We start from the raw sequence: 56,472 nt of genomic DNA, 5'->3' as shown, positions 1-56,472 counted from the left end.
ACTTGACCGCAATTGCAACCGGCGTCTCGCGCGGTTCAGATGTAGCCACGTTGCAAGCCGACCTCAACCAGGCAGGTTCATCGTGGGAACATCCAGACGGCCGTCTTGGCTGCCGGCCTCACTGCCTCAATCGATAAGTAGACGCGCGTCAACAGCGTGGCCTGCACGGGCGATGTCATGAGCTTCCGATCCAGATGCGACCGACCAACGAGCTGGAACTTGAAGGCGCTGCATATGCGCGGGAGCAGGTCGCCGTGTCAGATCAGCCATTGCCTGAGTTGCACACACCCCAGCGATGGACACTGCGCGCGCACGCGGAGTTGGTTTGCCGCAACCAGCCGCAGTGAAGCTCACAATGGTCGATACCCGGCACCAGGGATCACTGGTCGGCCGTCACTTGCAGGCGCAGGACACCTGCACGCCCGGCGACTTGACTGCGTTTCTCGCAGCACAGCTGCGCATTGCGTGCTCACGCATCGGGTCGGACGCACAGGAACGACATGTGAGTGCAACGCACGTCGTCGCAATGCGCAATCATCGTTCGGCATTCGGCGTTCGGCATGGCAGCAGTGAGAACAGCGAAAAGCCGGATGACCAGATCATGCATTCGCTGCGATGGCTGCCACCCAGTCCGCGTTGCAGGCGCAAAGCAACCGGAATCGATCAGGAATCCCCAATCGGATGGAACGCGGAATGGAGTCGATGCGCCTTCATCCGCGATCTGCCATTGGCCGCTTTACCACGTGCCGCTTCGCAGGCAGTCGCACGCCGGAACGCGCCTTACCCAAAGCAAAAAACAAAAACGCCTGCAAATCAATGATTTGCAGGCGTTCGGAACACTGGCGGAGCGAGAGGGATTCGAACCCTCGATAGAGCTTTTGACCCTATACTCCCTTAGCAGGGGAGCCCCTTCAGCCGCTCGGGCATCGCTCCAGTTTTTGCGTCCTGCCGCGATGTCCGTGGCAGGCCGCGAAGAATACCGGGTAACAGGGGCTAACGTAAACCCTTTATGACGATCAATTCGAAGAATCGTCGCCGTGATGTGCGCCAGAGGCAACCGGCTCGTCCCCACGTTGGATGCGCTGATAGATCTCTTCGCGATGCACAGCCACATCTTTCGGTGCGGTGATACCGATACGCACCTGATTACCCTTGACGCCGAGCACGGTAACAGTGACCGAGTCGCCGATCATCAAGGTTTCGCCTACCCGGCGAGTGAGGATCAACATTTTGCAAATCTCCTGGAACCGGTGGGTTTCCCACCAGCATCGACGGCCTCCTGAGTGAGACGCGCCCTAGGTAAAGGGAATAGACCAGAAATGGTAGCGGGACATCCTGCCAGCCATCAAGGCATAGCAGGACAAGTGTTCAGCCCAAGTGTTGCTTGACCCAGGAGGGCACGCCGTCGAGTGCGGTCGCAAGGGCGGGCCCGTCCTCGCCACCACCCTGGGCGAGATCCGGACGGCCACCGCCCTTGCCCCCGATCTGACTGGCGATATGGCCGAGGAGTTCCCCCGCCTTTACCTTGCCAGTTGGGCTGCCATTCACGCCGGCAACGAGCGCAACCTTGCCGGCCGATGCACCGGCCAACACGATCACCGAATCGCCCAACTGCTGCTTCAAACGGTCCATCGCATCGCGCAGTGCCTTTGCGTCGAAACCTTCCAAGCGCACGGCAACCACCTTGACCCCGGCAACCTCAATCGCACCGGCACCGAGGTCGGCCGTGGCGCCGGAGGCCAGCTTGGCCTTGAGCGATTCCAGCTCGCGCTCCAGCCGTTTCTGACGCTCGGTCAGCGCCCGCACCTTATCGACCACCTCGGTGGTGTTGCCGCCGAGCAGACTGGCCGCGTCGGACAAACGGCGCTCTTCGTCGGCCACGTAGTCCAGGGCGCCCTGCCCGGTCACCGCCTCGATGCGGCGCACGCCAGAGGACACGCCGCCCTCGGAGGTGATCTTGAACAGACCGATGTCACCGGTGCGGGTGACATGGGTGCCGCCACACAATTCGGTCGAATAACCGCCCATCTTAAGGACGCGCACGTTTTCGCCGTACTTCTCGCCGAACAAGGCCATCGCGCCAAAATCCAGTGCCTCCTGCATGGCCATGTTGTGCACTTCGACGCTGTGGTTGGTACGCACTTCGGCGTTGACCTTGCGCTCGATCACCGCAAGTTCTTCCGCGGTGATGGGCTGAAAGTGCGAGAAGTCGAAACGCAGGCGATCGGGCGCCACCAGCGAGCCCTTCTGCTGTACATGCGTGCCCAATACTTCGCGCAGCGCGGCGTGCAGCAAGTGCGTCGCCGAATGGTTGAGGATGGTCTTACCGCGGCGTTGCACGTCGATGCCCCCGGCCAGCACATCGCCCAGCGCGAGCGTGCCTTCGGTGATGCGCCCCACATGGCCGTGGAACTGGCCGGCAAATTTCTGGGTGTCTGCAACCTCGATCGATACATCGGTATTGCTCAACTGCCCGCTATCGCCGACCTGTCCACCGGATTCTGCATAGAACGGGGTACGGTCGGTGAACACGATGACCTCATCACCAGCCTCGGCACGCTCGACCGGACGGCCCTGCTTGAGCAGCGCCACAATCTTAAGCGCGTCGGCGTCGTGCGCCTCATACCCCAGGAACACGGTCGGCGACATGGTGGCGACCAGATCGGCCGGTAGCGCGACGCCGCCGCCGAACTTGCCTGCCGCGCGCGCGGTTTCGCGCTGCCGCTCCATCGCAAACTCGAAACCTTCCATATCGACCCGCATGCCGCGCTCACGTGCGATGTCGGCGGTCAGGTCGACCGGGAACCCGTAGGTGTCGTACAGACGGAAGGCATCGGCGCCGGGAATGACGTCCTGCGCGCGTGCCGCCACGTCGTCGAAGATCTTCATGCCGGCGTCCAGCGTCTCGGCAAAGCGCTCCTCTTCCGCCAACAGGGCACGTGCCACGGTGTCCTGCGCGGCGGCCAACTCCGGGTAGGCCTCGCCCATCAGCTCGACCAGCGTCGGCACCATCTTGCTAAAGAACGGCTGGCGCACACCCAGCATCCAGCCATGGCGCAACGCACGCCGGATGATCCGCCGCAGCACATAGCCGCGCCCTTCGTTGGAAGGCAGCACGCCATCGACGATCAGGAACGAACAGGCGCGGATGTGATCGGCGATCACACGCAACGACTTGTTTTCAAGATCGGTGATGCCGGTCAGCGCACTGGCCTTGCCGATCAAGGCCTGGAACAGATCGATTTCGTAGTTGGTATGGACGTGCTGCAGGATCGCGGCCAGACGCTCCAGCCCCATGCCGGTGTCCACGCACGGTGCCGGCAGCGGCACCAGGGTGCCGTCGGGCTGGCGGTCGAACTGCATGAAGACCAGGTTCCAGATTTCGATGAAGCGGTCGCCATCTTCGTCGGGCGAGCCGGGCGGGCCGCCGGCGATGTGATCGCCGTGGTCGAAGAAGATCTCGGTACACGGACCGCACGGACCGGTGTCGGCCATCTGCCAGAAGTTATCCGACGCATACGGCGCGCCCTTGTTGTCGCCGATGCGCACGATGCGGCTTTCCGGAATGCCGATCATGTCGCGCCATAGGGCGAATGCCTCTTCGTCGGTGTGATACACCGTGACCAGCAGGCGGTCCGCCGGCAGTTTCCAGACCTGGGTCAACAGCTCCCATGCCCAGGCGATGGCGTCCTTCTTGAAGTAGTCACCGAACGACCAGTTGCCCAGCATTTCAAAAAAGGTGTGGTGGCGCGCGGTATAGCCCACCGAGTCCAGGTCGTTGTGCTTGCCGCCGGCGCGCAGGCAGCGCTGGACGTCCGCGGCGCGCACGTAGCTGCGCTTTTCCGCGCCAAGGAAGACGTCCTTGAACTGGACCATGCCGGAATTGGTGAACAGCAAGGTCGGGTCGTTACCCGGCACCAGCGGCGCGGATGGCACGATGGTGTGGCCCTTCCCCTCGAAAAACGCGAGGAAGTCACTACGGATCTGGGAAGTGCTGAATTTGGCGGGTGCGTTCATGAGCTGGCATTGGGCGGGCGGCAGTCCCGGTCACCCAATGAAATGTGGGCGCAGGGGAGCGGAACAACCTGAAACCACGAAGGGTAGCAGGCCTGACGCCCTCAGTCCTCAAGGTCGAAGCGGGTGGCGCGACGAATACAGTCGCCGTCGAAACCGCGCCTGGCCAATAGATCGGCGGCCTTGCGCCGCTGCGGCAGATCGACCGGCCCTTCTTCACCAAACCGGCGCCGGATCAGATCGCGTGCGTTCTCGATCCAATCGCCTTCAAACGTGGCCATGGCAGCACTGACGGCATCGCTATCCAGGCCATGGGTTCCCAGTTCGGCACGGATGTGCAGCGGGCCATAGCCCGAACCGGCGCGGTTACGGACCACTGCCGCGGCAAACCGGGCGTCATCCTGCCAACCTTCACCCGCGAGCCGCTCGACCGCGGCCTGTGCGGCCTCCGGCTCAATTCCGCGTGCCAATAGCTTTCGGTTCAATTCCTTGCGTGAATGCTCGCGTCGCACCAGCAGGCCGAGTGCGCGCTGGACCGGCGTCTGCTCCTTGAACCGGCGTCCCCGCTTTGGTGCGGGTTCTTGCTCGTCCATCGTGACGTGTACCCCTAACGCTGAATCAATGCGCCCTCCGTGGCGCCTGCCCTCCTGGCCTTCGATAGATCTACCGCGAGAAGCAACGGCACTGACTCCGCCGTCCTCGCGATAGAAAAACTTGGCGCGTCACCTGCAGCGGGCTAACACGCTGATCGAGAGCGCTTGAGGCCGCCGAGTCCATTACCGGACCTGGCGGACCGTTTGAACTGCCAACGCACCTGTCGCAGCCGGCCGCCAGCGGTTGCGCTTATTCCTTCTCAGCGTCGTCGCCTGCTTCGCGGGGCGCTTCGGCGGGCTGGAACTTCTCGCGCAGCTCTGCTTCGAGCTTAGCGGCGACCTGCGGGTTGTCGCGCAGGTAGCCACGCGCATTGTCCTTGCCCTGACCAATACGCTCGTCGCCGTAGCTATACCAGGCACCTGCCTTGTCCACCAGCTTGGCTTCCACACCCATGTCGATCAGTTCGCCTTCGCGGCTGATGCCTTCGCCGTAGAGGATTTCGGTCACGATCTGCTTGAACGGAGGCGCCAGCTTGTTCTTGACTACCTTGATCTTGGTCTGGTTGCCGATGATCTCGTCACCCTTCTTGATCGCGCCGATGCGACGGATGTCCAGACGCACGGAGGCGTAGAACTTCAATGCGTTACCGCCGGTGGTCACTTCCGGGCTCTGGCCCGGCATCATCACGCCGATCTTCATGCGCAGCTGGTTGATGAAGACCACCAGCGTGTTGGATCGCTTGATGTTGCCAGTCAGCTTGCGCAGGGCCTGGCTCATCAGGCGTGCCTGCAGACCCGGCAACTGGTCGCCCATTTCGCCTTCGATTTCCGCCTTCGGGGTCAGTGCGGCCACCGAGTCGACCACCACGATGTCCACCGAGCCCGAGCGCACCAGCATGTCGGCGATTTCAAGCGCCTGCTCACCGGTATCGGGCTGCGACAGCAGCAGGTCGTCGACGTTGACGCCCAGCTTGGCGGCATAGATCGGATCCAGCGCATGCTCGGCATCGATGAAGGCAGCCGTACCGCCCTTCTTCTGGCACTCGGCAATGGCCTGCAGGGTCAGCGTGGTCTTGCCCGAGGATTCCGGGCCGTAGATTTCCACGACGCGGCCCTTCGGCAGGCCGCCGATCCCCAGTGCGATGTCCAACATCAGCGAACCGGTCGGAATGATCTCGACCGCCTCGATCACGCGGTCGCCCATGCGCATCACGGAGCCCTTGCCGAATTGTTTTTCGATCTGGCTCAGTGCGGCGGAAAGGGCGCGCTTCTTGTTCTCATCCATCTGGGTGATCCTTGTCAGTGATTTCGGTGTGGAGCTAATGTAGCGGCGGTGTATCGCACAGGCTGAGACTGGCGGCGACACACTCAGATTAACGATGCAGCCCCTGCGCTGGCAGCGGTGAATCCTGCGCTACCGGCTGAGAAAAAAGCCAGCGCGCACATCGGCACAATCCTTAGCGATTGGGCCTCAGTAGCCCGCAATACAGGCCTTCGATGGCGAAATCCTGATCCGGCAGTACTTCGATCGGCGCATAGTCCGGGTTGCGCGGCAGCAGCCGGATCCGGTCCTTGCCGATCTTGAGCAACTTGACCGTGATCTCTTCTTCGATCCGGGCCACTACGATCTGCCCTGAGCGGGCGTCGCGGGTGCGGTGCACGCCAATCAGGTCGCCGTCGAAAATGCCTTCGTCGCGCATGGAGTCGCCCTGTACCTTGAGCAGATAGTCCGGCGAGGGCGAGAAAAACACGCGGTCGAGCACGACGAAGTCGTCCGAGCCGATGTCGGCACCAATCGGCAAGCCCGCCGCCACGCGGCCCAGGACGGGCAAGCGCAGCACGTCGTCGCGCGCCGGCTCGCTCACCGGCGGCGTGCGCGGCTGCGCGCCCTGCCCGGCCAGCCGAATCCCGCGCGCCTGTCCCGGCACGCGGCGGATGGCGCCGGCCTGCTCCAGGGCCTCCAGGTGATATTGCGCGGCGCGCACGCCCTTGAAGCCGAAAGCGCGGGCGATTTCGGTCTGCGAGGGCGGAACGCCGTCGGTCTCGATGCGCTCGGCAATCAAGGCCAGGATGGCTTGCTGGGTATCGGTCAGGTCCATGGTTAGTAGTATTACTACTAACGACGTGCGAGGCAATACCCAGAAGCTGCGTTCGGCTGCGATGACCGGCTCCGCTATCGCCGGCTGCGCCAGATCGAGAACAATATCCAGATGCCGCACAGGCCGGCACCGATGAACCCACCGACACCCAGCCCAAGCAGCCAGCGGCTGGCGCTACCGCCCACGCTGTTCATGACGATCGACGAGCCGATCACCAGCGCGGCGGTGACGATGCCCATGGTGAGGCGATTGGCAGCGCGGTCGACCTGGTCGCCGAACTCGCGCAAGGCGCGCGTTTCCACCTGCAACTGCAGCTTGCCGCGCCGGGCGGCCTGGATCAGCCGCTTGAGATCGCGCGGGAGATCGCCGATCAGGTCGATCGCGCCAGTCACGGTGCGACGGCTACGCCGCAACATGGCGCGTGGTGCATAACGCTGCACCACCACACGCTCCAGATAGGGCCGCGCTTCGGTGGCCATGTCGAAGTCCGGGTCGAGCTGGCGCCCCATGCCTTCGAGGGTGAGGAAGGCCTTGATCATCAGTGCCAGATCCGACGGCAGCGTCAGGCCGTGATCGCGCAGGATCGCGGTGACGTCGCCCAGCATCGCGCCGATGCGCAACTCCTTGAGCGGCACGCCGCGGTACTCGTCAACGAAGGCTCCGATGTCCTGCTGCAAACGCGCCTCGTCGATATCCAGACTGGTCCCTGCCCACTCGAGCAACACGTCGATGACCGCGTCGGCGTCGTAGCTCACCATGCCATGCAGCAGCTGTGCGACCTGAAACCTACGCTGCTCGGACACCCGACCGACCATGCCGAAATCGATGACCGCGATCCGGCCATCGCGCAGGTAGAAAATGTTGCCCGGATGCGGGTCGGCGTGGAAGCAGCCGTGCTGCAACACCATCTTGAGCACGATGCCGGCACCCGCCCGCGCCAGCGCACGGCGGTCCAGTCCCGCCGCATCGACCGCCTGCAGGTCGCGCCCGGGGATGCCGTCGATGAATTCCTGCACATTGAGCGACTCGCAGGTCCACTGCCAGTACACCGCCGGCACCACCACCTGCGGGTCGTGCGCGAAGTTGGCGGCGATGCGCTCGGCATTGCGGCACTCGGCGGCGAAGTCGAGCTCGCGCCGCAGCGAAACGGTGAACTGCTGCACCACTTCGGTTGGGCGATAGCGCTTGAGATCCGGTGCGCGTGTCTCGACGATATCGGCCAGCCGCGCGAGCAGTCGCAGATCCGCATCGATGGTGTCGCCGATGCCGGGGCGACGGATCTTCAACACCACCGGCGTGCCATCGGCCAACCAGGCACGGTGGGTCTGCGCCAGCGATGCGGCGGCCAGCGGGTGTTCGTCCAGGCGCGCGAAGACGGTGTCCGGTTCGGCGCCCAGCGCGGCCACCAGCTGGGGGCGGACCTGCTCGAACGGCAATGCGGGCACCGCGTTCTGCAGCTCGCTCAGCTCGTCGATCCACTCCGGGGGCAACAGGTCCACGCGCGTGGCCAGCACCTGGCCCAGCTTGACGAAGGTGGGCCCGAGTTCTTCCAGTGCGCGCCGCACCCGCACCGCCGCAGACATGCGCAAGCGACCTTCGGCGTTGTTCCAGTGCAGCAGCCGGCCGGCACGTTCGAGCACATCGGCCAGCCCGATCCGGCGCACCACATCGCCGAAGCCATACCGGATCAGGACCGCAGCGATTTCCTGCAGACGCCCGAGGTCACGGACGGTACCCAGCGCTTCCCACATCAGTGCACCGCCTGCATGTAGCGGGCTGCGTGACCGTGCGCGCGGATCGGCGAGACAGCAGCCGACCTGCGGGCATCCGGTCTATGCGCCTGCGGTGGATGCCATCGCCAGCATGTCTCCGCCGGCGCTGGACGCATGCAGCGCGCATCAGAAACGCATGCCTGCAGGGCGACATCGGAACGGTCGCTGCATCCGCGTGCGTGCAACGCAACAGAACACACCGCAGCGGCCGCACAGCCGCCCAAAAAAACGGGCGGCCACGCATCATCAACGGCAGTGGAAAGCAGCAGCAACATCGGCACGCAGGTCGGCAGGCGGACCCTGTTTGTAGCCGATCTCGGCGACGCTGTCGCGTCCTTGGCCGAGCCCAGGTTTGGCGCGACTCACAAACCGCGGCAGGCAGCAGCCAGGGGGACTTGGACAGCGCAGACCGCCGGATGCAACCGGTTCGGGCTGATTCCGGGCTGCGCCCGCGCCCGCTCGACGGCCACCCAGCGCCTGCTGTCGCTCCGGGCAGGCAGGACTGCGCGTGTGCATCGACTACCGCGTGCAGCGAATGAAGCGGGCTGCGCGATGCGCTCAATAACGCAGCCGCAAGGTCACCCCATAGGTCCGCGGCGCGCCCAGGAACGCATTCCAGGAGCCGGCCTGCAACGGTGTATCGATGACGATCTGTCGATAGGTTTCGTTGCCCAGATTCTCCGCCCAGGCTTCCAGCAGCCAACGCTTGTCGTCTGCACCGATGCCCACCCGCGCGTCGAGCAAGGTGTAACCGGGTTGCGCTTTTTGCGGATCCAGATCGGAGCCGGCGTTGTACTCGGAGCTGTATTTGGCCCCGACGTTGGCGCGACCGGTCAAGCGTTTGCCCAATGCGTGCTCGTAGGTCACCGACAGGTTGGCCGACCAGCGCGGCGCAAAGCTCGCTCGGCTGCCGGGCAGCAACGCCAGCTCTGCATCGGGCAACACATCATCGCCATAGGTGGTGTCTGCATAGCTGAGCCCGCCCTGCACCATCAGCCCGGGCAAGGCGCCCTGCCAGAGCACTTCGGTATCGATGCCGCGCGACACCACGGTGGGAATGGCGCGAACCACGAAACTGGTGCCGAGAAAATTGTTGAGCTGGAAGTCGCTGAAGTCCTGGTAGAACAGCGCTGCGTTCACCAGCAGGTTGCCGCCGAGCCAGGTGGACTTGGCGCCGAGTTCGTAGCTGTCGACGAATTCGCCCGGAAACGAGGTGTCGTCCACCGGCAGGATGCCTTGCACGCCGCTGGACAGGCCGTCGGAAGATTGCACGCGGTCGAGATTGAAACCACCAGCCTTGTAGCCGCGCGCCGCCGACGCGTAGGTCATCAGTGATGCATTCCAGCGATACGCCAGCTTGGCGGTGCCGGACCACTCGCGTTCGGTGCGGCGCTGTTCGGTCAGGCGGCCGGCGTGGACGATATTGGTCCAGGGCAGACAGCTGAAGCCGATGACCTGCGGCGCAATGGAAGGCACTGCAGCTGCGGGCACGCCGCGCGAGACGAGCGCAACGCCGATGCGCCGCAACGCGGCCGGATTCACCTGCCCGTCGGCGGCAAAATAACTCGCGCAGGCCGGGCTCCCATCGGGATTTTCAAACGCCGAGCGCAACGCCTTGTGCTCGTAGGTATAGCGCAGGCCGACCACCACATCCAGCGCATCGGTGGCATGCCAGGTGTTGTTGGTGAACAGCGCGGCGCTGGTGCCGTCCTGCCGAAACCGGTCCTGGCTGCCCTGCCCGCGAAACAGGCTGCCGGCGGGCAGGCCGGTCGTATCGGCGAGAAAACGCGTTGCGTCGGCGCGTGCGGCCAATGCCGGATTGATGCGTGCAAGCATCACGCTGGACAGATAGGGCTCGTAGGCGCTGCCAAACCGGTAGGACTCGTTGCGGTGCAGGGTTTCGTCGGCATAAAACGCGCCGACCAGCCAGTCGACGCGCTCGGTGGACCCGGCCAGGCGCAGCTCCTGGCTGAAGGTCCTGAAGTTGGTGAGCATCTCGTTCTCGCGCGCCTGGCGGTAGAGAATGTCGGCAGCGCCATAGTCGAAATCCAGGCCGTTGACCGACTTCCAGTCGCGCAGTGCGGTGATCGAGGTCAGCACTGCATCGCTCAGCCAGGGCGTGGTCCAGTCGACCTGCGCCGACACACCCTTGTCCCGGATGTCCTGCGCCGTGCTGCGGTTGCTGTAGGCGCGCCTGCGTTGCGGCTCTGCACGCGGGCTCGTGCCCTGCCCGCCAGGCGCCAGCGCATCGATCAGGGCGGCAGTGGGGCCACGCTCGGTGGTCACGGTGACGCAGCAGTTTTCCTTGCGACTGGTGGCATCGGCGGCAAGATTGATGTCCAGATCATCGCTGGGCTCCCACAACCACTGCACCCGCGCAGTACGCAAATTCTGGTCGCCATCATCGGTTGCGGTACGGGGGCCGGCACCGGTCACCACCTGGTCGAAGCCGTCGCGACGACGTCTGGCTGCATACACGCGCAACGCACTGGTCTCGCCTAGCGCGTCGTTGAACGCGCCCGCCACGCCGAGCGCACCGTAATTGCCCGCGGTGATCTCGGCATCGGCACTGCGGGTGAAACTGGGGCGACGGGTGACCACGTTGATGACGCCGGCAGAGGCGTTCTTGCCGAAGACGGTGCCCTGCGGCCCTTTCAGCACTTCGATGCGTTCCAGCTCGCCCAGGTCGGCAAAGCTCACGCCATTGCGTGCACGCGCCACCCCGTCGATGACCACGCCGACCGAAGATTCGAGCCCAGCGTTGTCGCCCACCGTGCCGATGCCGCGGATGCGTGCAGTGGTCTGCGCTGCGCTCTGGCTGCTGGTCACGATCAAGCCCGGCACCAGCACCTGCAGTTCCTTGATGTCGTGCACGCCGCTGTCCTGCAGCAGTTGTTCGGGCAAGACCGACACGACCACCGGCACATCCTGCAGCGATTCCTCGCGCTTTTGCGCGGTCACCTTGAGCGTCGCCAGGGTCGCCGGCTCATCAGGCGCGGTCTGCGCCGAGAGAGGCCGTGCGGGCAGCGCTGCCAACAGCGCAAGCGCCAGCACGGTGCGGTGGTGCCGTTGCATATCCATGAGTGTCCCCCGACGAGATCGCGTGCGCTGCCTGCAGCCAGTGCCGCAGCTATGCGCGCGGTGCCACCTTACCGGGTTCGATGCCCTGTCGCGTGCCGCCAGCGGAATGCGCGGAGCGCCCGACGAATGCGGGCCGCACGCAAGATGCATGCAAGCCATGCGCCGCCAGCGGCAGGACTCATCGGCAATGGAGAACGGGAGTGCCCACGCTCACACTAAAGTCGCAACGCCCGCGATCCGCCGCGCGAGATGCCTGCCCGCGGAATCAAAGCAGTGCGCTCAGCCCACGCAGCGCAGCCACCACAGTCTGGCGCCGTACCGCATCGCGATCGCCAGCGAACTGGAACAGCTGCGCCGTGGCGTAACCGCCGCGCCGCTTCCAGCCGATCCACACCGTGCCGACCGGCTTGTCGTCGCTGCCGCCGCCCGGCCCGGCGATGCCGGTCACCGCGACTGCAATGCTTGCACCGGAGTTGACCAGCGCGCCGGAGACCATTTCGATCACGGTTTCGCGGCTGACCGCACCGTGCACTTCCAGCGTCTGCGGCCGCACGCCCAGCAAGGCCTGCTTGGCCTCGTAGCTGTAGGCAGCCATGCCGCAATCGAACCAGTGCGACGAGCCGGCGACATCGGTCACTGCCTTGGCGATCCAGCCGCCGGTGCAGCTCTCGGCCGTGACCAGTCGCTCGCGCGCAGCAAGCAATTGCTGACCCAGGGTTTCGGCCAGCTGCTGCAACTCGGAATCGGCGGACAAGGACATGGGCACGGCGACGAAGGAAGGCAGCGGACGTTTTAGCCCAATTCGCCGCCCCTGTCTGCGGCTGGCCCGGCGCGCCGGCCCCGGCGGCGTAGCCGCGATTCAGTCGCACTGTGTTGCCTGGCAGCGGAAGCCAGGTGCATGGCGTGCAACGGCGCTCGCTCACTGCGCCGCCGCTGCGGCGACATGACGTCCATCCGTCGCCGCCACGCCAATCCTTTCCAGCCCACCCTGCTCCAGCTTGCACCGCCGCTGCAGCCCACCACCGGGTGAGCCGCAGCCGAGCCGGCGGGACTGGAGCGCAACTCGCCCATCAGCGCACGGGCGATGACCCGGCAAGGCCGCATGCGCAGGCCGCCGTATACGAAGGACCTAGGTTTCCCAGTCTTCCCGGCGGTCCGGCAGCATCGCGCGCAGCGGCGCGCCATCGTCGCCTGCGGCAAGCCGCTCGGCTTCGACCATCGGCAGGTCGACGTCGAGCAACCAGCCGCCCTCGTCAGCCTGCTCGCCGCGGACCACCTCCAGCTGGTGCAGCTTGGAACGCAGGCGGCCGGCCGACGGCGGCAGCCGCAGCTGCCCGGTCACATGACGCAGATCCAGGCGTTGGCCGAGCGCGTGTTGCAGCTCTTCCAGACCGCGGCCGTCGCGCGCGGAGATCCACACGCGCTCGCGGCGCGCCGGGTCGGGAATCCCATCCTGCGCGTCGTGGCGCACTTCGGCGCCGTCGATCTTGTCGATCTTGTTGAACACCAGCAGCTGCGGCAGATCGCCCGCACCCACGGCATGCAGCACTTCGTCGACCTGCAGGATGCGCTCTTCGCGCAGCGGGTCGGCCGCATCGACGATGTGCAGCAGCAGATCGGCCTCGCGCGCCTCCGACAGGGTCGAGCGGAACGCGGCCACCAGTTCATGTGGCAGATCGCGCACGAAGCCGACCGTGTCGGCCAGGATCGCACTGCCGCCCGGCAATGCAATGCGGCGCACGGTGGGGTCCAGGGTCGCGAACAGCTGGTCGGCCGCGTAGGCGTCGGCGCCGGTCAGGGCGTTGAACAGCGTTGACTTGCCGGCATTGGTGTAGCCCACCAGTGCGATGCGCGGCAATTCGCTGCGCAGACGCGCACGGCGCATCTGATTGCGCTGCACTTCGACCTTTTCCAGCCGCTTCTGCAACTGCTCCACGCGCTTCTGCAGCAGGCGGCGGTCGGTTTCCAGCTGGGTTTCGCCGGGGCCACGCAGGCCGATCGCGCCGCCACGCTGGCGCTCGAGGTGGGTCCAGCCGCGCACCAGCCGGGTGGCCATGTGGCGCAGCTGCGCCAGCTCCACCTGCAGCTTGCCTTCGTGGCTGCGCGCACGCTGCGCGAAGATATCCAGGATCAGCCCGGTGCGGTCGATCACCCGCCGCTCCAGGTAGCGCTCCAGGTTGCGCTCCTGGCCGGGCGACAAGGTGTGGTTGACCAGCACCAGATCCGCGCCGGTGGCCTCGGCCGCCGCCTTGACCTCTTCCAGCTTGCCGCTGCCGATCAAGGTCGACGGGCTGGGTTTGTCGATGCGCGCGGTGAGCGTTGCCGCCACCGTGGCGCCCGCCGACTTTGCAAGGTCGGCGAACTCCTCCAGCACATCGTCCTCGGCAGGCCCACCGGAGTGGGTCTGAATCAACAGCGCGTGTTCACCCTTGCGTGAGCGATCAAACACGCACTACTCCATTACTGCTCGACGTCGTCATCTTCCGCTTGATTACCTTCATTGGATTGCACGTATCCACCACCCGGCCCCACGCGCACATTGCGCGCCGGCACGACCGTGGAAATGGCGTGCTTGTAGACCATCTGACTCACCGTGTTGCGCAACAGGACCACGAATTGATCGAACGATTCGATCGTGCCCTGCAGCTTGATGCCGTTGACCAGATACACAGACACCGGCACTCGCTCGCGCCGCAGCGCATTGAGAAAAGGATCCTGTAAAGATTGCCCCTTAGCCATCGAAAACTCCTCGTCGTTCTTGTTCTTATTGTCCCGGTCGACACCCGCCATCCCCAGCCGGCCCCGGAAACGGGATGTTACACGCCTGAAGGCGACTGCACAGCGGGACGATGAGCGAGGAAGCCGACAAGTGCGTCATCCAATCGATGCCGATCACGCTCCGGGTCGAACCAGCGCGCGTCGAGCTCGCCACGTAGCCAGGTGAGCTGCCGCTTGGCCAGCTGTCGGGTCGCCTGCACCGCCTTGTCGCGGAACTCGGACAGGCTGCCGGCCCCATCCAGATACTCCCAGGCCTGGCGATAGCCCACCGCGCGCACTGCGGGCAGATCCAGCGGTGCGGCCACCGCCTGCATCTGTGGTAACGCCCGCAACTGCCGCACCTCTGCCAGAAAATCCTGCGCCAGCATCGCGTCCAGGCGGTGTTCGATGCGTGCATGCAGCACCGCACGCTCACATGGCGCCAGTACCACCTTCAACACCCGAACCGGCAGCCGCGGCCCCGGCGGGAGCGCCTGCCAATAACTGATGGGCCGCCCGCTGACGCGGTAGACCTCCAGCGCGCGCTGGATCCGCTGCGGGTCGGTGGCGTGGATGCGTGCCGCCGCGACCGGGTCCACGTGTGCCAGCTGCGCGTGCAAGCCGGCCCAACCGAGCTGCTCGGCCTCGGCCGCGATGGACGCGCGCACCGTCGGGTCGGCCTCCGGCAATTGCGACAGGCCTTCCAGCAAGGCACGGAAATACAGCCCGGTGCCACCGGCGAGAATCGGCAACTTGCCGCGCGCCACGATGTCGTCGATCGCCTTGCGCGCATCGGCGGCGAATTCGGCGGCCGAATAGACCTGCCAGGGATCACGCAGATCGATCAGGTGATGCGGCACCGCTGCGCGCATGCCGGCATCGGGCTTGGCCGCGCCGATGTCCAGCCCGCGGTACACCAGCGCCGAATCGACGCTGACGATTTCCCCATCCCAGCGCTGTGCAGCCTCCAGCGCCAGCGCAGTCTTGCCGCTGGCAGTGGGGCCCATCAGGGCAATCGCGAGCGGGCGTCGGTCGGCCGGCATCAGTCCTCGTCCGGCCAACGCAGCGTCGGCGCGGCCGGTGCACTGACGCGCGGGACGGGAATGGCCGCCATTGCGTTCCACACCTTCAACGCATCCACGGTCGCCGCCACATCGTGCACGCGCAGCAGCAGCGCACCGTGCTGTGCGGCGATCAGATGTGCCGCCACCGAGCCGTGGATGCGTTCGGCGGCGATCTCGCGCCCGGTCAGCTCGCCGATGCTGCGCTTGCGCGACAGCCCCGCCAGCACCGGCAGGCCGAATTCCTGCAGTCGCTGTAGCTGCGCCAGCAAGGTGAGGTTATGCGAGGTGGTCTTGTCGAAGCCGAAACCCGGGTCCAGGACCAGCCGGCGCTTGTCGATGCCGGCCATCTCGGCGGCGAAGATGCGTTCGGCCAGAAACCGGTGCACCTCACCGACCACATCGTCATAGTGCGGCGCGTCCTGCATGGCATGTGGCGCGCTGCGCGCATGCATCAGCACCACGGGGACGCCCAGGTCCGAAGCCGCCTCCAACGCTCCGGGCGAACGCAACGCATGGACGTCGTTGATCATGCCGGCGCCGGCCGCGACCGCCGCACGCATGACCTCCGGTTTGAAGGTGTCCACGCTGATCGGCACGCCGGTGCGCTGCGCCAATGCCTCGATGACCGGAATCACCCGCTGCAGCTCCTCTTCCACCGACACCGCTGTAGCGCCCGGGCGGGTGGATTCGCCGCCGATATCCAGCACCGCAGCGCCCTGTTCCACCAGCAACAGCCCATGTGCGATTGCCGCTTCGCAGGTCGCATGCTGGCCGCCGTCGGAGAACGAGTCGGGCGTGACATTGACGATCCCCATCACCTGCGGCGCATCCAGTCGCAGGCTGCGGCCGGCGCAATCCAGTTTGAGGGCGGTATCGAACATCGGGCGGTGTCTCCTGGGGTGGCTGCGATCGCTCGCACGTGGGCCTTGATGCAGCCCGGTAACGCAGCAAGGCCGGGAATCGCTTCCCGGCCTTGATGGATGCATCTGCAGACCTTCGTTTGACCGGCCTAGATCTGCTCGGCGGGTCCGGCGATCGGTGGCAACGGACGCGGGCTGCCCTTGTCGTTGTTGTTGCCACCGTCCTTGTCGGACTTGCCCCAACCGGCCGGCGGCGGCGGCTCACGGCCTTCCATGATGGCGTCGATCTGCGGCACGTCGATGGTCTCGTACTGCAGCAGCAGCTGCGACATGGCATGCAGCTTGTCCAGATTCTCGGTGAGGATCGTCTTGGTCTTGCTGTAGGCCTTGTCCAGGATCGAACGCACCACTTCATCGATCTTGCGCGCGGTTTCGTCGGAGACGTTCTTGTGCTGGGTCACCGAACGGCCCAGGAACACCTCGTCCTCTTCCTCGCCGTAGGCCACCGGGCCAAGCTCGTCGGACAGGCCCCACTTGGTGACCATGTTGCGCGCCATCTTGGTGGCCCGCTCGATGTCGTTGGACGCACCGGTGGTGACCTTGTCGCCGCCGAAGATCAACTCTTCGGCAACGCGACCGCCGTACAGCGAGCACAGCTGCGATTCGATGGCGACACGGTTCATCGAATAACGGTCGCCTTCCGGCAGATACATGGTCACACCGAGTGCGCGGCCGCGCGGAATGATGGTGACCTTGTAGACCGGATCGTGCTCCGGCACCAGACGACCGACGATGGCGTGGCCCGCCTCGTGATACGCGGTGAGCGTCTTTTCGTCTTCGCTCATGGCCATCGAACGACGCTCGGCCCCCATCAGGATCTTGTCGCGGGCACGGTCGAAGTGATCCATACGGACTTCCTTCTCCCCGCCGCGCGCGGCAAACAGCGCCGCCTCGTTGCACAGGTTGGCCAGGTCGGCGCCGGAGAAGCCCGGGGTACCGCGCGCAATGACCATCGGCACCACGTCGTCGGCCAGCGGCAGCTTGCGCATGTGCACGCGCAGGATCTGCTCGCGACCCTTGACGTCCGGCAGACCGACCACGACCTGGCGGTCGAAGCGGCCCGGACGCAGCAGCGCCGGGTCCAGCACGTCGGGACGGTTGGTCGCCGCGATCACGATGACGCCTTCGCCACCCTCGAAGCCATCCATCTCGACCAGCAACTGGTTCAAGGTCTGCTCGCGCTCGTCGTGACCGCCACCCAGGCCAGCACCGCGATGACGGCCCACTGCATCGATTTCGTCGATGAAGATGATGCACGGCGCATGCTTCTTGGCCTGCTCGAACATGTCGCGCACGCGGCTGGCGCCGACGCCGACGAACATTTCGACAAAATCGGAGCCGGAGATGCTGAAGAACGGCACTTTGGCCTCGCCGGCGATCGCCTTGGCGAGCAGCGTCTTGCCGGTACCCGGCGGGCCCACCATCAGCACGCCACGCGGAATCTTGCCGCCCAGCTTGGTGAACTTGGTCGGGTCGCGCAGGAAGTCCACCAGCTCGCCGACCTCTTCCTTGGCCTCGTCGCAACCGGCAACGTCGGCAAAGGTGATCTTGATCTGGTCCTCGCCCTGCAGCTTGGCGCGCGACTTGCCGAAGCTCATCGCGCCCTTGGCGCCACCACCACCGCCCTGCATCTGGCGCATGATGAACAGCCAGAAGCCGATGATGAGAATGACCGGCAGGAAGTTGAGCACCAGCGACCAGAAGCCCGGCCCGGTGGACGGCTTCTGACGGGTCATTTCGATATTCTTGCTATAGAGCACGTCGACCAGCTTGTCGTCGCGCGGACCATACACGGTGGCTTCGCTGCCGTCGGTGCGCTTGAAGCGGATCGCATTGACGGCGAGATTGGTCTCGTCGGTGTAGTCCACCGATTTGACGCGCCCGGAGTCAACTTCTTTCAGAAACTGGGTGTAGGTGATCGAGTCGGCACCGACGCCACCCGCCATCCGCGGCGAGAAGCTCTGGAAGACAACCATCAGCACAACTGCGACGACCACCCACAGCAGCAGATTCTTGGTCAAGTCGTTCATCCTCATTGGCTCCGGTGCCCTCTACTCTTATGCTTGAAATACGGTGGTCATTGGCAGCTTACTTGATCTGGACACGCTTGCCCTGACCGAGCGCATAAACTTCCGGGGAGCGCTTGCGCGAGGCCGCCGGCTTGCGGATCGTCACCTTGTCATAGCGGCGGCGAAGCTCGCGAATGTAGTCGTCGGATCCCACACCCTGGAACAGCTTGATCAGGAACGCCCCGCCCGGTTTGAGGTGGGTGTCGGCAAAGTCCATCGCCAGTTCCGCCAGGTGCATCATCCGCGGTTGGTCGACCGCATCCATGCCACTCTTATTGGGGGCCATGTCGGACAGAACAAGGTCCACCGGCACATCGCCCAACATCGCTTCGAACTGCGATAGGACCGCCTGCTCCCTGAAGTCGCCGTGAAGGAAGTCCACCCCGGCCAGCGCCGGCATGTCCAAGATGTCCAGCGCCAGCACCCGGCCGCTGTCGCCCATGGACTTGCGCACCTGCTGCGACCAGCCGCCGGGCGCGGCGCCCAGATCGACCACAACCATCCCCGGCTTGAGCAGCCGGTCGCGCTGCAGCAGCTCTTCCAGCTTGTAGGCCGCGCGCGAGCGCATGCCTTCGGCCTGGGCCTTCTTCACATAAGGGTCGGCGAAGTGTTCCTTGAGCCAGCGCTGGCTGCTTTTACTGCGGGAAGGCATTGGCAAAGGGGTCCGAACGGGCCGCCATGATACCCTGAACACCCTTTGCTTCCCTTCGATCCTGCATGTCCATTGTTCTCACCTCCGCCCAGAACCGTTTCCTGCGCGGCCAGGCCCACGACCTCAAGGCACTGCTGCAGACCGGCGGCAAAGGGGTCACACCCGCATTTCTGGCCGAACTCGAGGAAGTGCTCGAGCGGCATGAACTGATCAAGGTGAAGGTCGCCTCCGAGGATCGTGAGACGCGCGATACATTGATTGCGGAGCTGGTCGAGCAGACCGGCAGCGCCCTGGTGCAGCGGATCGGCCACGTCGCCATCCTGTACCGCCCCAGCAAGGAAAAGCGCCAGATCGTGCTGCCGCGCGGCTGAGCCAGACGAGTTCGTTATGCCCCTGAGCCAGGAACATCCCGATTACGCCTATGCGTTGCGCGCGGCCGATGGCCGCCATGCCAAGGTCAACGACCAGATCCTGCAGCAGAGCTTCATCCTGATGCCCGACGCGCTGGTGGAGCGCTGGCCGGTGCCGGACCTGGCGCAGCTACAGGTCAGCCACATGGAGGCGGTGCTGGCAATGAACCCCGCCGTCATCCTGCTGGGCACCGGCGATCAGCAACGCTTCCCCGACGCGCAGGTGCTGGCCGCCTGCCTGACCCGCGGCATCGGACTGGAAGCGATGACCAACGCCGCCGCCGCGCGCACCTACAACGTGCTGGCCAGCGAAGGCCGCCGGGTCGCATTGGCGATGGTGTTGCCGGGCTAATCGGGTGAGGCGGGACCTGGGAATCGGGATTGGGGATTCGTAAGAGCGGGCTGTAGCGAGCGGCGCGTTTAATTGCCTACCCCGGACCGATGCGTCATCTGGTCACCAGGTGACCAGGCAAAAAACGCACCCGATGCCCGGACATGAACAGCCCAAGGCGGTTGCGAATCCCGAATCCCAACTCCCCAATCACTTTTTCGGCAAGTACAGCAGCGGATCCACCGGCTTGCCGTTGTAGCGGATCTCGAAGTGCAGCATGTCGCGGGCGGCGCCGCTGCGGCCCATTTCGGCGATCTGCTGGCCGGCCTTGACGCTCTGGCCCTCGTTGAGCAGGCGCTTGCGGTTGTGGCCGTAGGCCGACAGCCACTGGTCGTTGTGCTTGATGATGATCAACTCGCCGTAGCCGACCAGGCCGGCGCCGGAATACACCACCACGCCATCGGCAGCAGCACGCACGGCCTGGCCGCTGGCACCGGCGATGTCGACTCCCTGCTTGGTGGTTTCGCCGGTGACGAAGGTGCCGACCACCACGCCATCGGCCGGCCAGCGCCATGGAAACCCGCTGCTGACCGGTGCGGCGACCGGGGCCGCCGGCCGTGGCGGGACCACGGTGCCGGCAACCGGGGCGCTGCTGCTGCCGGGCTTGCTGGCACCTGGCGGATACAGCTTGAGGGTCTGGCCGGGATAAATCGTGTTGGGCGAGGACAGGCCGTTCCACGCGGCCAGATCCGGCGCGGTGATGTTGGTGCGGCGCGAGATGGCATACAGGGTGTCGCCACGCTGGACGGTCACCGTTGCACCGGGGCGCGGCACCGACGGACGCGGCGCCGCAGATGGACGTGCGGACGAAGAACCACCACCGGCTCCCGGCGATCGCACCACCGTGGTGCTGCTGCAGGCGGCCAGCCCGGCCGCCACCATGAGCAGGACTGCTGTCTTACGTACCGAATTCATCTGCAACTTGCTCATCCGTTGGTTGTCTTCCACACCAGCCACCCTGCTCCCACCGCCAGCACGGCCATCGCCACCCAGCCCAGCGGCTCGATCCAGCGATGCAGCGCGGCTTCGGCGCGCGCACCGCCCAGCCGGATCGCGCCGGCGACCAGATACACGCGCTTGCCGCGACCGACCAGCATGCTGGCGATGAACGGCAGGATCGGCACGCCGACCACGCCCGAAGCCCAGGTAAAGATCTTCAGCGGGATCGGCGTGAAGCCGACCAGCACCAGGGCCCAGAATGCCTTCCACGGCGACTCGGCCACCAGCGCGCGCAGGGTTTCGATCTGCGCCTGGATCTTTGCGCTCCAGCCCAGCCATTCAATCAGCGGCTGCAGCGCGGCGAAGGCGAAGTGGCCAAGCAGATAGCCCACCAGCGCGCCACTGAGCGAGCCGATCAGACTCAGCGTGGCGAACCACAGCGCGCGCTTGGGCTCGGCCAGCGACATCGGCGCCAGCATCACCTCCGGCGGCACCGGGAAGATGAAGCCCTCCACGAAACTGAGGCCGGTCAGCAGCGCCGGAGCGCGGCGGTGGCGCGACCAACGGATGGCCACGTCGTACAACGGCCCGAAAATCTTCATCGAGGAACTCTCATGGGGTCAATCCAGCATGCCCGACAACAGCGGGACGAACGTGACCGGGGCCAGAACCTGTTGTGCGATGGCACCGTCGGCATCACGGGTGAGTTGCACCAGCGACTGCGAGGACGCACCACCCACCGGTGCGACTAGACGTCCGCCGACCGCCAGCTGATCGACCAAGGCATCGACCAATGCCGGCGCAGCGGCAGTGACCACGATGGCATCGTACGGGCCATGCTCGGGCCAGCCGATGCGGCCATCGTCATGTTTGCTGCGCACGTTCATGCCCAGATGGCGGAAGCGCTTGCGCGCCTGCCGCAGCAGGTCGCCGATGCGCTCGACTGTGTAGACCTCCAGGCCCAGCGCCGCGAGGATCGCGCCCTGGTAGCCGGAGCCGGTGCCCACTTCGAGCACCTTGGTGGGCGCCACCTGCAGCACCGCCTCGGTCATGCGCGCCACGACCCAGGGCTGGGAGATGGTCTGGCCATGGCCGATCGGCAGCGCGGTGTCTTCGTAGGCGCGCGAGGCCAGCGCTTCATCGATGAACAGATGCCGTGGCACGGTACGCATGGCGTTGAGCGTGGCCTCGTCCTGGATGCCGGCCTCGCGCAGGCGCTCGACCAGGCGGTCGCGCACGCGCTGCGAGGTCATGCCGATGCCGACCGATTCCGGTTGCAGGCGCAGCCTCGGCGTCATGCCGGTCCATCCAGCGCAGCGGTCAATCCGCCCACCCAGCCAGCCACGGTGTCCAGCGCCTGGTAGCGGGTGAGATCGACGTGGATCGGCGTGATCGAGATATGCCCGGTACGCACCGCATGGAAATCGGTGCCGGCGCCGGCATCCTGCTCGGGACCGGCCGGGCCGATCCAGTACACGGTGCGGCCGCGCGGATCGCGCTGCTCCACGCAGGGCTCGGACCGGTGACGGTTGCCCAACCGGGTGACCTCGAAACCAAGCACATCCGACCAGGGCAGATCCGGCACGTTGACGTTGAGGATGGTGTCGGCCGGCAACGGGTCGGCCTTCAGGCGAGCGACGATTTCCACCGCAGCGCGCGCGGCGGTCGCATAGTTGTGCGCCTGGTGGTTGTGGGTGACCAAGGACACCGCAACCGCAGGCAGGCCGAGGAACCGGCCTTCCATCGCGGCGGAGACGGTGCCCGAATAGATCACGTCGTCGCCCAGATTGGCCGAGTTGTTGATGCCCGACACCACGATGTCCGGGTCGTAATCCAGCATCCCGGTCAGCGCCAGATGCACGCAGTCGGTCGGGGTACCGGCCACCGCGCAGGTCTGCGCATCAATGCGGCGGGTGCGGATGGGTACATCCAGGGTCAGCGAATTGCTGGCGCCGGAGCGGTCGCGGTCGGGCGCGACCACCATCACTTCATGACCGGCATGGCGTAGCGCCTCGGCCAATACCTGGATGCCGGGGGCGTCGACACCGTCGTCGTTGCTAACCAGTACGCGCATGGGACTCCTCGGAAAACCGGGCCATGATACCGGATGCGTCCCTGGGCTTCGCGCTTGATCTTCGCGTACGTCTGAGGTTGGAACGGTTACGCTGTTGCCATGTCCCACCCTGAAGACGAAGACGACGCCGCGCTGTTTCGCGCGGCGATCGGCACGGTCAAGCCGATCCGCGAGGTCGCGCCGCCGGCCAATGCCAAGCCGCGACCGAAACCGCGCGCGCGCATGGCCGAGCGCGACGAGGCCGACGCGCATTCGGAATTTGCCCGCCTGCTGCGCGACAGCGGGCCGCTGGAGGCGGGCGATACTGCCAGCTACCGCCGCGACACGCTTCCGGCCCGCCTGTTCCAGCGACTCAAGCGCGGCCAGTTTTCGGTGCAGGACGAACTGGATCTGCATGGCGCCACCGCAGCGCAGGCCGAGGCGTTGCTACGCCAGTTCCTGCTCGAGGCGCATGCACACGAACATGGCTGCGTGCGCATCATCCACGGCAAGGGCCTGCAGTCGGACAACGGCACGCCGGTGCTGAAGAACCTGATAGACCGCCTGCTGCGCCAGCGCAACGATGTGCTGGCGTTCCATTCGGCGCCGCCCACCCAGGGTGGCACCGGGGCCTTGCTGGTGTTGCTGGCGCGGAAGTAGTCGCAACCTGGCGAGGCCGTGCACGAGCGGTCCTGGCGGCGCGGGGCGTCGGAGACATGCCTGTCGCGGCCAGGGCCGCTCCTACGAGAACGACGCTCAGGCGTCGGTACGCAGCTGCGGCGCGGCACGGCCGGCGTCGCTGACTTCTCCCAATTCCCAAAGCACCGCGGTGGCGTAGCAGCCCGGCGGCAGTGCGAATTCCACCTGCAGGGTCTGCGCTTCCGGCCAGCGGTAATCCAGGCCTTGCGGACGCAACCGCAATGCGCGGCGCTCCTGCTTCAATCCTGCCGCTTCAAGGCCCTGACGCAAGACTTCGGACTGCGGATCCGACAGGGCGCCCTGCTCGACCGCTGCAGCCTGCCCGGTCGAGCGCAGTTCGCCCGCGCCCCACAAGGGGCCGCTGGGATGGATATCGAACCGCGCCAATCGTTCGGCCAGCACCTCGCTCCACGGCTCCGGACCGAACACGCTGCGCGAGCCGTCGAGCATCCATGCCTCGCCGTCCAGGCCGATATCCCAGTTGCCCTGCTCCACACGTGCGCCCAGCACGCGATTGAACAGCGACGAACGCGCGGCCGACAGCAGGATCGAGCGTTGATCGTTGCGCAGGCGTCGCTTTGGGGCCGGGGCCAACGTGCCGTCGGCGTCCTGCGCGTAGCCGAACATCGCCAGCGCGGAGGCGACATTGCCGCCGTCGCGGCCGAAGCGCTGTTCGCCGAACCAGTTGGGAATGCCACGCGCCGCAATTGCCTGCAGACGTCGTTCGATGGCCTCGCGCTCACCTTGCACCTGTCGCAATGTCAGCACGAAGCGGTTCCCGAGCAGCGCGCCGCGCTGCAGCTTGCGGTGATGCCAGGTGCTTTCGACCACCTGCATCTGCGCATCGTCGAGCGTTGCCAGATCCGGTGCGATGCGTTTTGGCAGATGCACGCTGAAGCGCTGGGTGGTCACCGCATGGCGATCCTTCAGGCCGGCGTAGCTGACGCCCATCTCGGCGATGCCTGCCCAGCGCGCCAGTTGTTTGGCGACGTAGGCGGTGTTCTGGCCGCGCTTGCGAATGGTGAGCAGCAAGTGTTCGCCTTCGCCGGATGGCTCGAACGACGGTAACTCGTCAACCTGGAAGTCTTCCGGGGTGCTGCGCATTGCCGCGCACAGCACTGCAGGCCCGTGTGCGCGTGGAAGCTGGGAGGTTTCGCTCATGGTGGTGTTCGCCTTTGCGCCGACCCATCGCGCGCGGTGTGCCGAGCTCTCGGCGCGGAATGTGAGGACGCATGCCGATGCGCGGCATGCAGGAGCGCGTCTAGATGGCGATCTTGCCCAGCAGCACCGCCGCCTGCGCCGCGATGCCTTCGCTGCGACCGGTGAAGCCGAGCTTTTCGCTGGTGGTGGCCTTGACGCTGACCGCATCCAGCTCGATCGCCAGCAGGCCGGCGATGCGCTCGCGCATGGCCAATGCATGCGGGCCGACCTTGGGCCGCTCGCAGATCACCGTGATGTCCGCGTTGCCCACGCGCCAGCCGCGCTCGCGCAGCAACTGGTCGCAATGCTGCAGGAACTGCGCGCTGTCAGCGTCCTTCCAGCGCGCGTCGGAGGGCGGGAAATGCACGCCAATATCGCCCAGCGCCAGCGCGCCCAGCATGGCATCGCACAGCGCATGCAGCACCACGTCGCCATCGCTGTGCGCCAGAACGCCCTGGCTGTGCGCCACGCGCACACCGCCGAGCATCACGTGATCGCCATCGCCGAACGCATGGACGTCGTAGCCCTGGCCGATTCGGAAATTGAAGGACATGGATCAAACCTCTTCGGGACCGGGAACCCGAAACCCGGGTCCCGGAACGGCAGATGCCAAGACAGTAGACGGTGGATCGAGGCTGTCCGGGTCCCGGCTCCAGGGCGCCGGGCCCCGCCTCGCCAGTTCGAATTCGAAGCGCGCCAGATCCGTCGGCGTAGTGACCTTGAAGTTGTCTTCGGCGCCTTCCACCAACAGCGGGCGCAGCCCCAGGCGCTCCATCGCCATGGCCTCGTCGGTCACCTCCACCCCGGCCGCCGACGCTTCGGTGAGGCCGCGGATGAGTTGGTGACGCCGAAAGAGCTGCGGCGTGAGCGCACGCCACAGGCGTTCGCGCGGTTCGGTGCCGTCGATGCCACCATCGTCGCCGGCACGCTTGAGCGTGTCGCGTACCGGTGCGGCCAGGATCGCGCCGACCGGGTCGCCGCGGCCGATTTCCAGCAGCCGATCCAGATCGGCTAGCGCCAGGTTGGGCCGTGCGGCGTCATGCACCAGCACGAAGTCGTCTGCGCGCACGCTCTCGGGCAAGGCCAGCAATCCGGCCAGTACGGAGGCCGCACGCGTCGCGCCTCCGACGCAGGTCAGCACCGGTGTGGATTCCACCGCAGTCCAGCCGGGCCAGTCGGCATCGCCGGGGGCGATCGCCACCAGGATGCCGGCCACGGCCGGGTGCGCGGCCAGCGCCGCCAGCGTATACGCCATCAACGGCTGACCGCCGGCAGGCAGATATTGTTTGGGCACCGGCCCGCCAAACCGCGTGCCGCGCCCCGCGGCCGGCACGATCGCCCAAATGGAGCCGGTCATGGGTGATCCACCGGATCGGTGGCGTCGGGCGCTTGCTGTGTGGGGACCGCTGCGTCAGTGGATGCGGTTGACGGCAGCGGCGCATCCTCGACCACGCGATAGAACGTCTCGCCCGGCTTGATCATGCCCAGCTCGCTGCGCGCGCGTTCCTCGATTGCCGCCTCGCCGTCCTTCAAGTCCTTCACCTCTGCTGCCAACGCCTGGTTGCGTTGGCGCAGACCTTCGTTGTCCTGTGTCTGATGCGCGACCTGGGCTTCCAGCATCATGACTTCACCGGAATTCCCAGGCCCGAACCAGAAGCGGTACTGCAGCCAAGCCAGCAGCACCGCCAGCACCAGCAGTAGCCAGCGCCAGTTGCGCACGGCTTATCGCTTGATCGAGACGAACGCGTCGCGGCCGGCGTAACGCGCGCCGGACCCCAGTGCCTGCTCGATGCGCAGCAGCTGGTTGTACTTGGCGACGCGGTCGCTGCGGCACAGCGAGCCGGTCTTGATCTGCGTGGCGGTGGTGGCCACGGCGATGTCGGCGATGGTGGTGTCTTCGGTTTCGCCCGAGCGGTGCGACACGATCGAGGCGTAATTGGCCGCATGCGCCATGGCGATGGCTTCCAGCGTTTCGGTCAGCGTACCAATCTGGTTGACCTTGATCAGGATCGCATTGGCGGTACCCGAGTCGATGCCCTGCTTGAAGATCTTCGGGTTGGTGACGAACAGATCGTCGCCCACCAGCTGCACCTTCTTGCCAACGCGGTCAGTCAGCAGCTTCCAGCCGGACCAGTCGTCTTCGGCCAGGCCGTCTTCGATGCTGATGATCGGATATTGCGCGACCCAGTCGGCCAGGAAGTCGACGAACTGCTCGCTGGTCAGGCGCTTGTTCTCGCCGACCAGGTTGTACTTGCCGTTGTCGTAGAACTCGCTGGAAGCCACGTCCAGGCCCAGCAGCACGTCTTCGCCCGCGGTGTAGCCGGCCTTGCCGATCGCCTCGAGAATGGTGTCCAGCGCTTCGACATTGCTGCGGAAGTCCGGCGCAAAGCCGCCTTCATCGCCCACCGCCGTGCTCAGGCCGTGGCCCTTGAGCACCGACTTGAGCGAATGGAAGATTTCGGTACCGGCGCGCAGCGCTTCGGAGAACGAGCTGCAGCCCACCGGCAGCACCATGAACTCCTGGAAGTCGACGTTGTTATCGGCATGCGCGCCACCGTTGATGATGTTCATCATCGGCACCGGCAGCTTGACGTCGGCCTCGGTGATGGTGGACAGGTACTGCCACAGCGGCTGCTTGCGCGAGGCGGCGACGGCATGCGCGGCGGCCAGCGACACACCCAGCAATGCGTTGGCACCCAGGCGGCCCTTGTTCTCGGTGCCATCCAGATCGATCAGGCGACGGTCCAGACCCTGCTGGTCGGCCGCATCGAAGTTCTTCAGCGTCTCGGCGATGGTGCCGTTGACGTTGTCCACCGCGTGGCGCACGCCCTTGCCCAGGTAGCGGGTCTTGTCGCCATCGCGCAGCTCCACCGCTTCCTTGGTGCCGGTCGAGGCACCCGAGGGCACGGCGGCGCGACCGAACGAGCCGTCGTCCAGCGTGACTTCGGCCTCCAGCGTGGGATTGCCGCGGGAATCGAGGATTTCGCGGGCGAGGATCTTGGCGATAGTGGTCATAGGTCGATCGGTTACCAGTAAGGGGGAAGTACACCGGAAACAAGCTGCCGGATTATCGCCGCACACCGGTCCATTGCCAAATGGCATTGGCCCGATGAGCGCCTGACCGGCAAGACTAGGCAGCTAGGCCTTCAGTCCCAGCAGCGACAAACAAGACAGCAGTAGCAAGAGCAGCAGCAGCGCCAGACCCATGGCTGCAGCGCCCGGCTGGCGACGCAGCGACAACGCGACCGGGCTGGCGACAAACCCTCCCAGCGCTACCAGCGCGCCTGCCCACAGCGTGACAAACATCGGAACGCGCGTGGCCTGCATCGCATGGTTGCCGTCGCCTGGCATGCCGATGCTGGCGGTTACCAAGAAGGCCATGACGGCCAGACAGGCCCATGCTGCAAGCGAAAAACCCAACGCCATCCAGCCCCAGGGCCAGTGCCGCCAGTGCCGGGGTTGGCGACACGGTGCCGCCAACGCCCACGGATCGGAACTCATGCGAAGCGCGCGAACCCGTGCTTCTTGGTGACGGCGTCCAGTTCCATCAGCGTTTCCAGCAGCTCTTCCATGCGGTCCAGCGGCCACGCATTGGGGCCATCGGACAGCGCCTTGGACGGATCCGGATGGGTTTCGGCGAACAGGCCGGAAATACCGACCGCCACCGCCGCCCGCGCCAGCACCGGCACGAATTCGCGCTGGCCACCGGAGCTGCTGCCCTGCCCGCCCGGCAACTGCACCGAATGGGTGGCGTCGAACACCACCGGGCAGCCGGTATCGCGCATGACGCTCAGCGAGCGCATGTCGCTGACCAGGTTGTTGTAGCCGAACGAGGCGCCACGCTCGCAGACCATGATCTGCTCGTTGCCGGTCGACTTGGCCTTGTCCACCACCGGCTTCATGTCCCACGGCGCCAGGAACTGGCCCTTCTTGATGTTGACCGGTTTGCCGGCGGCGCAGACGTTCTTGATGAAGTCGGTCTGGCGTACCAGAAATGCCGGGGTCTGCAGCACGTCGACGACGGCGGCGACCTCGTTCATCGGGGTGTATTCGTGTACGTCGGTGAGCACCGGCACGCCGATCTGCTTTTTCACTGCGTCCAGCACCTTCAGGCCTTCTTCCAGGCCCGGGCCACGGAAGCTGGTGCCGGAGGTGCGGTTGGCCTTGTCGAAGCTCGACTTGAAGATGAAGTTGACCCCGAGCTTGCCGGTGATCTCCTTGAGCTTGCCGGCCACGTCGAGCTGCAGCTGCATCGACTCGATCACGCAGGGGCCGGCGATCAGGAACAGCGGCTGATCCAGACCAACTTCGAAGTCACACAGTTTCATCAGGTCACCTTATTTCGATTGAAGCCCCTCTCCCATCGGGAGAGGGGTTGGGGTGAGGGTATGGTTGCGAAGTACTGCTGAAGCATGATGGTTTGCCCTGGCTGGCGCGTAGCGACGCGCTCGTCATGGCTGCCACCTTCCAGTGCATTGCGGCGCACCCTCATCCGCCCCTACGGGGCACCTTCTCCCGACGAGAGAAGGGAGGCGCCATGATCTGAGTCCCTGTCCCACCGGGAAAGGGGTTGGGGTGAGGGTGCGGTTGCAAAGTACTGCTGAAGCAAGATGGTTTGCCCTGGCTGGCGCGTAGGGACGCGCTCGTCATGGCTGCCATCTTCCAGTGCGTTGCGGCGCGCCCTCATCCGCCCCTTCAGGGCACCTTCTCCCAAGGGGAGAGGGAACTCACGCACGCGCTTCCTTGAGCAACTTGCCGCCCGCCTTTTTTTCGCGCGCGGCACGCACGAATCCGATGAACAACGGGTGCCCGTCGCGTGGCGTGGACAGGAATTCCGGGTGCGCCTGGCAGGCCAGGAACCACGGGTGCGCATCGCGCGGCAGCTCCACCACTTCCACCAGCGTGTCGTCCATCGACTTGCCGGAAATCACCAGACCGGCGTCTTCCAGCTGGGTGCGGTAGCGGTTGTTGAACTCGTAGCGGTGACGATGACGCTCGGCCACCACGTCCTTGCCATAGACCTCGCGTGCCAGCGTGCCCGGCTTGAGCCGCTGCTCCTGCAAGCCCAGCCGCATGGTGCCGCCCAGGTCGGATTTTTCGTCGCGCTTTTCGACTTCGCCGGTGGCGGTGCGCCATTCGGTGATCAGGCCGATCACCGGATGCGGCGACTGGCGATCGTTCTCGGTGCTGTTGGCCGCGTCCAGGTCGGCAACATGGCGCGCATAGTCCACCACCGCCGCCTGCATGCCGTAACAGATGCCGAAGTACGGCACCTTGTGCTCGCGCGCAAACCTGGAGGTCTGCACCTTGCCTTCGAAACCGCGATCGCCGAAACCGCCCGGCACCAGGATGCCGTCGATGTCCTGCAAGGCAGACATGTCGCTGCCCTCCAGATCCTGCGCCTCCAGCCACTTCAGGTTGACCTTGGTGCGCTGACGCAGGCCGCCGTGGCGCAACGCTTCGGCCACCGACTTGTAGGCGTCCTGGTGATCGACATACTTGCCGACCACGGCGATGTTGACCTCGTCCAGCGGATGCTTGACCGCATCCACCACCGCCGCCCACTCGGACAGATCGGCGGCAGCGACCTTGTCGTGCAGCTTGAACTGGTCGATGACCAATTCGTCCAGTCCCTGGCGCAGCAATTCCAGCGGCATGCCGTACAGCACGTCGATATCCGGGCAGCTGATCACCGCGCGCTCGGAGACATTGGTGAACAGTGCGATCTTGCGACGCTCCGAATCCGGCACCGCCTGCTCGGAGCGGCACAGCAGCACGTCCGGCTGGATGCCGATCGAGCGCAGTTCCTTGACCGAATGCTGGGTCGGCTTGGTCTTCAACTCACCGGCCGCCGCGATGTACGGCACCAGGGTGAGGTGCATGAACATGGCCTTTTCGGCGCCGCGCTCGGTGCGCACCTGACGGATCGCTTCCAGGAACGGCAGCGATTCGATATCGCCCACGGTGCCGCCGATCTCGATCAGCGCCACATCGAAGCCGGCCGTGGCCTCGTCGATGCAACGGCGGATTTCGTCGGTGATATGCGGGATCACCTGCACGGTGGCGCCCAGATAATCGCCGCGACGTTCCTTGCGGATCACGTTCTCGTAGATCCGCCCGGTGGTCACCGAGTTCTTGCGCGACAGCCGCGTGCGCACGTAGCGCTCGTAGTGGCCAAGGTCAAGGTCGGTTTCGGCACCGTCGTCGGTGACGTAGACCTCGCCGTGCTGGAACGGGCTCATCGTGCCCGGGTCCACATTGATGTACGGGTCCAGCTTCATCATCGTGACCTTCAGGCCACGCGCTTCAAGAATGGACGCAAGCGAAGCTGCGGCGATGCCCTTGCCTAGCGAGGACACTACACCGCCTGTTACGAAAATCAGGGGAGTCATGGGGCTCAAGGCCTCCCGGAAAGCCATAGTTTAACGGGTGACGGGCGAATGCCCAAGGGTTGCGTGACGGCGAGGCCATCCCGCGCGGAAAATTCGGCTACGCACCTGCAAATGCAGACGCCCCGGCCGAAGCCGGGGCGTCCATGTCACGCGGTGACCTGACAGAAGACTCAGCGCGAGGGCTTTTCTTCTTCCTCTTCCTCGCGCGGAGCGCTGTCGGCCTTGGGCTTCTGCGCGGCGGCAGCCGCGCGGCGCTCGGCCTTGCGCTCGGCGTCGGTCTTGGCCTTGGCGTCGTCGTTCTTCTGTGCGCTGGCGCCCTGCCCGGCCTGCTGCGGGGCCGCCTGCGCCATGGCGGGAAGTGCCGCCACGGCGGCCGCACCCAGGGTGAGCATCAGAATATGCTTGAACTTCATGGTGTCCTCCGGTCCGGTGACATCCTCAGGTGGGGACGTTTGGTTCCGAAACCAACGCCAGGGTAGCCACCGTCACCCCGCCCCGCACTGAACGCCTGCCACGTGCAAAAAGTTGCCTCAGCCCCCACACTTGCGCGTCGTTTCACGTGCCAACGAGATGCATGAACACCCGTTATAACGCCGCCGATATTGAAGTGCTGTCGGGCCTGGACCCGGTCAAACGCCGCCCGGGCATGTACACCGACACCGCGCGCCCGAACCACCTGGCGCAGGAAGTGATCGACAACTCGGTCGACGAGGCGCTGGCCGGCCACGCCCGGCAGGTCGAGGTCACGCTGTACAAGGACGGCAGCTGCGAGGTGTCCGACGACGGCCGCGGCATGCCGGTGGACATCCACCCGGAAGAGAAGATCCCGGGTGTCGAATTGATCCTGACCCGGCTGCACGCCGGCGGCAAGTTCAGCAACCGCAACTACACCTTCTCCGGCGGCCTGCACGGCGTGGGCGTGAGCGTGGTCAACGCGCTCTCGACCAAGGTCGAGCTGTTCATCAAGCGCGAAGGCAGCGAGCACCGCATGGAGTTCCGCGACGGCAACGCCGCCTCCAAGCTGGAAGTGGTCGGCACCGTCGGCAAGAAGAACACCGGCACGCGGCTGCGCTTCTGGGCCGACCCGAAGTACTTCGACACGCCCAAATTCAATGTGCGCGCACTGCGCCACCTGCTGCGGGCCAAGGCGGTGCTGTGCCCCGGCCTGACCGTCAAGCTGCATGACGAAGCCACCGGCGAGCAGGACAGCTGGTACTTCGAAAACGGCCTGCGCGACTATCTGAAAGGCGAGATGGCCGAGCACGAACTGCTGCCGGCCGAGCTGTTCGTGGGCAGCCTGAAGAAGGACACCGAGATCGTGGACTGGGCCGCGGCCTGGGTGCCGGAAGGCGAGCTGGTGCAGGAAAGCTACGTCAACCTGATCCCCACCGCGCAGCACGGCACCCACGTCAACGGTCTGCGTTCGGGCCTGACCGATGCGCTGCGCGAGTTCTGCGATTTCCGCAACCTGCTGCCGCGCGGCGTCAAGCTGGCGCCGGAAGATGTCTGGGACCGGGTCACCTTCGTGCTCAGCCTGAAGATGACCGACCCGCAGTTCTCCGGTCAGACCAAGGAACGCCTGTCGTCGCGCCAGGCCGCCGGCTTCATCGAAGGCGCCGCGCATGACGCTTTCAGCCTGTATCTCAACCAGAACGTGGAGATCGGCGAGAAGATCGCGCAGATCGCCATCGACCGTGCCAGCGCACGGCTGAAGACCGAAAAGCAGATCGTCCGCAAGAAGGTGACCCAGGGCCCGGCCCTGCCCGGCAAGCTGGCCGATTGCATCAGCCAGGACCTGTCGCGCACCGAGCTGTTCCTGGTCGAAGGCGACTCGGCCGGCGGCTCGGCCAAGCAGGCGCGCGACAAGGATTTCCAGGCGATCCTGCCGCTGCGCGGCAAGATCCTCAACACCTGGGAAGTGGCGTCCGGCAGCGTGCTGGCCTCCGAGGAAGTGCACAACCTGGCGATCGCGATCGGCTGCGACCCCGGCAAGGACGACATCACCGGGCTGCGCTACGGCAAGGTGGTGATCCTGGCCGACGCCGATTCCGACGGCCTGCATATCGCCACGCTGCTGACGGCGCTGTTCCTGCAGCACTTCCCTGCGCTGGTGGCCGCCGGCCACGTGTTCGTGGCGATGCCGCCGTTGTTCCGCGTGGACGTGGGCAAGCAGGTGTTCTATGCGCTGGACGAAGAAGAAAAGACCACGCTGCTGGACAAGATTGCGCGCGAAAAGATGAAGGGCCAGATCAGCGTCACCCGCTTCAAGGGCCTGGGCGAGATGAACCCACAGCAGCTGCGCGAGTCCACCATCCATCCGGATACCCGCCGGCTGGTGCAGCTCACCATCGACGATGGCGAACAGACCCGTTCGTTGATGGACATGTTGCTGGCCAAGAAGCGCGCCGGCGACCGCAAGCAGTGGCTTGAGAGCAAGGGTGATCTGGCTTCATTGGAAGTTTGAAACCGCCGAAAACTTAGAACATTTCGGAAGTTGAAGCTCTCTCCCGCCCGAAGAGGGGTTTGGGGTGAGGGTACGGGGCGAAGCCACTGTGTAATGGATGACGCGAGGCTTCGCCGGCACCCCCATCCGCGCCTGCGGCAGCTTCTCCCCCATTAAGGCGGACTATGTCACGAAGGGAAAAGGGCGCGCTTTTGGCGGCGCGCATCCTTGAGCGGACCAGGCCACCTAACTCGCAGGCCGCGTCGGTTCACACGGCATCCATGCCTGCCCGCGCATTCATCGGGCCCCAGGGGTCCAGCATCGGCACTGCTCCAACGTAAGCCCATTGACCCGCTCCGCAACGTTCCGACGCAGCGCGCCAGCGACCTGCTGCTGGACGGCAGCATCGCGCCGACCATCATGGCGATAGTGGACGTCGTCACGCGAGTGTCGGCAGAAAAGTCAGCGTGTCGACGCCGGGCAATGACCCGGCTGCATCGGGGCTGCAGTGCCGCTCAGACCGCGCCGGGCTCGGTGGCTTTGACGTTCCAGCCCAGCCACTGGTAGACGCGGTAGCGCGCGATGCCCAGGTATTCGTGCAGGGCCACATCGGCCAGGGTGAAGTTGTAGCTCTGCGGCAGCATCGACCAGGAGGCGGTCAGCCAGTCCGCACGCACCGGCACGGCGTCGATGCCGAAGTGGCGGAAGTACAGCTCGGCGCGGCGCAGATGCGTGGCCGAGGACACCAGCACGATGCGGTCGGGCCGGTGCGCGCGCAGCAGCGGCTGGCTGAACTGCGCGTTCTGCCAGGTGTTCATGCTGGAGGGCTCCATGATCAGATCCGCCCGCTCGATCCCCAGCCCGATCAACACGCGCTGGTAGACCACCGCCTCGGACAGGCCCAGGCCGCGCGCGTCGCCACCGCTGATCTCGATCTTGCAATCGCCGCCGCTGCGGCGGCACTGCTGGTACAGCCGCGCCGATTCGACAATGCGGCCGTAGGCGAACATGTTGGCCTCGGCCACCGCGTCACGCCCCTCCGGGCGCACCGTGCCGGCGCCGAGCAGCACGATGACGTTGCGCGCGCCCCACGCGTTGAAGTCGTTGACCCCGGTGCGCTGCAGGTGTTGCAGCATCCATGACGGCAACGGGCCGCAGCCCACGGCAAACACCAGCGCCAGGCTGATGCCGCCCAGCACGCGCGAAAATCGCCGCAGGCCGCGGCGATCGATCAACCAGGCAAACCCGAACAACACGCACACCAGGGCAAGCATCATCGAGGCAGGGTCTCACTCAGAACGCACAGGCACACCGCCGGTGGCAGATCGCTTGCGCAAGGGCCGCATCGTGGTCGCGGTGCGTGACCGCACCGCGACACCGTGTCAGGTCCAGCCGAACAGCTCGAACATGCGCAGGATCAGATACGCCACACCGCCGGCCGCAGGAATGGTGAGGATCCAGGCCCAGACGATGCGCTCGATCACGCCCAGCCGCAGCGAGCGCGGGTTCTTGGCAAAGCCCACGCCCATGATGGCGGTGGAGATGCTGTGCGTGGTGGACACCGGCATGCCGAAGTGCGCGGCCACGGTGAGCACCGTGGCCGAGCTGGTTTCGGCTGCAAAGCCGTGGATGGGATGCAGCTTGACCATCTTGTGGCCGAGCGTCTTGATGATCTTCCAGCCGCCGGACGCCGTGCCGGCCGCCATCACCACCGCGCAGGTCAGCACGATCCACATCGGGATACCGGCACCGGCGGCCAGACCGGTGCCCGGGTGCAGGAACGACAGCCAGCTGGGCAGGTCATCCAGTGCGCCGGCCGACTGCGCGCCGATCAGGGTCATGGCGATGATGCCCATGGTCTTCTGCGCGTCGTTGTGACCGTGCGCGTAGCCCATGTACGCAGCCGAGGCGATCTGCGCCTTGCCGAAGAACGCATTGACCCAGCGCGGCCGCGCCAGCCGCCCGATCGGGCCGCCAAGCCTGGACATGCCGGCAATGATCGCCCACAGCAGCACCATCACCACGATGCCGAGCAGAAAGCCGGCGATCGGCGAGGTGATCATCGGCACGAACACCTTCCACAACAGGCCCTTGTTCTTGGCCCAGTTGCCGATGTTCTCCGACCAGATCAGCGCGTCCCAGTTGTTGTGCGCCGCGGCCAGGCCGGCGCCGCACAGGCCACCGATCAGCGCGTGCGAGGACGACGACGGCAGGCCCTTCCACCAGGTGATCAGGTTCCAGATGATGCCGCCCAGCAGTGCGCACAGGATCACCTGCGGGGTGACCTCCACCACGCTGGTGTTGAGCAGGCCCGAGGCAATAGTCAGCGCCACTGCGGTACCGGTGAGGGCGCCGATCAGGTTCATGCCGGCCGCCAGCATCACCGCCCAGCCCGGCGACAGCACCTTGGTGGCGACCACGGTGGCGATGGAGTTGGCGGTGTCGTGGAAGCCGTTGATGAACTCGAACACCAACGCGGCCAGGATCACCACCAGAACAAGGGTAAGCACGCGGCGACCTCAGCTGTTCTTCAACACGATCTGGTACACCACCACCCCTGCCTCGCGGCAACGGTCAATGGCTTTTTCCAGGATCTCGAAGAACTCCTTGAGCAGGAACATCTGCAGCGTATCCAGGCGGCCGGAATAGATGTCGCGATACAGCTCGAGCATCAGACGGTCGGCCTCGTTCTCGAGCATGCGCAGCTTGTCGTTGAGCGCGGTCATGCGATCGATGTTCATGCGCGGCAGGTCGTCGACCATCTCCACCACCACCGCGGCAGCCTGCTCCAGCATCGCCGCGCGCGGGGCGAAGTCGATGTGTTCCAGGTGCTGGGTGGCCAGCGAATAGCGGTCGGCGAATTTCTCGACCTGCTTGGGAATCTTGTACAACGCCGAACCCAGCGCTTCGATGTCTTCGCGCTCGATCGGGGTCATGAAGCTGTCCACCAAGGCCTGGCCGATCTTGTCGGAGGCAGCGCGTTCGCGCAGGCGGGCGAGCTTGAAGGCGTCCAGTGCGGGCTGCCGGTCGGACTCGCGCATCATGGCGTGCAACGCCTTGGTGCTGTCGTAGGCGGCCTGCGCCGCTTCGTTCAGGAGCGAATAGAACTGCTTGCCGGAACCGAAGATGGTCTGCAACGAGAACATGGGTGGAGAACTTCCTGCCGTCGAGGGAGGACGGCACCAGGGTTGAATTATGACCGGTCCATGACCTGTCTGGGTATATCGATGCCGCCTGCGGCCTTCACGCCGGCATTTCCCGGCTCGAACCACCCTGTGGTTTGCTACCATGCTTGCGCGCCTTCGGGCGCACCCTATGGAAGACGACCCTATATTCCCCCGTTGCCGCCCCGCCCTTGCGCGCGCCGGCCAACCCCGTGCTTGCCCGCCCTCCCCTTCACTGACCGGGGAAGACGCCCGTGGTTGAGTTTCTGATTGTCATCGCCCTGATCCTGTTGAACGGCTTCTTCGCCATGTCGGAGATGTCGTTGATGACCTCGCGCAAGAGCCGCCTAAAGCAGATGGCCGGCTCCAGCAAGCGCGCCGCACGGGCGCTGGCCCTGGCCGAAAGCCCCGAGAACTTTCTGTCCACGGTCCAGATCGGCATCACCCTGATCGGCATCCTGACCGGTGTGTTCGGCGGTGAAGCCATCGGCGAGGCGATCAGCAGCTGGCTGCAGGGCGTGTTCCCGGCGTTGTCTGCCTCGTTCGAGCTGGTCGGCAAGCCGCGCCCCTACTCGGTGGTGATCGGCAGCACCCTGGCCGTGGCGCTGATCACCTTCCTGACGTTGATCTTTGGCGAGCTGGTGCCCAAACGGCTGGCGCTGCGCAACTCCGAGGACATCGCCGGGGTGGTCGCGGTGCCGATGACCTGGCTGGCCAGGATCGCCGCGCCCGGCGTGTGGGTACTGGCACGCTCGACCCGGCTGGTGCTGCGCATGCTGGGCATGGGCAAGGACGAATCGGCATCGGTGACCGAGGAAGAGATCCGCATGCTGGTGGCCGAAAGCCACGAGGCCGGCGTGATCGACGCGCACGAGCGCGACATGATGAATCGCGTGATGCGACTGGGCGACCGTACCGCCGACAGTCTGATGACCCCGCGCAACCGCATCGCCTGGCTGGATGCCAATGCCGAACCGGAACGTAACTTTGCGGTGATGCGCGAGCACGAATTCTCGCGTTACCCCGTGTACCGCGGCAGCGACCAGGACATTGCCGGGGTCCTGGAAGTCAAATCGCTGGTCACGCGCATGGGCGGGCACGGCGAGAACCTGTTCCAGGCGCTGCGCGAGACCCTGTTCGTGTCCGAATCCACGCACGCGATGAAGCTGCTGGAAATCTTTCGCGAAGAACAGCAGTCGATGGCCCTGGTGGTCGACGAATACGGCGAGATCCGCGGCCTGGTGACCATCAGCGACCTGATGGGTGCGGTGGTCGGCCGTCTGCAGGCGGTGGAAAACACCGACGAAGATGCGCTGGTGGTGACGCGCGCGGACGGCTCGCTGCTGATCGACGGCTCGCTGCCGGTGGAAGAGCTGCGCGAGGTGCTGGGTGCCGAACTGCCGGATGCCGACGAGGGCGACTACCACACGCTGGCCGGGCTCTGCATTTATTACTTCGGCCGGATTCCGCAGGCCGGCGAATTCTTCGACTGGGCGGGCTGGCGGATCGAGATCGTGGATCTGGACGGCGCGCGCGTGGACAAGTTGCTGCTGAGCCGCGTCGGCGACGAGGGCAGCGATGACATCGTCGGATAACGGCGCGCCGCCTTCGGAGGACGCCGGCAGCGAACAGATGCGTTACCGCAACGAGGGCATCCGCAGCTTGCTGGCAGCCTTCAGCGACGGCGACCCGGAGCACGTGTTGCGTGTGCGCGAGATCCTGGCCGATCTGCAGCAGAGCGCATTCGGCGTGTTCCTGTTCCTGGCGATCCTGCCATCCTTCATTCCCATCCCCGGCGTGGCCGGCGGCATCAGCGGCCCGCTGACGGTACTGATCGGCCTGCAGATGATGTGTTGCCTGCGCAAGCCCTGGGTGCCGGGGTTCATCGGCGACCGTGGCCCGAAGCGGCGCACCAGCCAGCGCTTCGTGGCGAAGCTGGCGCCGACCCTGCAGCGGCTGGACCGTCTGCTCAGGCCACGCCTGCATGGTGTGCTGGACCGCATGCCGGCGCAGGTGTTCACCGGGGCGCTGCTGGTGCTGGTTGGCGTCCTGCTGACGCTGCCGATCCCGTTCACCAACTATCTGTTCGGGCTGATTCTGCTGCTGTTTGCGCTGGCCCTGCTGGAGCGCGATGGCGCCCTGATGCTGGCGGGCTGGGCGGCGGCATTGATCTCGATTGCCGTGTTCGGCGTGACCTCGGATCAGTTGGTGGACCTGATTCGCGGCTGGTGGCCGGTGGCCTGGCGTTGAGACTGCGGTCACCGGCGGGTGTTGGTGTGCGCTCACTGATGTAGCTTGGCTGCGCGTGTGTCGGTGGTGGGGCGTGCGGTGTGCTGGCCTGCGGAGGTTTGGCGACGGTGTTGGCTGAGCTGGCTTGGTGGAAACTGTCTTGACGGCTCTCGGCAGCGCCGATCTGTTTCCCGGGCGCTGACGTGTTGCGAGCGACCTTACCCTCACCCCAACCCCTCTCCCGCAGGAGAGGGGCTCACACGCGTTGCGCGGGGTTGGGCGATCTGGTCAGGGCTACGCCACGCGCCTTGCGCGCAGTCCTGCGCTACACGCACCAGGAACGTGCACGGCGCTTCGCTCTTGCTTGGCAAGGGGCTGATCGTCGTCGCCACACCAGGTCAGGTCCTGCTTACTTCAGATCGACCACGCGGTTGTCCGAAAGGCTGGCAGTGTCGTCGGTCACGGCGGTCATGACGAAGTACAAGGCCTTGCCGAGCAGGCCGCTCGGGCCGTCCCAATATTCGGCCGATTCGGCGCGCACATGGATCAGGCGCAGGTTGGGATCGTCCTTGCCACCGGGGAAAAACACCTTCATTGCCGGCGACCACAATGCATCGATCTTGGCGCGGTCGTGGACGACACGCGCGGTTCCGGCGACCGACACATAGGTGTTCCTGGAGGCCGACGCGTAGGCCACGTTGACGCGCGGGTCGGCGGCGATCTCGGCCACCTTTGGGCTGTCGGCCGCGGTGGCGAACCACAGGTCGCCATCGAATTCCACTTCCTGCGTGCCCAGCGGACGGCTGACCAGCTTGCCGTCCGCCGACACGGTGGTGAACATCGCGATGTCCACGCCGCGAATCAATTCCGCCAACTGCTTGATGCTGTCGCTGCGATCCTGAAATTGCATGCCTGCCTTCCTGATGGAGATGCACGCATCTGAGCGGATCGCCGCGCAAAGCGACGTGAATCACGCAGTGGTCACGTCCAGCTCGCGGCAGGCAGCGGCCGCGAGTTCGAACGAGCGCAGACGTGCGCTGTGGTCGTAGATGTTGGCAGTGAACAACAACTCATCGGGCGCATGCCGCTCGATGAAGGCCGCCACGCCGTGCGCCACCTGCTCCGCATCGCCCAGCACCGTGCATGCAAGCGCGCGCTCTACGCCGGCGCGCTCGTGCGGCTGCCAGAAGGCGTCGATGTCATCGATCGGCGGCGGAATCTTGCCGGGCCTGCCACGTCGCAGATTCACGAAACTCTGCTGCTGGGTGGTGAACAGGCGCCGCGCCTGCGCCTCGGTGTCGGCCGCCACGACGTTCAGCGCAAGCATCGCGTGCGGCTTGGCCAGCTGTGCGGACGGGCGGAATTCGCGGCGGTAGATCGCCACCGCCTCGTCCATCGCGTCGGGCGCGAAGTGCGAGGCAAATGCGAACGACAAGCCCATTGCCGCCGCCAGCCGCGCACTGAACAGGCTGGACCCCAGCAGCCACACCGGCACGTCCAGGCCGGCACCGGGAACCGCCTGCACCAGCTGTCCCGGCACGGCGGGCGCGAAGTAACGCAACAACTCCGCCACATCCTGCGGGAACTGGTCGGCGCTATCGAAATAACGGCGCAAGGCACGCGCGGTCGGCTGGTCGGTGCCGGGCGCGCGGCCCAGCCCCAGGTCGATACGCTGCGGATACAGCGAGGCCAGCGTGCCGAATTGCTCGGCCACCTGCAGCGGGGCGTGGTTGGGCAACATGATGCCGCCGGCACCGACACGAATGGTCTTGGTGCCCCCGGCCACATGACCGATCAGCACGGCGGTGGCCGCGCTGGCGATCCCGGGCATGTTGTGGTGCTCGGCCAGCCAGTAACGCTGGTAGCCCCAGCGCTCGGCGTGTTGCGCCAGATCGAGCATGTTGGCGAAGGCGTGGGTGGTGTCGCTGCCTTCGCAGACGGGCGCCAGGTCGAGCACGGAAATGGGCGTCATCGGACGGCTCCGGAGGAATGATGTGCAGGAAATGGGGCTGCCCGGCGGGGATTGCCAGCGGTTTCACGGGCACTGAGGGGATTACAGCATTCCAGCAGTCGGACAACGGGTGGGTTGTGGGACCGAGTAGTGATAAGCATGCACTGGGGGCTGCAATGAAGCGGAGTGCTTCGTGGCCTGCCCGACTCTCGGCACAGGGGCCCTCGCCCAACCATTCTCCGGCGGGAGCGGCTATCCCTTCTCCCTCCGGGAGAAGGTGGCGCGTAGCGCCGGATGAGGGTAAGGGTGAAGCTTGGTGGACCTTGGATGCACGCTTGTCGTGCTGTCCGCTGGTGTTCGCATGCCCAGCGCCATCTTGCCTGCAGGCGAACGCCTTGACTGCGCCGCGAAGCATGGCCGACGTGGGATCTGGGCACTGCCTATGATGGCGCCGCTCCGTCTACGACTGGCTGCACATGTCTCCGATTGCCGCGCCTGCCCCTGTACCGCCCTCGCCTTCCGCGCAGATTGCAGCGAGGATCGATCGCTTGCCGGCCAGCGCCACGCTGTGGCGGCTGGTTGGCCTGCTGGCGCTGGGCGGCTTCTTCGAGCTGTACGACCTGTTCCAGACCGCCTACATCAGCCCCGGGCTGATCGCCGACGGCATCTTTGCCAGCGGTGCCGACGGCGCGTTTGGCATGTCCGATCAGGCCGCGTTCGCGGCGGCGACCTTCCTGGGCCTGTTTGTCGGTGCCGCGCTGCTGAGCCCGTTTGCCGATCGCTTCGGGCGCCGCCCGGTGTTCACCTTTGCACTGGTCTGGTACACCGCCGCGACCGTGGCGATGGGGCTGCAAAGCACCGCCACCGGCGTGATCGTGCTGCGCTTTCTGGTTGGCATCGGGCTGGGCATCGAGCTGGTCACCATCGATACCTACCTGTCAGAGCTGGTGCCGCGGCACATGCGCAGCGCGGCGTTCGCATTCGCGTTCTTCGTGCAGTTTCTGGCGGTGCCCGCCGTCGCCCTGGCCGCCTGGCTGCTGGTGCCGCACGCGCCGCTGGGCGTCAGCGGCTGGCGCTGGGTAGTGCTGCTGAGCGGCGTGTTTGCGTTGGCGATCTGGTGGGTGCGCAGCCGCCTGCCGGAATCGGCGCGCTGGCTGGTCGCGCAGGGCCGCCACGCCGAAGCGGACGCGGTGCTGGCGCAACTCGAAGCCCGCTGCATGCGCGATCTCGGCGCGCCGTTGCCGGCACCGCAGGCGGCCGCCGCGCGGCCGACCGGCCGGGCACAGGTCTCGCGGTTGTGGCGCGCGCCGTATCGCGGCCGCATCGGCATGCTGGTGGTGTTCCATATTTTTCAGGCCATCGGCTTCTTCGGCTTCGGCAACTGGCTGCCGGCGCTGATTGCCGCACAGGGCAACGGGGTGAGCAGGAGCCTGGGATATTCGTTTGCGATCTCGCTGGCCTACCCGCTGGCGCCGCTGCTGTTGCTGCGCGTTGCACAGCGCTGGGAAAACAAGTGGCAGATCACCGCATCGGCGCTGGGCGCGGTGGTGTTCGGGGTGGCGTTTTCGCTGCAGCAGCAGGCCATCGGCATGGTGTTGTGCGGCGCCATGATCGCGTTCTGCAATGCCTGGATGAGTTTTGCCTATCACGGGTACCAGGCCGAGCTGTTCCCCACCACACTGCGCGCGCGTGCGGTGGGCTTCTGCTATTCGTTCAGTCGCCTGTCCACCGCGTTCAGCAGCGTATTGATCGGCTGGTTGCTGGGCCGGGTCGGCAGCGACGGCGTGCTGGGCTTCATCGTGATCAGCATGTCGATCGTGGCGAGCGTGATCGCCGTGTTCGGCCCGCGCACGCGCAATCGTGCACTGGAAGACATCGCCGGTTAGCGGGCGCGCGGTGGCGCTGCGCGCATCATGCGCCGCGCGTGATGGCGACCGCCGCCCTGCCCTGCGCCTGCCCGTCAGGCGCGGCGCCCAAGGTCACCGTGCGGTCGGCCACCGCGGCCAGGCTGGTGCGGTGCGAGACCACGACCAATGCGGTCTGCGGCAGACGCTGCCGCAGCATGCACAGCACCTGGTGCTCGGCATCCGCATCGAGCGCGCTGGTGGCTTCATCCAGCACCGCCAGGGCGGGCTGGCGCAGCAACACCTGCGCCAATAACAACCGCTGTACCTCGCCCCCGGACAGACGGCTGGGTTGCCCGTGGATGACGGTCTCAAGCCCCTGCCCCTCGCGCTGCAGGCGTGCGCGCAAACCGACGTCGCTCAGCGCGTCCCACATGCGCGCCTCCGGCACACCCGGCAGCGCCCAGTCCAGGCAATCGCGCACGCTGCGCTGCCACGGCCGCACGCCCTGCCCGAGGTAGGCGCCATGCCGGACCAGCTGCCGGTAGGCGGCAAAATCCAGCCGACGCCCGCCCATGTGCGCATCGAACAGCTGCGGCGACGTCTGCCCGGACAGCACGTCCATCAGGCTGCTCTTGCCGATGCCGGACGGGCCCACGACCAGGGTCATTTCACCCGGCACCAGCACCAACGCGGCGATCTCCAACCGGGCCAGCGGCGGCGCCAGCGCAATGCGCTCGATCTGCAGCGCGGCGGGCAGCGAGCGGGCGGCGACGGCAGACGCCGGGGCACGCGCGGCGCCCAGATCCACATGGCGTTGCCACAGTTGCAGGGCCGGCCAGGCAGAGCGCAGTTGCTGCACGCTTTGCCGCGTGGTGACCAGATACGGCAGCAGCCGCCCCAGCAGCAGGCTGACCGTGATCAGCGCGGCACGCTCGCCGCCTTGCCATAGATTGGCCAGCACCAGAATGCCGGCGATGGCGGCCACTGCCGTGAGTTCGAGCACCAGTCGGCTGCTGGCCACCAGTGCCTGCTGTTGTGCATAGCCCTGGCCCAGGCGCGCGGAGATGCGCTCGTAATGCCCGGTTTCCACGTCCTCGCGCTGGAACGAGCGCACGTGGCGCAGACGCCGTGGAAAGTCCTCGCTCAACCAGAACAATTGCGTCATGTCGGCCACGTAGTCGCGGCTGATGCGCGCCTGCGCCGCGCTACTGGAAAGGCGCAGGCCCAGCCACGCCAGCAATGCCAGCAGCGGCGTGGCAAGCAGCAACGATGGTGCGATCAACACCGCAATGCACAGGCTCACGGCGGCCGTAATGCCGGCCACCAGCAACTGCAGCACGGCACTGAAGCCCTGCGTTGCGATCTCGATGTTATAGGTCAGCACGTTGGCGATTTCGGCGGAGCTGGTACCCGCCAGCGCGGGCAGCGGCGCATCGATCAGGGCCGTATGCACACGTCGGCGCAGGCCCAGCGCATAACGACTGGTCAACCGCGCTGCCAGCCGGGCGCCCTGCCAGCGCAGCGCGGCGAACACCAGGCTCACCAGCACAAACAGGCCGGCCTGCACCGGCAAACCACCCGGCACGGTGAGTCGATAGCCGGCCAGCTGCACGCCGTGACCGGGCTGGACCAGCGGAACCAGACACACCGCCACGATGCTGCCGACGCAGGCAGCCGCCAGCGACAGCGCCACGTACATCATCATCGATGGCACATCTGCCGGCACCAGCGTGCCGGCGAAGCGGCGCAGCACGGCCACGACGTCATGGCGAGCGATGGCCTTATGCATCAGCAGCGCGCAACGTAGTGCAGCGCCGCGTCCGCAGCACTGCGACGTGCCGGGGCGGGCCGCGCGCAGTCTGCGCACGGCCATTGCGGCGGTGGGTTCATCGCAACACCTGCAGCACCGCCTCCAGCGAGGCCTGCGGCTGGGCGCCACGACGCAGGGTCGACATGCCGATACGCTGCACCTGAGCGACAAACCGTTGCCACCCCGGCTGCCCGGCCGCGTACGGCTGGTCGCGCGCCAGGCACTCGGCGATCTGTGCGGTGGGTACCGGAACCAGACCCGGCGCGGAGGTGCTGGCCGATAGCGGGGAAAGCATCACCACCGCACACAGCTGCAACGGTGTGGGCGCCAGCGTGGCCTGACCATGACGGATGTCCACTTCGAACTTCTCCACGCCGCTGCGACGGACAATAGTGGGCGAGGCACTGATCCAGGCACGCGTGCGCGCATCGACCAGCGCAAGCGCCTCGGGCCGCAGATGCAGAAAGTTGGCCACGCCGGTGGTCAGCAGGCTGTCCGGCGCGACGAACACCCCGTCTTCGGCAACGAACTCCAGTCCATGCAGCAGGCAATGCAAGGCGAGCGTGGATTTCCCCGCGCCGCTGGCGCCCAACAACAGCACGCTGCGCCCACGCCGGCCGACGCAGGCCCCATGCAACGGCACCAGCCCCATGCCACGCGCGGCCAGCAGGAACACGGCGAACTCGATCAGTTCGTAACGCACGTGATAGGCGTGCGCCAGCATGTCCTCGGAGACCACCAGCACCGCGCGGCGCTCGGGCACCGAGAGCATCAGATAGTTGCAGGCATCCATGACCCCGCAGACCAGCCCGCCGACGGCGTGCGTGCGCACCGGCGGCGGCACGGCAACACCGCCGTGCGAGACGCGCGGCAGCAGATCCAGGCTGATGTGGAACTGCGGCGCGCCGGGCAGGTGATGCGCCGGCAACCCGGCATACGCGGCATCGACCAGCGCCAGCAGCGCGTGACTGTCGCTGCTGAAGTGGAACAGCGCACCGAGAATCTGCCGCTGCACGCTGAAACGACGCGGCCGCTGCTCGCCAAACGGATCGGCGGCCAGCACGCCCGGCGTGGCTGCGTGCGCGCCCGGCGGCATGTGTTGCGCCAATGCAGCCGACTGCGGCATGCCTGTCCATCCATTGCTTCGATCAGCCGGTGGGTGCCGATTCGCTACACAAAGGTTGCATCGACACGGGTGATGCATCGCCGCGCCACCGTACCGCCGCTGGCAGCGCGACAGCGCAACCAAAGCCGCCTGCATGCGCACCTACTGCCGAGCCGAATGCCGGTGTCTGCGCACGCCGCCGCTGCGCGCCACCTGGCGACAGAACGAGAGCCTTGTGCAGATGCTAAAGATCCAGGTCAGTCATTCGTATTTCCTGCGTTACGACCCCAAGCAATGGGAGCGCGGCAAACCGTACCCGCCCTTGGCGACGCTGCAGATTGCCGCGCTACTGCGCGAACGCGGCCATGCGCTGAGCCTGTTCGATGCCATGCTGGCCGACGATGTCGAGGAGTACGCCGGTGCGCTGCAGGACGCGCAGCCGCAGCTGGTGGTGTTCTACGAGGACAACTTCAACTTCCTCACCAAGATGTGCCTGAGCCGGATGCGCGAGGCGGCCTGCCGCATGATCGGGCAGGCGCACGCGGCCGGCTGCCGCGTGCTGGTGGCGGGCTCCGATGCGTCCGACAACCCGGATGTTTTTCTGGCTGCCGGCGCGCACGCAGTGCTGATTGGCGAAGGCATCGCGCCACTGATCGAACTGATCGAACGCCTCGAGGCCGACCCGCAGGTCGCCACGAGCGAGTGGCTGGCCGGCGTTGCGCGCATCGCCACCCGCGATCCTGCCGTGGTGCGCGCGCATCCGGGCGCACAGCCGCCGGACGCGCGCCTGAGTGGCCTGCCCGCCTGGGACCTGGTCGACATGCCGCGCTATCGACAGTTCTGGCAGCAGCGTCATGGCTATTTCAGCCTGAACATGGCGGCCTCGCGCGGTTGCCCGTTCCGGTGCAACTGGTGCGCCAAGCCGATCTGGGGCAACCATTACAACCGCCGCGGCGCCGAGGACGTGGCCGCCGAGATGATCCATCTCAAACGCAGCTTCCAGCCCGACCATCTGTGGATGGCCGACGATATTTTCGGCTTCCACATCGATTGGGTGGAAACCTTTGCGCAACGCCTGACCGAGGCCGATGGCGCCATCCCGTTCACCATCCAGACCCGCGCCGACCTGGCCAGCGAACGCATGGCTGCGGCACTGGCGCGGGCCGGATGCGCGGAAGCCTGGATCGGCGCAGAAAGTGGCAGCCAACGCGTGCTGGACCGGATGACCAAGGGCACGCAGGTCGCCGAGGTGATCGCGGCGCGCCAACGCCTGGGAGCACAGGGCATCCGCGTGGGATTTTTCATCCAGTTGGGATATCTGGGCGAAGACCTCGACGACATCCTGGCCACCCGTGCGCTGGTGACGCAGGCCAACCCGGACATCATCGGCGTCAGCGTGTCTTATCCCCTGCCCGGTACCAAGTTCTACGAAGAGGTCAAAAACCAGCTGGGCGGCAAGACGCATTGGCAGGACAGCGACGATCTGGCGATGATGTTCCATGGTGCGTACGACTCAGAGTTCTATCGCAGCGTGCGCGACCTGCTGCATACCCAGGTCGATCTGCAACAGGCACGCGCCGGCATGGCCGCCGACGCGTTTGCACGCGCGGCCGAGGCGCTGGAAGCACGCTGGTCTGCGCTGATCGCCGTTGAACATCGCCACCGGACCGAACCGCTTGCCACGCTGGCCGCGCGACAACCACGGGCGTTGGCCACCGTGCTGGTGGGCTGAGCACATCCGTGGCGCGAGCTCGCTGTGCACGCCATGTAGCCCCCTTCATCGCGGCACCCTGCGAGCCGCTTGACCGCACCAACCCCGCGACGCCTTTCAGACAACGACGCGTCGCGACACCTCCCTTCGACCTTCCGGATCACGCCCGCATGCAGCCTTCGCTCCGTACCATCAAACACGGCTTGCACACCGCCACCGAGCAGCTGGCGTACGAGCTGGCACAGCCGGGCGACAGCGCGCCACAGTGGGACCGGCTGCAGTGGCAACTGGCGGCGGCCGCGGCGGCGGCACATGGCGTCTCCCCGTTGCTGCAGCGCCGCTCGTTGTGGCGGGACGCGCAATGGACGGCCTTTCTCACCGAGCAACGCCGCCATGTCGAAGACCGCCACCGGCGCATTGCCGTGCTGCTGGCCCGTATCGACAGCGCTGCCCGCAGTGCCGGCATTGCCCTGGTGGGATTGAAGGGCACCGCCTTGCACCGGTTGGGGGTGTACCTGCCCGGCGATCGCCCGATGGCCGATATCGATCTACTGGTGGCGCCGGACGCTGCACCCGCGGTTGCGGCGGTGCTGTGCGAGCTGGGCTACACCGCCTCGTTCGAACAGTGGAAGCACCAGGTCTTCAAGCCCATCGGTGGCGATGCGGTGGCCGGGCTGGGCGAGCATCGCGATGCCCCGATCAACATCGAGCTGCATACGCGTATCCAGGAGCGCCTGCCGGTACGCGGCGTGGACATCACCGCACGCATCTGGCCGGAGCATGCGCAGCCGGGCCTGAACCCGTATCCGTCGACTGGCGCGCTGATGAGCCACCTGCTGCTGCATGCCGCTGGCGGCATCTGCCATCGCAGCATCCGCCTGATGCATCTGCACGATCTTGCGTTGCTGGCCACCCGCATGGGGCCGCGCGATTGGCAGGAACTGTGGGAAGACCCGGCGGTGTCGCCCTGGTGGGCATTGCCGCCGTTGTTGTTGCTGCAACGTTACTACCGCACGGTGGTGCCGCCTGCGGTGATGGCCCGCCTGCATGCGGAGTGTCCGCGGCTGCTGCGCAGGCGCGCCGCGCGACAGACCCTGACCACCGCGTCGTGCTCCAACCTGTGGTTGTCTGCCCTGCCGGGGATCGAATGGTCCGGCTCCTTGCGAGAAGCGCGGCAGTATTTGCGCGAGCGCGTGGTGCCCTCGGCCGAAAGCCGCAAGGAGCGCGCGGACATGCTGCAGACCCAGTTGTGGCTGCAGGACCAGCCATGGGTGCGCCAGACCCAGGCACGCCGCCTGATGACGCGACTGACCCGGCCGGTGCCCCGCACCGACATGCTGTATGTGGTGCGTGCGGCGCTGGAGGGCTATCTGCAGCCGGCGTAGCAGCCAAGCGATTGCGTGTGTGCCATGCCGCGCGGCGTCTGCTGCGGCTAAAGGTGCGGCTCAGCGGCGCGGCGTTGTGCGCGCTGATCTGCCCATTGCCGCCGCGTGCCGGCTGCCACGTGCTGCGCCACGGCCGCGATCAGGCGCGATCGCCCGTCGGCCAGGTGCACGGCGCACTCCGCAGCTGCGCCACGGGCTGGGCACGCCCCAACGCCGACCGTCGTTCCGCGCTACGGCGCTGCACCCGACCCGTCAAGACAACGGTCGTGCGTCGCATACCTGCCGATAGAGTTGCTCGAACAGGCGGGTGGTGAACGCGGCATCTTCGCGCACTGCGCGGCACTGCGCCGCCCAGGCCAGGCGCAGGCGCAATTGGTCATCGCCGAGCACCTGCCGGACCGCCTCGGCCATTCCGGCCCAATCGCCGGGCGGCACCGCCAGTGCCGAAACCGGTGCCCATTCGACCAGATGGCCGACCGCCGTGCCGACCGTCGGCACACCGGCCACGGCCGCTTCCAGCAGCACCATCGGCCCGGCTTCGTGCAACGAGGACAGCAGCAGCAGATCGGCCGCCAGCATGATCGGGCGCAGCTCGCGCTGGGTCTTGAAGCCCAGAAAGCGCACCTGATCCTGCAGGCCCAACGCCTGCACCAGGCGCTGCATGGCGCCGTCCAGGGTGTCCACGCCGACCATATCCAGGGTAAAGGCGACCCCCGCGCGCTTGAGCGCGGCCATCGCCTGCAGCAGGGTGCGCTGGTCCTTGACCGGGTTGAGGCTGGCCACGTGCAGCAGGCGCGCAACTGCACCCTGGCGGGCACGCGGTGGCGCCACCGGCCAGGCACGCAGATCCACGCCCAGCGGCACGCGCGTGGCAGCGATGCCCAGTGCCTGCAGCGAGGCGATGATGGGTTCGCTGGCCGCAGTGACCCGATCGGCCAGCCGCAGGATCACCGCTTCGCGCAGGCGGCCGCGCCATTTGCGGCGGCCGCCGTAGCCGATGGCATGCAGCGCCACCAGCTCGCCACCGGCGATGTGCACCGCGCTGGGACGCCGCAACAGGCGCGCCGCCGCCACCGCGATGAGGCTGCAGTAGCCGGAAAAAACCGCCTGGACCACATCGAACGGGGCGCGACGGTGCTCCGCCACGATGGCTGCGACCGCACGCAGGCGCGTGCGCCGCGCGCCGATGTTGTGCACCGTGGCACCGCGCAGCATCCAGGTATCCGGCAAGGGTTCCTGGTGCAGCACGAACACATGCACCTGGTGATTGCGCGCCAGCCAGTCGATCAGGGTCAGAAACACCGGGATCACCCGCACCTCACCGCTGCGGTCCACCCCACCGGGCACCACCAGCGCCAGTTTCATGCCGCGCTCCCGCGCAGGGGTTTCAGCAGGCTGGCGTAGGCCTGCGTCCAACGCTGCCCGACTGCGGCAAACGACAGCCGCGCATCGAAATGCGCCCGCACCTGCGCACGGGCGGGCCGCTGCCGCGACACGTGCAACAACAGCTCCGACAGCGCATTGGCATCGCCCACCGGCCACAGTTCGCCCATGCTGCCCCCATCGCTGAGCGCGCGGAATGCGGGAATGTCGGTCAGCAACGGCAGCGTTCCGCAGGCGTAGGCCTCCAGCGCGGCGTAGCCGCAGCTCTCCGCATGGCTGGCCGAGACGAACAGGTCGCTGGCCCGCAGCAAGTCCTGCACCTGCGCATGATCGACCTTGCCCAACAACTGCACGCAGCGCGCCAGCCGCGGGTCCTCGCGCAGGCGCTGGCGGACCTGGTCCATCAACGGCGCCTGATCGAAGACGCAATACAGCCGCAGGCCGGGCAGCACGCGCGCGGCCATGGCCACCGCGTCGAGCACGCATAACGGGTCCTTGGCGGCGCTCAAATGGCCGACCCAGAGCACGCAGGGGTCGCCCTGCAGCCGGGTCTGTTCGCGTGCCAGCAGGCGATCGCCGGGAGTAAAGCGGCTGCTGGATTCGGGAATGGCAACCACCTGCGTCTGCGGGCGAAACAGGCGCTCGCGCACGAATGGCTGCGCCAGCTGCAGCGAGGTGAACGCAATCCCGGCAGCGGCGCTGTAGCGCGTGCGCCACAGCAGCCTGCTCCACCAACGCGGCGGACGATTGGCATGGTCCTGCAGCAGCAGTGGCACATGCGGCAGCCGGCGCGCCAGCCGCCGTGCATCGCCGGCAAATTCCAGCCCGTGCACATGGATCACGTCGGCGTCGATCTCGCGTAGCAGTTTGCATAGCGTGCGCGCCCGTGCGGCGCTGCCCCGCGGGCCAAGTGGCGCGAAGCGATAGTCGATGCCGCCCTGGACGATGTGCTGATCCAGCGCCGAGGCCTGGATCACCGTGACCCGCACGCCGGCACTGGCGACGGCCTCGGCAATGTCGGCCAGCGACGGCCATTGCGCGAACACCTGCGCCGCGCTCAGACCGTGCGGAGTAGGAACCAGATTGAGCTGGGCCACGTGCAGGCTCATGACGCCGGGATCTCCCGTGTCGCATGATGCGTGCGGCGGCAACCCGCAGCCGCGCAAGACGCGACGTGGCCGCAGTGCAGCCTGGTCCGGCCATTCAGCGTGCGGCCGTCCACGGCCACTGCAACCGCACCGGTCACGCGACGCGACGCAGGCGCAGCACCAGCGCCACCGGTACCTGCAACGCGGTGCGGTCGAAGTTTGCGCCGGCAGGAATGTCGGCCGGGTCCAGCATCGGCTCGGCCACCGCTTCGATCGCAAAGCCCAACGCGGCGCAGGCCGCATGCCAGTGACTGTACAGATGCTGGGTATGGCGCACGGCGTAGTGCTGGCCATCGGCCTTGAAATCACGACGCCACCCCAGCGCATGGCCGATCGGATGCACGTCACTGCACATCACCAGGCCACCGGGACGGGTTACCCGATGCAGCTCTTCCAGCGCCGGCCACAGGCGCTGCAGGTGGCCCACCACCAGGCCGCAGACGCTGAGGTCGGCCACCGCATCGGCCAGCGGCAGCTGGTCCAGGCTGCCCTGCTGCAGGCTGACGCGCGCGGGCGGCCACTGCTGTGCCAGTTCGGTCCCGGCGCGCTGCAACATCTGCGGCGACAGGTCGACACCGGTCACATGCCGTGCGCCGCGGCGCAATGCGTGCTGCATGTAACGGCCGCTGCCACAGCCGGCGTCCAGCACGTGCTGGCCCTGCAGGCTGGCCGGCATCAGGCCCAGCATGGCGCGTTCTTCGGCCAGCATCACCGGGTTATGCGCATGCGGCGGATACGCCTGCGCCCACAGCGCGTATGCGGCAGCGGGTTCGAGCACCGGAATGGCATTCACGACGCCGCTCCCATCGCGCTCACTGCGCCAACGTCCCTGATGCTCGCAGGTGCGAGCGGCTGCACACGGTGCAGACCAGGCTCCAGCGCCAGCACGGCGGGATCGGCCAGCGCCGCATCCAGCAGCTTGGGCCGGCCATCCAGCACCACCGGCACGGCCGAAAGACCGGCTGCCGCGAACCACGGCGCAAAATCCGGGTCCGCAATGCGCGGCTTGCCGTCGCGGATCACCGCACGCAGCTCGCTGCGTTGACACCCGATGACGCTGTCGGCGGGCTCGCCGCCGCGGTCGCGCACGATCACCAGATCCGCAGCGGCGCCCGGCGCGATGCGCCCGCGCCTTGGCATGCGCAGGATGCGCGCGGACCGGTCCGTGACCAGGCCCAGCAGCAGGTCGGGCGCCAGCCCGCTGTCGGCGGCGATGCGCAGTTCTTCGAGCAGATCGCGCGCGCCGCTGACGCGCGAGTCGCTGCCCAGCGCCAGCCGCCCGGCCATGCACAGCCGCCAGGGGTCGAGCGTGCGACCCAGCAGCGCCAGATTGCTCGACGGGCACCACACCACCGCCGCACCGCGCGCGATCACCCGTTCGATCGCCTGCTCGCCCAGGCCCACGCCGTGGATCAACACCGTGTTGGCAGCCAGGCAACCGAGGCGGTCCAGGTCGTCCAGCTCCGCCCGCGCCACCGCATCGGTGCCTTCTGCCAGATGGATCATCCACGGATGCGTGGAGGGCGTGGCGGCAAAACTGGCTTGCACCGGCGGGCCGTAGCCGGTCCAGCCGAGGGCGTAACTCCAGCCGAATTCGTTGAGCACGCCGACCGGGAAATCCGCCTCATCCAGGGTGGCATGCCAGGGGTCATGCTGGGCCACACAGGTGACGCCGGCCAGCAGGTTCTTCAGCCCGCCGTGACGCAGCCGCACCGCCTTGGGCACGCGCAGCGCCGCAGCGACGGCCGGATGCTGGAAATGCGCCTGAAATGCTTCGATCCAGGCGTAGCTGTTGGGGAAAGGCGCACGCTGCGGCAGCGGCGGCACGCAGTTCACCTGCAGATGCTCGTGCGCATTGACCAGCCCCGGCGCCAGCACATGGCCGGACAGATCCAGGCGCAGGGTCGCGGTGCCCACGGTGCCGCCGAAGCGGCCTGCGCACAGGTTCAGCGCCGCGCGCGACGGGCCGGCCAGCGTGATCGAGCGCGCACCCTGCAGACAGACGTCGGCCATGGACATCGGCGTCTCCACTCAGCGCTTGCGCATCACGATCAGGAAGTGATCGCCCATGTCGCGCAGCAGCGGCAGGCCGCCGAACCGGTCGTCCAGCCGCCCCAGTCGCTCGGCCAGGCGCGGGTGCCGCTGGCAGACGTCCACCAGATAGGGCGGTGGCAGAAACAGGCTCAGCGCACGATAGCGGTCCAGCACGAAGTGGGGTTCGAACGCGCGATAGAACTCGCGCGGCAGGTGGTACCAGGTCCAGATGGTATGCCCGTTCATGCCTACCGCCGTGGCGCCCCTTGCCGCACGCACCGCCGCGCGCCTGAAGCGCCCACGCAAGGTGTAATGGCCGATTTCCCACGGGCAGATCCGCCCGATCACCGAAAACACCAGGCAGCCATCGGCCCGCAACAGACGTGCGCACTGGGCGGCTACCGCCGGCAGGTCCGGTGCGCAGTTGAGCGGGCCGAAGTTGGAGTACATGCCGTCGAAGGTGCCCTGCAACTGATCCAGCTGCTGGATGCCGACATGCGCGGCCGCCAGGCGTTCTTCCAGGCCCTGGGTGGCCGCACGCTGGCGGGTGCGCTCGACCATGGCCGGCGACCAGTCGGTGGCCAGCACGCGATAGCCGCGCCGGGCGAACTCGCCGGCATCCAGACCGGTACCGCAGCCCAGATCCACCAGCCGTGCGCCTTGTGGCAACTCGGCAGCGACCGTGTCCCACAAGGTGGTGCGCATGCGCTGGATCAGCGCATTGTTGCCGCGCGGGCCGTCATAGTCGGGGGCGACGCTGTCGAATGCACGCTGCGTTTCCAGCAACTGTTCCGGCGCGACCGTGCCGCCGCGCGCAGCATGCTCATTGACTAACGACATGCATCGCCTCCCACACCTGTCCTGCTGATTCCACGGCACTCTCCGGACGCAGTGCCGCCAGCGCGGCATCGCTTGATAGACCCGTGAGTGCGTCCGGCTGCCGGTTTGGTTGCAGTCGCGCCGCCTGCCAGCTACCTGCCGTGCCGGGGGCAACGCCCGCGTGCTGTGACCAAGGACCGAACGGGGATGCGCTTACGCGCGCGGCGCACAAGACCTGGAGCTGGCAATGCTGCGATCGGTCTGCGCTGCGACGCGTTGCGGGGCGTGGATGCCCAACACTCAGCCGGCCGCGGTGACGCCTGCCAGGCGGTGGCGACGCCACGCATTGCGCAGCACCGCCACCACCGTGCCCAGCCCGGCACCGCCTAGCAGGGCGACTGCCCACACCATCACGGCATTCGGGAACGCCCGCTGTTCCGGCACGTACAGCGGCCACGCCAGCGAGGTCTGGTAGGTATACCGTGCGGTCAGTCGCGCGATCAGATCGTCGCGCTCGGCCTTGATCGCGCGAATGGCAGTGGTGTTCTCGGTCAACAGCACCCCGGCCAGCACCTGCGCCGGTGTCGCACCGGACCCGCCCTGCCCCGCGTGCAGCTGCTGCTGCAGCTGCTGGCGGGTGAGCGTGGCAACACGCAGGTCTTCGCTCAGCCCCTGCAGGCGGGTACGCGCCAGCGCGAGCGCGGCGGTGTTGGTGTCGCCATGCAGGGTCTGCAGGACCGTCACGGTCGCCATGGCCAGGGTGCGCGCCTGCTGCGCCGATTCGGCACGGAAGGTGATGCCGATCAGGTTGGCGTACGGGTCCGGATCCGGCTTGAGGCTGCCGCGGTACACCTGCGCGGCGCGGCTCTTCAGCGGCACGCCGGCCTGGCGCAGCACTGCATCCTGAAACAGCCGCGTCTTCATGCGGTCGATCACCCGCTGGAACGGCTCCACCTTGGGGTCGCGGCCCGCCGGGGTCGGGCCGATCTCGCCCACCTGGATCCATGCAGTGGCTTCCCATTGCGGGGTGGCCACGCGTAGGAAAACGAAAGCCAGACCAAGCACCAGCACCAATGCAGCCAGCGCCCAGCGCCATTCGCGCCGGAGGATGCGCCACAGGTCGATCAGATAGATTTCGTCGTGTTGATTCATGGTGCGCAGGCTCTGCAACGTGAGGGAGGACGTGGCCGTGTACTTACACGGCAGACGGGCATGGGGCATGGCGGTTGGGCAGCAGCACGGTGCAGGCATGCAACACCAGGCACAGCGCAATGAAGCCGAAGTTGGTCCAGGTAAACGCCTGTGGTGCAAAGGGCGACATCACGCAGGCATAGGCGATGCGCAGAAAGATCAGCACATGGAAGATCGACAACGACCGGTTGAGCCGGCGCACGCTCCACACCAAGCCCGCATACAGCGCCAGCAACGCCAGCAAGGCACCGGGGGCGCCCCAGGCCATCAAAAACGGGAAGAACTCGGTGCCCACGTTGATGTTGGGCGCGTCCAGCGGAATGCCGGTGCCGGCAGTGGCAATCGAGCCGCTGAAGGGCACCAGCTGGTTGATCAGGAAGCTGGCGTTGACGTAGCCCTTGGCGAGCATCGCGCCGAAGTTGTAGGGCCCGGCGCTGATGTACAGCAGCAGCCATTGCAGCCCCTGCGGCGTGGCGCGGTAGAACGCACTGAACGGCAGCGCCACCGTGGCCAGCGAGCCAGACCGCAACGCGCCAAGCACCGAGAACACACCGCCGCCTGCCAGCAGCAACAAGCCGATGGTCTTCCACGGCAAGCGGCGTGCCGCATCGCGGCGCAGCAGCATCACCAGCACGAAGGAAAACAGCCCGGCAAAGATGCGGTTGCGGTCGATCACCACGATCGGGAAGACAAACCCCAGCGTCACCATCGCCGCGCGCAAGCCGCGGTGGCGTACGCACAGCAGCGCGATCGGCGGCAGGACCCAGCACATATTGGAGATGTGCCGCACATGCGAGCGCGCCGGGCTCAAGGTTGCGTAAGACGCCGGATCGCTGAACAGCGGAATCGGAAACAGCACCACATCGGCGATGCAGAACACGGTGACTACCGCCGCCAGGGTCAGTGCCAGGAAAGCGTCGCGGGTGCCGGCGTAGCGGTAGCGGCGGAAGTGCTCAGAGGTCGGTATTTTCGGCCCAGTGAGCATGTCCAGGACAAAGATCGCCGCCGCTCCTGCAACCAGCCATACAAGCCCTTGCGTATATCCCGTTGGCAGCTCATAAGTGGCAACCGTAATAAAGCAGCTAACGGCCATTGAAGGTGATAGATAGACACATGGCCTTCGCACCCACGTCATGAGCGAAGGCAT

At 66.5% G+C, this 56,472-nt stretch carries 51 protein-coding genes, 1 tRNA gene and 1 pseudogene (1 of these 53 cut by a window edge); 10 read left to right on the top strand and 43 right to left on the bottom strand.

Annotation, left to right across the window (positions count from 1 at the left end; genetic code table 11):
• Positions 1-355 precede the first annotated feature (355 nt).
• Complete coding sequence (locus tag ABQZ09_RS13210) at positions 356-820, top strand: hypothetical protein (protein WP_349777087.1); 465 nt, start codon at positions 356-358, stop codon at positions 818-820.
• Between the two features lie 20 nt (positions 821-840).
• On the opposite strand, the gene ABQZ09_RS13205 is transcribed toward ABQZ09_RS13210, so the two are convergent.
• The 15 genes from ABQZ09_RS13205 to rlmE all read right to left on the bottom strand — a co-directional run bounded on the left by ABQZ09_RS13205 (position 841) and on the right by rlmE (position 19,021).
• Positions 841-933, bottom strand: a tRNA-Ser gene (locus ABQZ09_RS13205).
• 83 nt (positions 934-1,016) lie between these two features.
• Positions 1,017-1,229, bottom strand: a complete 213-nt coding sequence (csrA, locus tag ABQZ09_RS13200; RefSeq protein ID WP_003481884.1) for a carbon storage regulator CsrA — start codon at positions 1,227-1,229, stop codon at positions 1,017-1,019.
• Positions 1,230-1,368: 139 nt separating this feature from the next.
• Entirely contained in the window at positions 1,369-4,017 is a 2,649-nt protein-coding gene (gene alaS / locus ABQZ09_RS13195) for an alanine--tRNA ligase (protein WP_349777086.1), read from the bottom strand.
• Between the two features lie 101 nt (positions 4,018-4,118).
• Complete coding sequence (recX, locus tag ABQZ09_RS13190) at positions 4,119-4,607, bottom strand: recombination regulator RecX (protein WP_039563830.1); 489 nt, start codon at positions 4,605-4,607, stop codon at positions 4,119-4,121.
• A 250-nt stretch (positions 4,608-4,857) separates the two neighbouring features.
• Positions 4,858-5,892, bottom strand: a complete 1,035-nt coding sequence (gene recA / locus ABQZ09_RS13185) for a recombinase RecA (RefSeq protein WP_039404226.1) — start codon at positions 5,890-5,892, stop codon at positions 4,858-4,860.
• 172 nt (positions 5,893-6,064) lie between these two features.
• Positions 6,065-6,706 carry a transcriptional repressor LexA gene (lexA, locus tag ABQZ09_RS13180; RefSeq protein WP_039404224.1) on the bottom strand — a complete coding sequence of 214 codons (642 nt, stop codon included), beginning with the start codon at positions 6,704-6,706 and terminating at the stop codon, positions 6,065-6,067.
• A 74-nt stretch (positions 6,707-6,780) separates the two neighbouring features.
• Positions 6,781-8,457, bottom strand: a complete 1,677-nt coding sequence (gene ubiB, locus ABQZ09_RS13175; RefSeq protein WP_349777085.1) for a 2-polyprenylphenol 6-hydroxylase — start codon at positions 8,455-8,457, stop codon at positions 6,781-6,783.
• A 579-nt stretch (positions 8,458-9,036) separates the two neighbouring features.
• Positions 9,037-11,559 carry a TonB-dependent receptor gene (locus ABQZ09_RS13170; protein WP_349777084.1) on the bottom strand — a complete coding sequence of 841 codons (2,523 nt, stop codon included), beginning with the start codon at positions 11,557-11,559 and terminating at the stop codon, positions 9,037-9,039.
• A gap of 265 nt (positions 11,560-11,824) precedes the next feature.
• Positions 11,825-12,319, bottom strand: coding sequence for a CinA family protein (locus tag ABQZ09_RS13165; RefSeq protein ID WP_039404219.1), 495 nt, complete (start codon positions 12,317-12,319; stop codon positions 11,825-11,827).
• A 369-nt stretch (positions 12,320-12,688) separates the two neighbouring features.
• On the bottom strand, positions 12,689-14,008 hold the full coding sequence (gene hflX, locus ABQZ09_RS13160) for a ribosome rescue GTPase HflX (protein WP_349777083.1): 1,320 nt from the start codon (positions 14,006-14,008) through the stop codon (positions 12,689-12,691).
• Positions 14,009-14,019: 11 nt separating this feature from the next.
• A complete protein-coding gene (gene hfq / locus ABQZ09_RS13155; RefSeq protein ID WP_005915027.1) occupies positions 14,020-14,298 on the bottom strand; it encodes an RNA chaperone Hfq in 279 nt (92 codons plus the stop codon).
• 77 nt (positions 14,299-14,375) lie between these two features.
• Entirely contained in the window at positions 14,376-15,359 is a 984-nt protein-coding gene (gene miaA, locus ABQZ09_RS13150; RefSeq protein ID WP_349777082.1) for a tRNA (adenosine(37)-N6)-dimethylallyltransferase MiaA, read from the bottom strand.
• Positions 15,359-16,261: a dihydropteroate synthase gene (folP, locus tag ABQZ09_RS13145; RefSeq protein ID WP_349777081.1), complete on the bottom strand. Its 903-nt coding sequence runs from the start codon at positions 16,259-16,261 to the stop codon at positions 15,359-15,361. The genes miaA and folP overlap by 1 nt, the downstream gene beginning before the upstream one ends.
• Before the next feature lie 128 nt (positions 16,262-16,389).
• Entirely contained in the window at positions 16,390-18,330 is a 1,941-nt protein-coding gene (gene ftsH / locus ABQZ09_RS13140; protein WP_039404201.1) for an ATP-dependent zinc metalloprotease FtsH, read from the bottom strand.
• 58 nt (positions 18,331-18,388) lie between these two features.
• Entirely contained in the window at positions 18,389-19,021 is a 633-nt protein-coding gene (rlmE, locus tag ABQZ09_RS13135; protein WP_047694093.1) for a 23S rRNA (uridine(2552)-2'-O)-methyltransferase RlmE, read from the bottom strand.
• A gap of 65 nt (positions 19,022-19,086) precedes the next feature.
• Here rlmE and yhbY point away from each other — a divergent pair, with 65 nt between their 5' ends.
• Together yhbY and ABQZ09_RS13125 are read left to right on the top strand one after the other, a co-directional pair.
• Positions 19,087-19,392: a ribosome assembly RNA-binding protein YhbY gene (yhbY, locus tag ABQZ09_RS13130; protein WP_039404199.1), complete on the top strand. Its 306-nt coding sequence runs from the start codon at positions 19,087-19,089 to the stop codon at positions 19,390-19,392.
• Positions 19,393-19,408: 16 nt separating this feature from the next.
• The gene (locus ABQZ09_RS13125) at positions 19,409-19,783 is read left to right on the top strand and encodes an Mth938-like domain-containing protein (protein WP_039404196.1); all 375 of its coding nucleotides are present in this window, start codon (positions 19,409-19,411) and stop codon (positions 19,781-19,783) included.
• A 189-nt stretch (positions 19,784-19,972) separates the two neighbouring features.
• Here the strand turns inward: ABQZ09_RS13125 and ABQZ09_RS13120 are convergent, their stop codons facing one another.
• Genes ABQZ09_RS13120 through surE form a run of 4 tightly spaced genes read right to left on the bottom strand, consistent with a single transcriptional unit; the run spans position 19,973 to position 22,835 of the window.
• The gene (locus tag ABQZ09_RS13120; RefSeq protein ID WP_349777080.1) at positions 19,973-20,752 is read right to left on the bottom strand and encodes a peptidoglycan DD-metalloendopeptidase family protein; all 780 of its coding nucleotides are present in this window, start codon (positions 20,750-20,752) and stop codon (positions 19,973-19,975) included.
• The gene (locus ABQZ09_RS13115) at positions 20,749-21,363 is read right to left on the bottom strand and encodes a YqaA family protein (RefSeq protein WP_047694088.1); all 615 of its coding nucleotides are present in this window, start codon (positions 21,361-21,363) and stop codon (positions 20,749-20,751) included. Before ABQZ09_RS13115 ends, ABQZ09_RS13120 begins: the two co-directional genes overlap by 4 nt.
• Positions 21,364-21,381: 18 nt before the next feature.
• The gene (locus ABQZ09_RS13110; protein WP_047694086.1) at positions 21,382-22,059 is read right to left on the bottom strand and encodes a protein-L-isoaspartate(D-aspartate) O-methyltransferase; all 678 of its coding nucleotides are present in this window, start codon (positions 22,057-22,059) and stop codon (positions 21,382-21,384) included.
• Positions 22,056-22,835 carry a 5'/3'-nucleotidase SurE gene (gene surE, locus ABQZ09_RS13105; RefSeq protein ID WP_104580124.1) on the bottom strand — a complete coding sequence of 260 codons (780 nt, stop codon included), beginning with the start codon at positions 22,833-22,835 and terminating at the stop codon, positions 22,056-22,058. The genes ABQZ09_RS13110 and surE overlap by 4 nt, the downstream gene beginning before the upstream one ends.
• 99 nt (positions 22,836-22,934) lie before the next feature.
• Here surE and ABQZ09_RS13100 point away from each other — a divergent pair, with 99 nt between their 5' ends.
• Positions 22,935-23,474: a Smr/MutS family protein gene (locus ABQZ09_RS13100; protein ID WP_349777079.1), complete on the top strand. Its 540-nt coding sequence runs from the start codon at positions 22,935-22,937 to the stop codon at positions 23,472-23,474.
• Between the two features lie 96 nt (positions 23,475-23,570).
• Here the strand turns inward: ABQZ09_RS13100 and truD are convergent, their stop codons facing one another.
• The 9 genes from truD to ABQZ09_RS13055 form a co-directional block, all read right to left on the bottom strand.
• Positions 23,571-24,674, bottom strand: coding sequence for a tRNA pseudouridine(13) synthase TruD (gene truD / locus ABQZ09_RS13095; RefSeq protein ID WP_349777078.1), 1,104 nt, complete (start codon positions 24,672-24,674; stop codon positions 23,571-23,573).
• A 100-nt stretch (positions 24,675-24,774) separates the two neighbouring features.
• Positions 24,775-25,266: a 2-C-methyl-D-erythritol 2,4-cyclodiphosphate synthase gene (gene ispF / locus ABQZ09_RS13090; protein ID WP_184557211.1), complete on the bottom strand. Its 492-nt coding sequence runs from the start codon at positions 25,264-25,266 to the stop codon at positions 24,775-24,777.
• Positions 25,267-25,269: 3 nt separating this feature from the next.
• The gene (gene ispD, locus ABQZ09_RS13085) at positions 25,270-26,070 is read right to left on the bottom strand and encodes a 2-C-methyl-D-erythritol 4-phosphate cytidylyltransferase (protein WP_349777077.1); all 801 of its coding nucleotides are present in this window, start codon (positions 26,068-26,070) and stop codon (positions 25,270-25,272) included.
• Positions 26,067-26,432: a cell division protein FtsB gene (gene ftsB / locus ABQZ09_RS13080; protein ID WP_349777076.1), complete on the bottom strand. Its 366-nt coding sequence runs from the start codon at positions 26,430-26,432 to the stop codon at positions 26,067-26,069. Before ftsB ends, ispD begins: the two co-directional genes overlap by 4 nt.
• A 3-nt stretch (positions 26,433-26,435) precedes the next feature.
• A complete protein-coding gene (eno, locus tag ABQZ09_RS13075) occupies positions 26,436-27,728 on the bottom strand; it encodes a phosphopyruvate hydratase (protein WP_039412082.1) in 1,293 nt (430 codons plus the stop codon).
• A 123-nt stretch (positions 27,729-27,851) separates the two neighbouring features.
• Positions 27,852-28,214: a hypothetical protein gene (locus ABQZ09_RS13070; RefSeq protein WP_349777075.1), complete on the bottom strand. Its 363-nt coding sequence runs from the start codon at positions 28,212-28,214 to the stop codon at positions 27,852-27,854.
• Complete coding sequence (kdsA, locus tag ABQZ09_RS13065) at positions 28,211-29,041, bottom strand: 3-deoxy-8-phosphooctulonate synthase (protein ID WP_008571228.1); 831 nt, start codon at positions 29,039-29,041, stop codon at positions 28,211-28,213. The genes ABQZ09_RS13070 and kdsA overlap by 4 nt, the downstream gene beginning before the upstream one ends.
• 399 nt (positions 29,042-29,440) lie before the next feature.
• A complete protein-coding gene (gene pyrG / locus ABQZ09_RS13060) occupies positions 29,441-31,105 on the bottom strand; it encodes a CTP synthase (RefSeq protein ID WP_349777074.1) in 1,665 nt (554 codons plus the stop codon).
• Between the two features lie 170 nt (positions 31,106-31,275).
• A complete protein-coding gene (locus ABQZ09_RS13055; RefSeq protein WP_349777073.1) occupies positions 31,276-31,518 on the bottom strand; it encodes a hypothetical protein in 243 nt (80 codons plus the stop codon).
• 161 nt (positions 31,519-31,679) lie between these two features.
• On the opposite strand from ABQZ09_RS13055, the gene parE reads away from it, so the two are divergent.
• Positions 31,680-33,569 carry a DNA topoisomerase IV subunit B gene (gene parE, locus ABQZ09_RS13050; protein ID WP_039412096.1) on the top strand — a complete coding sequence of 630 codons (1,890 nt, stop codon included), beginning with the start codon at positions 31,680-31,682 and terminating at the stop codon, positions 33,567-33,569.
• A gap of 494 nt (positions 33,570-34,063) precedes the next feature.
• Here the strand turns inward: parE and ABQZ09_RS13045 are convergent, their stop codons facing one another.
• The 3 genes from ABQZ09_RS13045 to ABQZ09_RS13035 all read right to left on the bottom strand — a co-directional run bounded on the left by ABQZ09_RS13045 (position 34,064) and on the right by ABQZ09_RS13035 (position 36,694).
• Positions 34,064-34,825: a YdcF family protein gene (locus ABQZ09_RS13045; RefSeq protein WP_184557194.1), complete on the bottom strand. Its 762-nt coding sequence runs from the start codon at positions 34,823-34,825 to the stop codon at positions 34,064-34,066.
• Positions 34,826-34,930: 105 nt separating this feature from the next.
• Positions 34,931-36,058: an inorganic phosphate transporter gene (locus ABQZ09_RS13040; RefSeq protein ID WP_184557192.1), complete on the bottom strand. Its 1,128-nt coding sequence runs from the start codon at positions 36,056-36,058 to the stop codon at positions 34,931-34,933.
• Positions 36,059-36,067: 9 nt separating this feature from the next.
• Positions 36,068-36,694 carry a DUF47 domain-containing protein gene (locus ABQZ09_RS13035; protein WP_039412104.1) on the bottom strand — a complete coding sequence of 209 codons (627 nt, stop codon included), beginning with the start codon at positions 36,692-36,694 and terminating at the stop codon, positions 36,068-36,070.
• 272 nt (positions 36,695-36,966) lie between these two features.
• Here ABQZ09_RS13035 and ABQZ09_RS13030 point away from each other — a divergent pair, with 272 nt between their 5' ends.
• Both ABQZ09_RS13030 and ABQZ09_RS13025 read left to right on the top strand, forming a co-directional pair.
• On the top strand, positions 36,967-38,307 hold the full coding sequence (locus ABQZ09_RS13030) for a hemolysin family protein (protein WP_184374157.1): 1,341 nt from the start codon (positions 36,967-36,969) through the stop codon (positions 38,305-38,307).
• Positions 38,291-38,962, top strand: coding sequence for an exopolysaccharide biosynthesis protein (locus tag ABQZ09_RS13025; protein ID WP_166743137.1), 672 nt, complete (start codon positions 38,291-38,293; stop codon positions 38,960-38,962). The genes ABQZ09_RS13030 and ABQZ09_RS13025 overlap by 17 nt, the downstream gene beginning before the upstream one ends.
• 388 nt (positions 38,963-39,350) lie before the next feature.
• Here ABQZ09_RS13025 and ABQZ09_RS13020 read toward each other — a convergent pair whose 3' ends face one another.
• Positions 39,351-39,851: a pyridoxamine 5'-phosphate oxidase family protein gene (locus ABQZ09_RS13020; RefSeq protein ID WP_039409367.1), complete on the bottom strand. Its 501-nt coding sequence runs from the start codon at positions 39,849-39,851 to the stop codon at positions 39,351-39,353.
• 60 nt (positions 39,852-39,911) lie between these two features.
• Positions 39,912-40,913 carry an LLM class flavin-dependent oxidoreductase gene (locus tag ABQZ09_RS13015; RefSeq protein ID WP_039564625.1) on the bottom strand — a complete coding sequence of 334 codons (1,002 nt, stop codon included), beginning with the start codon at positions 40,911-40,913 and terminating at the stop codon, positions 39,912-39,914.
• A gap of 449 nt (positions 40,914-41,362) precedes the next feature.
• Here ABQZ09_RS13015 and ABQZ09_RS13010 point away from each other — a divergent pair, with 449 nt between their 5' ends.
• A complete protein-coding gene (locus ABQZ09_RS13010) occupies positions 41,363-42,778 on the top strand; it encodes an MFS transporter (RefSeq protein WP_503019116.1) in 1,416 nt (471 codons plus the stop codon).
• Positions 42,779-42,803: 25 nt separating this feature from the next.
• Here ABQZ09_RS13010 and ABQZ09_RS13005 read toward each other — a convergent pair whose 3' ends face one another.
• Both ABQZ09_RS13005 and ABQZ09_RS13000 read right to left on the bottom strand, forming a co-directional pair.
• Positions 42,804-44,528, bottom strand: coding sequence for an ATP-binding cassette domain-containing protein (locus ABQZ09_RS13005; protein ID WP_349777071.1), 1,725 nt, complete (start codon positions 44,526-44,528; stop codon positions 42,804-42,806).
• A gap of 97 nt (positions 44,529-44,625) precedes the next feature.
• Positions 44,626-45,675: a serine kinase gene (locus ABQZ09_RS13000; protein ID WP_184557186.1), complete on the bottom strand. Its 1,050-nt coding sequence runs from the start codon at positions 45,673-45,675 to the stop codon at positions 44,626-44,628.
• Positions 45,676-45,831: 156 nt separating this feature from the next.
• Between ABQZ09_RS13000 and ABQZ09_RS12995 the strand changes: the two are divergent.
• Both ABQZ09_RS12995 and ABQZ09_RS12990 read left to right on the top strand, forming a co-directional pair.
• Positions 45,832-47,386: pseudogene (locus ABQZ09_RS12995) on the top strand (B12-binding domain-containing radical SAM protein).
• Positions 47,387-47,535: 149 nt separating this feature from the next.
• Positions 47,536-48,750, top strand: coding sequence for a nucleotidyltransferase family protein (locus ABQZ09_RS12990; RefSeq protein ID WP_184557182.1), 1,215 nt, complete (start codon positions 47,536-47,538; stop codon positions 48,748-48,750).
• Positions 48,751-49,002: 252 nt separating this feature from the next.
• Here the strand turns inward: ABQZ09_RS12990 and ABQZ09_RS12985 are convergent, their stop codons facing one another.
• Positions 49,003-50,115, bottom strand: a complete 1,113-nt coding sequence (locus ABQZ09_RS12985; RefSeq protein WP_184557179.1) for a glycosyltransferase family 4 protein — start codon at positions 50,113-50,115, stop codon at positions 49,003-49,005.
• Positions 50,112-51,242: a glycosyltransferase family 4 protein gene (locus tag ABQZ09_RS12980; protein WP_349777070.1), complete on the bottom strand. Its 1,131-nt coding sequence runs from the start codon at positions 51,240-51,242 to the stop codon at positions 50,112-50,114. Before ABQZ09_RS12980 ends, ABQZ09_RS12985 begins: the two co-directional genes overlap by 4 nt.
• A 133-nt stretch (positions 51,243-51,375) precedes the next feature.
• Positions 51,376-52,074, bottom strand: coding sequence for a class I SAM-dependent methyltransferase (locus tag ABQZ09_RS12975; protein ID WP_228313816.1), 699 nt, complete (start codon positions 52,072-52,074; stop codon positions 51,376-51,378).
• Positions 52,071-53,300 (bottom strand): amidohydrolase family protein, encoded by a 1,230-nt coding sequence (locus ABQZ09_RS12970; RefSeq protein ID WP_184557170.1) that lies wholly within the window; start codon positions 53,298-53,300, stop codon positions 52,071-52,073. Before ABQZ09_RS12970 ends, ABQZ09_RS12975 begins: the two co-directional genes overlap by 4 nt.
• A 12-nt stretch (positions 53,301-53,312) precedes the next feature.
• Positions 53,313-54,155, bottom strand: coding sequence for a class I SAM-dependent methyltransferase (locus ABQZ09_RS12965; protein WP_228313815.1), 843 nt, complete (start codon positions 54,153-54,155; stop codon positions 53,313-53,315).
• A 279-nt stretch (positions 54,156-54,434) separates the two neighbouring features.
• Complete coding sequence (locus tag ABQZ09_RS12960; protein ID WP_349777069.1) at positions 54,435-55,286, bottom strand: Wzz/FepE/Etk N-terminal domain-containing protein; 852 nt, start codon at positions 55,284-55,286, stop codon at positions 54,435-54,437.
• Positions 55,287-55,329: 43 nt separating this feature from the next.
• Complete coding sequence (locus ABQZ09_RS12955) at positions 55,330-56,472, bottom strand: hypothetical protein (RefSeq protein WP_184557161.1); 1,143 nt, start codon at positions 56,470-56,472, stop codon at positions 55,330-55,332.
• Position 56,472 carries a 1-nt sliver of a glycosyltransferase family 2 protein gene (locus ABQZ09_RS12950; protein ID WP_349777068.1) on the bottom strand. 938 nt of this gene lie beyond the right edge of the window, so only 1 of the gene's 939 nt is visible here; its start codon lies off the right edge, out of view; only part of the stop codon is in view: it crosses the right edge, with 1 base visible at position 56,472. The genes ABQZ09_RS12955 and ABQZ09_RS12950 overlap by 1 nt, the downstream gene beginning before the upstream one ends.

The sequence above is a fragment of the Xanthomonas sp. WHRI 6106 genome (assembly GCF_040202405.1).
GTDB classification, from domain to species: domain Bacteria; phylum Pseudomonadota; class Gammaproteobacteria; order Xanthomonadales; family Xanthomonadaceae; genus Xanthomonas; species Xanthomonas cannabis.
The sequence above is the reverse complement of the archived record's forward strand: the minus strand, read 5'-3'. Positions and strand labels throughout refer to the sequence as shown.

Coding starts and splice junctions, on each gene's coding strand:
- lexA (WP_039404224.1), bottom strand. CDS start 6,706: ATGGACCTGACCGATACCCAGCAAGCCATCCTGGCCTTGATTGCCGAG.
- ABQZ09_RS12960 (WP_349777069.1), bottom strand. CDS start 55,286: ATGAATCAACACGACGAAATCTATCTGATCGACCTGTGGCGCATCCTC.
- ABQZ09_RS13120 (WP_349777080.1), bottom strand. CDS start 20,752: ATGAGCAAGTTGCAGATGAATTCGGTACGTAAGACAGCAGTCCTGCTC.
- ABQZ09_RS13020 (WP_039409367.1), bottom strand. CDS start 39,851: ATGCAATTTCAGGATCGCAGCGACAGCATCAAGCAGTTGGCGGAATTG.
- ABQZ09_RS13035 (WP_039412104.1), bottom strand. CDS start 36,694: ATGTTCTCGTTGCAGACCATCTTCGGTTCCGGCAAGCAGTTCTATTCG.
- parE (WP_039412096.1), top strand. CDS start 31,680: ATGAACACCCGTTATAACGCCGCCGATATTGAAGTGCTGTCGGGCCTG.
- ABQZ09_RS12990 (WP_184557182.1), top strand. CDS start 47,536: ATGCAGCCTTCGCTCCGTACCATCAAACACGGCTTGCACACCGCCACC.
- surE (WP_104580124.1), bottom strand. CDS start 22,835: ATGCGCGTACTGGTTAGCAACGACGACGGTGTCGACGCCCCCGGCATC.
- ubiB (WP_349777085.1), bottom strand. CDS start 8,457: ATGTGGGAAGCGCTGGGTACCGTCCGTGACCTCGGGCGTCTGCAGGAA.
- ABQZ09_RS13045 (WP_184557194.1), bottom strand. CDS start 34,825: ATGATGCTTGCCCTGGTGTGCGTGTTGTTCGGGTTTGCCTGGTTGATC.
- kdsA (WP_008571228.1), bottom strand. CDS start 29,041: ATGAAACTGTGTGACTTCGAAGTTGGTCTGGATCAGCCGCTGTTCCTG.
- truD (WP_349777078.1), bottom strand. CDS start 24,674: ATGAGCGAAACCTCCCAGCTTCCACGCGCACACGGGCCTGCAGTGCTG.
- ABQZ09_RS13025 (WP_166743137.1), top strand. CDS start 38,291: ATGACATCGTCGGATAACGGCGCGCCGCCTTCGGAGGACGCCGGCAGC.
- ispF (WP_184557211.1), bottom strand. CDS start 25,266: ATGTCCTTCAATTTCCGAATCGGCCAGGGCTACGACGTCCATGCGTTC.
- ABQZ09_RS13115 (WP_047694088.1), bottom strand. CDS start 21,363: ATGAAGATTTTCGGGCCGTTGTACGACGTGGCCATCCGTTGGTCGCGC.
- ABQZ09_RS13170 (WP_349777084.1), bottom strand. CDS start 11,559: ATGGATATGCAACGGCACCACCGCACCGTGCTGGCGCTTGCGCTGTTG.
- ftsH (WP_039404201.1), bottom strand. CDS start 18,330: ATGAACGACTTGACCAAGAATCTGCTGCTGTGGGTGGTCGTCGCAGTT.
- folP (WP_349777081.1), bottom strand. CDS start 16,261: ATGTTCGATACCGCCCTCAAACTGGATTGCGCCGGCCGCAGCCTGCGA.
- ispD (WP_349777077.1), bottom strand. CDS start 26,070: ATGACCGGCTCCATTTGGGCGATCGTGCCGGCCGCGGGGCGCGGCACG.
- ABQZ09_RS12965 (WP_228313815.1), bottom strand. CDS start 54,155: ATGTCGTTAGTCAATGAGCATGCTGCGCGCGGCGGCACGGTCGCGCCG.
- yhbY (WP_039404199.1), top strand. CDS start 19,087: ATGTCCATTGTTCTCACCTCCGCCCAGAACCGTTTCCTGCGCGGCCAG.
- ABQZ09_RS12970 (WP_184557170.1), bottom strand. CDS start 53,300: ATGTCCATGGCCGACGTCTGTCTGCAGGGTGCGCGCTCGATCACGCTG.
- ABQZ09_RS13125 (WP_039404196.1), top strand. CDS start 19,409: ATGCCCCTGAGCCAGGAACATCCCGATTACGCCTATGCGTTGCGCGCG.
- ABQZ09_RS12985 (WP_184557179.1), bottom strand. CDS start 50,115: ATGAAACTGGCGCTGGTGGTGCCCGGTGGGGTGGACCGCAGCGGTGAG.
- rlmE (WP_047694093.1), bottom strand. CDS start 19,021: ATGCCTTCCCGCAGTAAAAGCAGCCAGCGCTGGCTCAAGGAACACTTC.
- ABQZ09_RS13055 (WP_349777073.1), bottom strand. CDS start 31,518: ATGAAGTTCAAGCATATTCTGATGCTCACCCTGGGTGCGGCCGCCGTG.
- ABQZ09_RS13100 (WP_349777079.1), top strand. CDS start 22,935: ATGTCCCACCCTGAAGACGAAGACGACGCCGCGCTGTTTCGCGCGGCG.
- ABQZ09_RS12955 (WP_184557161.1), bottom strand. CDS start 56,472: ATGCCTTCGCTCATGACGTGGGTGCGAAGGCCATGTGTCTATCTATCA.
- recA (WP_039404226.1), bottom strand. CDS start 5,892: ATGGATGAGAACAAGAAGCGCGCCCTTTCCGCCGCACTGAGCCAGATC.
- ABQZ09_RS13005 (WP_349777071.1), bottom strand. CDS start 44,528: ATGCATAAGGCCATCGCTCGCCATGACGTCGTGGCCGTGCTGCGCCGC.
- ABQZ09_RS13210 (WP_349777087.1), top strand. CDS start 356: ATGGTCGATACCCGGCACCAGGGATCACTGGTCGGCCGTCACTTGCAG.
- alaS (WP_349777086.1), bottom strand. CDS start 4,017: ATGAACGCACCCGCCAAATTCAGCACTTCCCAGATCCGTAGTGACTTC.
- ABQZ09_RS13070 (WP_349777075.1), bottom strand. CDS start 28,214: ATGAGTTCCGATCCGTGGGCGTTGGCGGCACCGTGTCGCCAACCCCGG.
- recX (WP_039563830.1), bottom strand. CDS start 4,607: ATGGACGAGCAAGAACCCGCACCAAAGCGGGGACGCCGGTTCAAGGAG.
- ABQZ09_RS13015 (WP_039564625.1), bottom strand. CDS start 40,913: ATGACGCCCATTTCCGTGCTCGACCTGGCGCCCGTCTGCGAAGGCAGC.
- ABQZ09_RS13110 (WP_047694086.1), bottom strand. CDS start 22,059: ATGACGCCGAGGCTGCGCCTGCAACCGGAATCGGTCGGCATCGGCATG.
- miaA (WP_349777082.1), bottom strand. CDS start 15,359: ATGCCGGCCGACCGACGCCCGCTCGCGATTGCCCTGATGGGCCCCACT.
- eno (WP_039412082.1), bottom strand. CDS start 27,728: ATGACCACTATCGCCAAGATCCTCGCCCGCGAAATCCTCGATTCCCGC.
- ABQZ09_RS13000 (WP_184557186.1), bottom strand. CDS start 45,675: ATGCCGCAGTCGGCTGCATTGGCGCAACACATGCCGCCGGGCGCGCAC.
- csrA (WP_003481884.1), bottom strand. CDS start 1,229: ATGTTGATCCTCACTCGCCGGGTAGGCGAAACCTTGATGATCGGCGAC.
- ABQZ09_RS13165 (WP_039404219.1), bottom strand. CDS start 12,319: ATGTCCTTGTCCGCCGATTCCGAGTTGCAGCAGCTGGCCGAAACCCTG.
- hfq (WP_005915027.1), bottom strand. CDS start 14,298: ATGGCTAAGGGGCAATCTTTACAGGATCCTTTTCTCAATGCGCTGCGG.
- ABQZ09_RS12980 (WP_349777070.1), bottom strand. CDS start 51,242: ATGAGCCTGCACGTGGCCCAGCTCAATCTGGTTCCTACTCCGCACGGT.
- pyrG (WP_349777074.1), bottom strand. CDS start 31,105: ATGACTCCCCTGATTTTCGTAACAGGCGGTGTAGTGTCCTCGCTAGGC.